The organism is Nocardioides sp. WJ219 (assembly GCF_058559815.1).
In genome coordinates, this window is record NZ_JBZUJV010000006.1 from 339,021 (window position 1) to 383,524 (window position 44,504).

Below are 44,504 nucleotides of genomic sequence, written 5' to 3' on the forward strand. Positions count from 1 at the left end.
CCCTCGCGCCGAGGCACTGACCGGCGACGACGACGCCGTCGAGGCCGGCCGGTTCGCGCTGTGCGACGCCCTGTCCGACTTCGTGCACGCCGTGGCCGCCACCACGCCACTCCTGCTGGTCGTCGAGGACGCCCATTGGTGCGACCCCACGACCCTGCGGGTCCTGCGGCACCTGGTCGAGCACTCGGTCGACGTCCCCCTGATGCTGCTGGTCAACCGGCGCGGCGACGAGGGCGCGGCGAGGACCACTGACCTCGATGCCAGCCTGACGCGGGCCGGCGCACGATGGCTGCACCTGCGCGGACTCAGCGCCGAGGAGGTCTCCACCCTGGCCGACCGGCTGGCCGACGCTCCGGTGACGTCTGCCGGCCTGGCGCTGCTCCACGAGCGGTCCGGAGGCAACCCTCTCTACGTCTCGGAGCTGCTCCGGGCGGCCGGCCCGGGCGACGACGGGGTGCCGCCGTCCCTGGCCGGCCTGGTCCGCCGACGACTGGAGTCGCTCCCCGCAGACACCGTGCGCGCCCTGCAGGTCGCGGCGGTGGCGGGCCGCTCCTTCGCGCCCGAGCTCGTCGCGCGCGCGGGCGCCGACGCGTCGGGCGGCGTTACCGGCGTCCTCAGCGCCCTCGAGCCGTCGCGGGCGGCCGGGATCCTGCGCGAGCGTCCCGACGGCACCTGGCTGTTCACGCACGCGCTGGTCCGCGACGCGATCCTGGGAGGGATCCGGCCCGTCGACCTCGGTGCGTGGCACGCGCGCCTCGCCGCGGCCCTCGAGTCGGCGACCCACGACGCGCAGGCCCGCGGCGAGGTCGCGCGGCACTGGCGGGCCGCCGGTCCCGAGCACGCCGGGCGAGCCTGGCGGGCCACCGCCGCTGCGGCCGCGCGGGCGGAGACGGTCTTCGCCTTCCAGGAGGCCGCGGGGCTGCTCGCCGAGGCGCTGCGGGCGCAGCGTCTCGACCTGGAGAGCACCGACCGCGACCGGTTCGACCTCCTCGACCGGCGCGCCAGCGCCTGCCGGCTCGCCTCGGACTGGAACGGTGCGGCGGTCGCCGTGATCGAGGCGATCGCGGTCGCTGAGCGCATGCACGAGCCCGAGCTCGCCGCGCGGGCCGCGACGAGCCTCCCGGTGGGCTCCATCTGGCACGTCCAGCGCTACGGCACGGTCTCCGGCGACCTCGTGCACGCCCTGCGCCGCTCGCTGGAGATCGTCGACCCCGACGACGACGCCCTCCGGTGCCGCATCCTGCTGACGATCGCGACGGGCAGCTTCTACATCGCGTCGACCGAGGAGCTGGACGCGCTCGTCGATGAGGCCCTGGCGATCGCGGCCGCGAGCGGTGACGACGAGCTCCGGTGCCTGGCGCTCCACCAGGCGTACTCCGCGCGGTGGCGTCCGGCCACGGCCCGGTGGCGTCTGGATGTGGCGGCCGAGGCCCTCGACCTGGCCCGACGGACCGGCAACCTCCGCTTCGAGGCCACGAGCGGAGCGATGCTCGCGATCTCGCTGGTCGAGACCGGGAGGGTGGTCCAGGCCGAGGTCGCCCTGAACCAGTCCCTCGACCTCGCCGAGCGGAACGGGTTCGCGACGGTCGTGATGACGCTGGAGCTGCTGCGCCTCCCGATGCGGTTGCTGGCCGGACGCGACGACGAGGCCGAGCGGTCGCTGCAGCGCGTGGTCGAGCTGCAGGACCTCGTCAGCGACTCCAACCTCCCGGCCGCGGTCGCGGCGTCCCGGATGATGGTGCTGATGTGGCAGGGGCGGGCGGCCGAGTTCGTCGAGGCGGCTGCCGCTGGATCGCCGCACCCCGAGGCGCCGCTCGAGCTCTTCGCCGTGATGGCGCTGCACCGTCTCGGCCTGGTGGACGCGGCTGCGCAGCTCTACGCCTCGATGCCGACGGCCGAGCCCGACGAGACCTACATGGGCATGGTGGTGGCTGCCGTCAGCGCCGAGATCGCCCTCCGCCTCGACGTACCCGGACTGGCCGAGCGGATGTACCACTGGCTGCTGCCCTACTCCGGTGGCGTGGCATCGGCCGGGTCCACCGCCGTGCTGGGGCCGGTCGACGCGTTCCTCGCGCTGGCCGCGGCGGGGTCGGGCCGAGCCGACCAGGCGTCGTCCTACGCCGGCCAGGCGCTCGAGCAGTGCCGGACGTGGGGGATGCCCCGGGCCTCGGCCTGGCTCACCGAGCTCCGGGTCGCGCACGGGTTCTAGGCGCGCCGGCCGAGCCGTCACCCGCGGTCGCAGTCCGTCCGCAGCGCGGTCGGAGTCCCGCGGGCATGCTCGGGCCGACGCGAGGAGGCGGGCCGTGGGCCGGATCGACGAGGCACCTGGGACCGGGATGAGTGGAGCTGCGGTCGAGGCCGACCTGAGGGTCCTGGTCACCGTCCGCGCCGGCCTGCGCCGGGAGCTGCGGCTGTTCGTCGACGAGGTCGGCGCCACCCCCGTCGCCGACCGGCAGGCGTGGGCGGCCCTCGGTACGCGGTGGAAGCTGTTCGCCTCCCTCGTCCGTCTCTACCTGGAGTGGGAGCAGGACCACGTCCCCGGACCGGCCGCGCAGCAGCACGATGCCGATGGAGCGGCGACGCCGACCCGGGCCGACGTGGTCGTGCGGATCGTCGCGTCGTGCGGCACGGTCCTCGGGCGCCTCGCCACGACCCGCGACGAGGACGCCGTCGCCACGGCGCGGGCGCGGATCGAGGCGGCCGCCGGATGCCTGGACCGCGCCTTCGAGCACGAGCACGAGTGCGTGCTCGGCGCCGCTGCGTCCCCGTCGGCGCAGGCCCTCGGAGACCGCGAGAGCTGACGACGCAGGACTCCGTCCCCGCCGCCGCTCGCTGCTCGCTGCTCGCTGCGCCGTGGCCGCGGCGCAGCTGCGACGACGTCCCCTCGGCCCTGCGCTGGACGAGGGTGCAGCGCGATCGCAGTGCGACCACAGGGAGGGGTCCGACGCTGGCCCGGTCGCCGACCCGCTCGAGAGGAACCCGATGGGCTCGATACCGCCACCAACCGCCTGCGCGCACCGAGCCCGGCAGCCCGTGCCGCGTGCGCTCCCCACCAGCCGCATCCGTGTCCCCGCGCTCCCCGCCCTCGTCGCGCTCGTCGCGCTCGTCGCGCCCATGTCTGTCCCCGCCGTCTCGCACGGCTCGCCGCCCACCGAGGCAGCGGCGACGGCGATGACCGCCAGGACCTCCGTGCGCGCGACGGCGCCGGTGGTCGCAGGGGAGGTCGTGATCGTCGACGGCGCGGTCCCGCAGCGAGCCCGTCGTCCGGTCCGGCTGCAGGAGCGGGTCGGCGCCGGGTGGAGGGCCGTGGCGAGCTCGCGGACCGACGGGCGGGGCCAGTACGAGTTCTCGATCCGCGCGCACCGCGCCACCTACCGGGTCCTCGCGCCGGCGTCGGCCGAGGGGCGGGGGGCGCCGCTGCCGCGGTGGACGTCGAGGCTCACGCGGCTTCGTCCCGTGGTCCAGCGGGCGCGGCTGCTCGGGTCGGTGGCGACGTCCCCGGGCCTGCCGGTGGGACTGCGCGCGACCTTCTTCCCGGCCCGCCCCGGCCGGGTGGTGGTGCTGCAGCGCCGGTCCGGCTCGTCGTGGTCGACGGTGCAGCGCGACCGGCAGGACGCCCGGGGGAGCGCCGGGTTCGTCGCTCGACTCGACACCGACACGACGTACCGGGCCGTCACCGGTGCCTGGCGTGGTGCGCGGGCGTCGGTGTCGGCCGGGCACCCGGTCCGCGTGGTCGGCGCCGGTCCCAGCGGCGAGCCGTGGGTCACCGGCTACTACGCCGGCTGGTTCTGGGACTGGTCGTACCCGCCGCAGTCGGTCGACATGGACGCGATGACGCACTTCGTGTTCGGCAGGATCGCGCCGGGCGGGGGCTCGTTGGGTGGACGTCCGGGCGGCGTCGAGCTCGGGGCGGTCTCGGCGCAGGAGCCGGGGGGAGCGCCCGACGGGCGCAGCAGCGTCGAGGACTACCTCGTGGCACGTGCGCACGCCGCGGGCACCCAGGCCCTGCTCATGCTGGGCGGCGACGGGGGCGACGGCCGCGGGTTCATGCTGTCGACGGCGGACCGGCGGCGTGCGGCGTTCGTCGACGCAGTCGTCGACCACCTCGTGGCCCACGACTACGACGGCCTCGACGTCGACTGGGAGAACTGCCTGCAGGGCGAGCCGGGGTGCGGCGAGGCCGACCCGTCCCGTCCGGTCCGCGGGGCCGAGGCCCAACGCCGTCTGATGGCCTTCATCGAGGACGTGCGCGTCGAGGCAGCGACCCGCGCCCGCTACCGGACGACGCCGGTCCTCATCACCTTCCCCGGCTACGCCGTGAGCATCAACGACCTCGAGGACGGGCGTGTCAGCAGCTGGCAGGCCGACATCGCCCGGGCGGTGGACCAGTACAACCTGATGACCTACGGGGTGGGGACCACCTACAACGGCGCCGGCTGGGACTCCTGGTTCTCCGGCGCACTCTCGGGCGCCGCCGGCACGCACCCCGTCGACATCGCCTCGAGCGTCCAGGCCTACGTCGCGTCGGGCGTGCCGCGTGCCCGCGTCGGGATCGGCATCGGGTTCTACGGCGTCTACTTCGGTCCGAGGATCACCGGGCCGCGTCAGCCGACCGAGGGCAACGAGATCTGGGAGACCGAGGACGTCGCCCTGAGCTTCGCCGGGCTGGAACGCATGGGCTACCTCGACCACGGCACCGGTCACTGGGACGAGGAGGCCCAGGCGACCTACCGCACCTACGAGGAGTACGGCGAGGCCGGCTACGTGCCGCCGGTCGAGGGCGGCCTCCCGCCGCGCGAACCGGCCGGCTTCCTGACCTATGAAGACGAGCGCTCCATCGCGGCCAAGGCGGACTGGGTCGAGCGCACCGGCGCGGGCGGGACCATCCTGTGGACCATCAACTACGGCTGGCTGCCCGACACGGGCACCAACCCCCTCCTGGCCTCGGTCAAGCACCACTTCCTGGGCCGGTGACCCGATGACCGAACCGACCCGTCGAGGCGGGGTGGCCTGGCCGATCCGTTCCGCGCGGCTCTCGATCAGACCGGCGACCAGCGACGATCTCCTGACGACGTGGGCCTACCGCCGGCTGCCCGACGTCCACGAGTGGCTGCCGCGGGCCACGAGGACCTTCGAGGCCTACGCGTCCGCTTTCCTCGAGCCGGTGCGTCTCGCGCGGACGCTCGTCGTCGAGCACGCAGGGACGACGGTGGGGGACCTCTACCTCCACCTGCACGACGCCTGGGCGCAGGCCGAGGTCGCCGACGAGGGTCGGCTCGCCACCGCCGAGGTCGGGTGGGTCATCGATCCGGCCCACGGCGGGCGCGGGCTGGCCACGGAGGCGGTCGCCGCGACCGTCACCGCCTGCTTCGACCAGCTCGCGGTCCACCGGGTCCGCGCGAGCTGCTTCCTCGACAACGAGCCCTCGTGGCGGCTGATGGAGCGCATCGGCATGCGACGGGAGGCGCACGGGGTGAAGGAGTCGCTGCACCGCTCGCGGGGGTGGCTGGACGGCTGCCACTACGCCGTCCTGGCCGAGGAGTGGGTCCGGTGACGGACCGAGGCGTCGCGCTCGTGACCGGGAGCACCTCCGGCATCGGCGAGAGCATCGCCCGCAGGTTCGCCGCCAGCGGCATGCACGTCATCGTGCACTCCGGCCGGAGCCCGGCAGTCGGCGAACGGCTCGCCGCTGAGCTGGGCGGCGCCTACGTCCAGGCTGACCTCGCCGATGCCGACGCGGCCGCCGAGGCGGTGGCGCGGGCGCTCGACGGGGCCGGCCGGCTCGACGTCCTGGTCAACAACGCCGGCACCAGCCGGCCCATCCCGCACGCCGACCTCGCGGCAGCCGGCGCTGACGAGTGGCGCCGCGTCCTGGAGGTCAACCTCGTCGCGCCGTGGACCATCGCCACCGTGGCGGCCCCGTACCTCGCTCGGTCCGGCGGCTGCATCGTCAACGTCACCAGCCACGCCGGCGTCCGGCCCAAGGGCGCCTCGATCCCGTACGCCGCCAGCAAGGCCGCGCTCAACCACGTGACCCGCCTGCTGGCGGCCGCCCTCGGGCCGGACGTCCGCGTCAACGCCGTCGCGCCCGGCCTGGTCGACACCCCGATGACCGCGTCGTGGACGCAGGCCCAGGCGCTGTGGCGCGAGCGGGCGCCGATGCAACGGGCCGCGACCCCGACCGACGTGGCGGACGCGGTTGCCTGGCTGGCGACCCAGGACTACGTGACCGGCGAGGTCGTCGTCCTCGACGGTGGGCTCAACCTCACCTGAGCCGTGCGGCCGGTCCGGTGATGTCGGCCTTCGACGCCAGGCCGGTGCGCGGCAGCACCGGACACCACAGTGCGAGCCCAGCAGGACCCCAGCCGGCGCGCGCACCATCTGCTGCATGACCCACAGCACACGAGTACGCGCCACCCTCTCGATCTCGGCCGCCTTGCTGACCACAGCCAGCCTGGCCGCCGTCGTGCCTGCCGAGGCCGGACCGGCTCGGCTGCCGGACACGGCTGTTCTCGCCGTCGCCTCACCGGGCATGGTCACCGCCGGTCAGACGCTGGCTGCCACTGCCCGTGTGGCCAACCGTGGCCGCGCTGCCGCCTCGCCGGCGCAGGTGCGCTTCCTGCTCTCCCGCGACGTACGGGCCGGCAACGACGTCGCCGTGTCCCCCCGCACCCGCGCCCAGGGCCTGCCCCCCGGTCGGCAGGTCACCGTCAAGGGACGGATCCGTGTGCCGAGGTCGGTAGCGGCAGGCACGTACTACGTGCTCGCGTGCGCCACCCCGGGCGGGCGGGACGCCAGCAGACCCAACAACTGCAAGCCCGGGAGGCGGATCAGCGTGCTGGAGGCGCCGTGGGAGGGCCGGCTGAGCGGCGAGCTCACCTTCACCCGAGCCCGCGAGGTGGTCAACGGCGGCTCGAAGGTGAACACGTCCGACCGGCTGCAGCTGGGTTTCGACGTCGAGGTCGATGAGAACATGGAGGGCTGGAGCGCCTTCCAGAGCATCGACAGTGCCTACACCTACGACGGCACCCGCACCGAGGTGGACGTCTCAGCAGACTGCCGCACCAACGAGCAAGGCACTTCTCACGGGGGCGGCGCCATCCGTCAGACTGGGCACCCCTACTACGACGTCTTCTACGGAAAGTTCGCCCGCACCGACCACACCGAGCTGCGCCTGATCACGCAGCTGCCCTACACGAGCACCAACAAGATCACCACCACACCACTGCGGGAGAACGGCTGTGCGGCCGGCACCAGGGTCGAGAGCTACGACGCCGACGCGATCGACTCCCTGCTGCTGAAGCAGATCAGGCGGAACCCGGACGAGGTCGTCTACGAGGTCGTGGAAGCCGAGCACGCCGAGAGCCAGCCCACCACCTGGCAGGACATCAGGGGCACACTGGTCTTCACGCACGCCGATTGACGCAGGCTCAGTGCCCACCCAGGGGCAGGTCGGGCTGCACGAGCGCGTTGACGACGTGGTAGGCGTCGGGCTTGCCCGACCAGGTGTGGCTGGACGGACCCAGGTCGGGGGCCAGCTCGTGGCGCCAGGACCCGCGGGGGTCGACGAACGCCCGGTCGGCGAGAGCCCACCAGGCGTCGGCGTGCCCGCGGTACCTGGCGTCACCCGTCCGGCGGGCGAGGACGTCGGCGGCGCTGATCGCCTCGCACAGGACCCAGTGGAAGCGTTCCTCGACTACCGGCCGGCCCGCCCAGTCGGTCGTGTAGACGAGGGCGTCGCCGTCGGAGGTGTCGGCGAGCGCCCGTGCGAACAACGCCTCGGCTGCCGGGAGGAGCCAGGACGGGGGTGCTGGGAGGACAGCCTCGGCCTGCACGGCGAGGCGCGCCCACTCGAGACCGTGCCCGGGGGTCGCGCCGTACGGGCGGAACGGGTCGCGTGGGCGATCGAGGTGGTACTCGAGGAGCGGGTTCCAGTCCCGGTCGAAGTGCTCGACGACCCGCCACCCGTTCGCCCGTGCCCGGTCGTCGATGACCTTGGTCAGGATGGACAGCGCACGTCGGCGCCACACGTCCTCGCCGGTGGCGGCCGCTGCGGCGAGGTAGGCCTCCACGGTGTGCATGTTGCTGTTGGCCCCGCGGTAGTCCTCACCGGTCGACCAGTCCGCCGTCCAGCTCTCGCGGCACGCCCCGGCGCCGTCGTCCCAGAAGTGGCGTTCGTGGACGGCGAGGGCCCGGCGCAACAGGTCATCGGCGCCGGCGATGCCCGCGGTCGTGGCCGTGCTGGCAGCCAGCACGACGAACGCGTGGTCGTAGCAGTTCTTGGTGTCGTCGATCGGCCCGCTCCCGTCGTAGGCGACCGTGTGGTACCAACCGCCGTGGGCCGGGTCGGAGAAGGAGTCCTCGAGCGCCCGGACGCCGTGCTCGGCGAGGTCCTCGTGCCCCCGGCCCAGCCGGGCCGCCAGCGCGAACACGTACGTCATCCGGGCGTTGATCCAGATCTGCAGGTGCTGCTCCGGCACGGGGCGACCCGCGTCGTCGAGCCAGGCGAAGCCGCCTGGCACCGCGGACCTCGCCGCGAACTCGAGCATGCGAGCCAGCTCGGCATCGCGGTGACGGGCAGATCCTGGTCGGCTCAACGGTCGGGTCCTCTCGTCGCGGTCCAGCGCGGTACGCGCTTCCCGCAGGCTCCCACCGACCGGCTCAGGACTTCTTCGACTTCTGCGACTTCTTGGGTCGTGGGCGTACGACGAGGACGGGGCACGGGGCGTAGTGCTGCACCCGCTGGGCGGTGCTGCCGATCAGCACGCCTTCGCTGATCCCCCGGGCTCCTGCGGCGACGACCACCAACCCGGCGTCGTGCTGCTTGGCCGCCTTGATGATCTCGTTGGCGGGCGAGCCGGAGCGCACGCGCCGGTGCACCGTGGGTCCCCAGCCCTCGAACTCGGCAGCGATGATCGCGACGGCGTTCTCGGCCGCGTCCCGGAAGGACAGCGTCTCCCAGGACGCCTTCCGGTCGCCGGCGGAGAGCTCGTCGGCGAAGGCCACGGCGGCCAGCGGACGGATGACGGCCATCACGGTGACGTCGGTGATGGCGGCCGGGTCGGCGAAGGACTTCAGGTGGCGTGCGGCAGCCAGGGACTGCTTGGAGCCGTCGGTGGCGACGATGACGTGCATCAGTGGTCTCCTGACCCGTCGGAGGTGGTGGCTGAGCCGGGGGTGCCGGCGGATCCGGACTTCCTGCTGCCGACGAGCTTCTCCGCGAGGTACAGCACCCCGCCGATGGCGAGCAGCGCGGCGCACCAGAGGAGGGACTTCGGGTCGTCGTACACCGCGTAGTAGAGGATCGCCAGGTTGCCCAGCAGCCCCAGGACGAGCAGGGGGGTGTTGGCGCGGAACGCACGGTCGTGCTCGTCGCGGCCGCGCAGCCTCAGGCACGTCCCGATCACGAGCGCGTAGATCGCGAGGAGGAAGACGACCGTCACCGTGGCGAGCCGCCCGACCAGGTCGAGGTTGCCGCCGGCCTCCAGCACCAGCGTCCCGGCGACGAGCAGGGCCCCCACCACCAGGCCGCCGAAGAGCAGGCCGACCCAGGGGCTTCGCCGGGTCGGGTGGATCTTGCCGAAGACCGCCGGGACGACGTCCTCGCGAGCCATGCCGTAGAGGATGCGCGGCTGGGTCACCATGGTGACCAGCGCCGTGTTGGTGATCGCCACCAGTGCGATGACGGTGAAGATGTTCAGCATCAGGTCCGTGGAGAACGGCAGGATGCCCTGCCGGACGACCTCGAGCAGGGCCGTGTCGGAGGAGGCGAGCTCGTCGGTGGGCACGGTGAGGGCCGCGGCCATGGACACCAGCACGTAGACGACACCCGCCACGACCATGCCCCCGACGAGCGAGCGCGGGAAGGCCTTGTAGGGGTCGATGGTCTCCTCGGCCACGTTGGCGGTGTTCTCGAAACCGGTCATGGCGAAGAAGGAGAGCGCCACGCCGGCCAGGACGGCCAGCGCCGGGTTGCCCGCGACGCTGATCTCGGTGAGCGTCCCGAAGTCGGCGTTGCCCTGGGCGATGTAGATGATCGCGATGATGACCACGATGACCAGGCCGCTGAGCTCGACGAAGGTCATGATCATGTTCGCGACCACCGACTCGGTGATGCCGATGTAGTTGATGAGCACCAGGACGGCGACGAAGACCAGCGAGACGAGCAGCGCGGGCGGCGCGTCCCACAGCTCCCCGAAGTAGGACGAGAAGCCGGCGGCCAGCGAGCCGGTGGCCGCGAAGCTGGCCGCGAGGAACGACACGGTGACCAGGAACGTCAGCGCCTTGTTGCCGAACGCCTTCTGGACGTAGAGCGAGGACCCGGCGGCCTGGGGGTACTTCGTCACCAGCTCGGCGTACGCCGATCCGGTGATGGCCGCGACCGCGACCCCGGCGCCGAACGCCAGCCAGAACGCCCCGCCCACGGCGGCGGCGACGAGGCCGATGAGCACGTAGATGCCCGAGCCCAGCACGTCGCCCAGCGTGTAGAAGAAGAGCTGCCGGCCGGTGATGGAGCGCTTGAGCTCGCCCTCGTCGGACCTGTCGTCAGCAACGGTTGAGGAACTGTCGGCCACGGCCGCACCTCGAATCGGGGGAAGTATGGCCCCCGACCCCACCGCGTCACAGGCCCGTTGTCAATCAGCTCGACCGATCCGGTCCCCCCGGTCTTGCGGCGCCGGAGAGGTCCGTGGCGCCACGTCCCGGGAAGGTGGCGACTGACGTGGGCGCGCCGTCAGGCCGGATGGCGTGTCGATCTGCGTCGGAATGACCGAAGCCCCTGACGGGCGTCTCCGCGCGTCAGGGGCTGTTCGGGTGCTGCGCGCCTGTAGGGATTCGAACCCCAAACCTTCTGATCCGTAGTCAGATGCTCTATCCGTTGAGCTACAGGCGCATGCCCCGCTAGCGGGACTGCACGAGGATAGCCGACCCCGCCGGGAGCGGCCGAATCGGTATTCGCGGAAGGCCGGCCGGTGTCGCGGGTCCCGCTACGGCGCCGGGACGTCCGCGGCCAGGATCGTCCGGACGGCGAGGTGCAGCGCCTGCTCGGCTGCGGCGGGGTCCAGGCCCAGGTCGCGGCGGAGCGTCGACCAGGCCGGGTACGTCGTCGCGGCGAGGAGGGCGTGGCGGCGCAGCGTCGCCGCCTCGTCCGGGGCGGCCATCTGGTCGGGGAAGGTGGCGACCAGCTCGGCGCGGGCCGCCTCGAAGAACCGCTCGCGGGACAGGCGCAGGGCGGGACTGAACGGTTCGCGGAGTGCCGCCGCGGCCGCGTGCGGGGCCAGCCGCTCGTGGTCGCCGGCCCGCTGGGCGCAGAAGAGGTCGATGCGCTCCGCGAGCGGCAGGTCGGGGGAGACGTCGACGTGGGTGGCGAGGTAGTCCTCCCACACCAGGTGCGCGACGGCGTCGTACAGCGCCTCGAGGTCGGGGAAGTGGGTCCAGAACGTCCGGGGCGAGATCCCGGCCGCCGCCGCCACCTGCTCGCCGGTGACGCGCAGCGCGCCGTCGCGGACGAGGCGGACGAACGAGGTGACGATCAGCGCGCGGGTGCGCTCGGTCCGGGCCGTGCGTCCGTCCACCGCCCCCACCTCGCCTCGACGACTCCGAGGCGACCCGTCGTGGGCCACGCCACGACCGGGCCGCCTCGGCGTCACGATGCCAGACGTCAGCCGATGCGGTAGGCCGACACCGGACCCAGGGCCGAGGGGCGCGGGCCGGGGGAGAGGAACTGCTCGTAGCGCACGTCGTCGTCGACGTAGCGCTTGAGCCAGGCCACGGAGTACTTCGCGATGGTCGTGTTGGAGGAGTTCGGCGCGAAGTGGCTGGCGCCCTCGAGCTCGAGGTAGGCGCGCCGCTCGGCGTTGGTGAGCGAGTTGTAGAACGGGATGGAGTGCGACGACACCGAGGCCACCGAGTCGTTCTCGGCACCGATCACCAGGGTGGCGGCCTCGACCTCGGGCCAGCTCTTGTCCGTGTTCCAGCCGGTGAGCGGGATCGCGGCCTCGAGCGTGCGGCGGTCGGCGGCGGCCTCGAGGGTGCCGCCGCCGCCCATGGAGTGGCCGATCACGGCCTGGCGGCTGGCGTCGATCCGGGAGCGCACCCGCGAGTCGGCGACCACGTGGTCGAGCGCGGCCAGCAGCTGGTCGCCCCGGGCGCCGGGCTGGTCGTAGCGCGACTGGGTGTTGAACGTGACGACCACGAAGCCGAAGGACGCCAGGCGCGGACCCAGCCAGGAGATGCTCGACTCCGAGGCGGTGTAGCCGGGCGCGACCGCGACGACGCCGAAGGTCCCCTCGGCCGTGGAGGTCGGGTAGGTGATCGTCCCCGACCCGAACCCGCGGCTGGACAGGTCGGAGATGCTCACCTGGGAGACGGCGAACGGGCCGCGTGCGGCCTCCAGGGCGGCGTCGGTGGGGTCCGGACCGCGGTCGTGGACGCCGAGGGCCTGCACCGGCGTGCCGGTGGGGGGTACGGCGTCGGCGGGTGGCCCGGTGAGCAGGGCGGCGCCGAGGGCTCCCGCGAGCAGTGCCGTGCGCCAGGGACGGTGGTGGGACATGGGGCTTCCTTCCGGTTGGCCCGGCCGGCCGGAACGAAGCCCGAGGTGGACCCTGGTTCCCGAGAAGTGACCAGGCAATGTATTTGCGGTCAGTGTGCAGTTTGTTTCGCAGGCGGGTCAAGGGGCTCGTCGAGGGGTGGGTCACGCCGGGTCGACCTCGAGGATGCCCATCATCCCGAGGTCCTCGTGGTTGACGATGTGGCAGTGGTAGACGGTGCGTCCGGTCCCGCCCACCCCGAACCGCACCAGCAGCCGGACGGTGGAGCCGCCCGGCACGTTGACGGTGTCGCGCCAGGCCCGGAACGGGTCGGGCCGGCCGTCGCGGTCGAGCACCTGCACCGGGTGGCTGTGCAGGTGGAAGGGGTGGTCGCTGGGGTGGTCGTTGACGACCTCCCAGACCTCCAGGGTCCCGTGCGTCGCCCGGGCGTCCACCCGGTCCATGTCGAAGGTCCGACCGTTGATGGTGAAGGCGTCCTCGGTCGCGCCGAGGACGACCCGACGGGTCCGGACCGCGGTCGTGGCGTCGAGCGCCTCGACCGGGAGCAGGCGCGGTGGGAGTGGCACGGCTGCGTGGCCGGCCGGGACGCGCACGGTCACGAGCGTGCGCTCGTCGGTGGCCTCGCCGCCCTCCCCGTAGACCGAGTACGCCCGCCGCTGGAGTCCGATCACGCCCTCGGTCGTGGTGTGGAGCAGCACCTCGGCGCGCTCGCCGGGCGCCAGCAGGACCTCGTCGAGCTCCTGCGGGCGCTCGACCAGGCCGCCGTCGGTGGCGACCAGGTGCAGCCGCTCGCGCGAGCCGTCCTCCCGGACGGCGGCCAGCAGCAGGTGGTCGCCGGCCGTCGCGTTGAGCAGCCGCAGCCGCACCAGGCCGCTGCCGGCGGTGAGGACCGGCTGGTCGGCACCGTTGGCGACCACCTCGGAGCCGAGCCGGGTGAACATGACCAGTCGGTCGTCGGCCTCGCGCAGTCCCGGGAGCCGGTCGAGCGGTCCCTCGACGACGACCGCCCCTGCGAGCCCGGCGAGCAGCTGTCGCTCGACGTCGCCGTGGGCGTGCGGGTGGTACCAGTACGTTCCCGCGCTGCCGGCGGGCAGCACGAGCTCCCGCACGTCCGAGCCACCCGGTGCGAGGTGCGTCAGGGGCCGGTCGACGGCCGCGGTCAGCGGGAGCCCGTGCAGGTGCAGGCTGCTGTCGACGTCCGTGTCGTTGCGGAACGCGAGCCGCACCCGCTGGCCCTCGCGCAGGCGCACGAGCGGCCCGGGTGCGGTCCCGTTGTAGGCCAGACCGGCGCCGGAGGCGGCGGCGACGAGCTCGCCGACAGAGGCGCCGTCGGCTCCCCGCGTGAGCGGAAGAGTGGGCAGGCTGGGCAGCTCCGGACCGTCGGTCGGCAGGTCGAGCCCGGTCAGCGCCCGGACCAGGGGCACGGCGGCGACCGCGGCCACCGCCGTACCTCCCAGCCCGAGCAGCACGCCGCGGCGCCCGAGGCGGACCCTGGGCTCAGTGGTGGGCATGACCGTCCTCGCCGCGCTCGCCGCCGGCGACGACCAGCTGGCCCTTCATGCCGTCCTCCTCGTGGCTGCCGACGGAGCAGTGGAACGGGTAGGTGCCGGGCCCGGCGTCGATCACGACCACGCGGGTGCGTCCGCTCGGCACCTGCACGTCGAGGTCGAAGGCGTCGATGGCGAAGCTGTGCGTGTCGTCGGTGTCGTTGGTGAACCGGAAGGCGACCGGCTGCCCCTCGGCCACCCGCAGCTGGCCGGGCTCGAACTTGAAGTCGACCATGTCGATGGTGGGCAGTGCGGCCACCTCCTGGTCGCTCAGACCGTCGGTGTCGTCGTGCTGGGGGAGGGCCAGCACGAGTCCGAGACCCAGCGCCGCGCCGGCCACCAGGCCGACCGGGACCGCCAGCCACGAGCGGCGTACGTCGCGACCACCCACGAGGCTCGCCGCCAGGCCGGCTCCGATCGTGGCGAGCATGGCGACCGCGAGCGCGAACGGGGCCAGGTCCCCGGGCCGGACCAGGTCGAAGGAGAGGGTGGTCGTGCGCAGTGCGACGACGGCCGCGACGGCGACCACGACGACGACCGGCGCCCACCGCCGTTCGCGCCAGGTCGCCCAGGCGGCGAGGAGGGGGAGCACGGCGACGGCCGCCATGCCGGGGTTGGGGGTCCCCTGGAGGACGGTGAAGCCAACGACGACCTCGGCCGCCAGCGCCAGCATGGCGACGGCGGCGATCTGCCGGGCGCTCATCGCGCACCGCCCTGGGACAGCGCGGCGGCGTACCAGGCGATGGTGGCCGCGAGGGCCTCGCGCAGCGGCGTCGGGACGACGCCGAAGGTGGTCTCGAAGTCGGTCGAGACCAGGTTCTGCGGGATCCGGTGCTGGTAGAACATCTCGGCGTACTCCGCCATGAACTGCTCGTCGAACGGACCGTGCGCGACCGGCTCGTCCATCACCTCCACGACCAGGGGTCGACCGGTGAGCTCCTCGACCAGGGCGTGGACGGCCGTGGTGGGGAGGGCCGGGTTGGTGGGCAGGTGCCAGACGCGGCCGTCGCCCCGCTCGTCGGTGCCGAGGGTGACGAGGCCGCGGGCGACGTCGCCGATGTAGGTGTAGCTGTGCGGCAGGGTGAGGTTGCCCAGGCCCAGCGCCGGGCCGCCGGTCAGGGCCCCGGGGAAGAACGCGCCGCCGAGGGTGGAGCTGATCACCCCGGGTCCGAAGAAGTCGGCAGAGCGGCCGAGGGACACCCGGACCTCCCCCCGCCGGTGGGCGTCGAGGTACCGCCGGTCGAGCTCGGCGCGGAGCAGGCCCTTGCGGGTCGTGGCCGCCCACGGGGTGCGCTCGGTGAGGGCGTCGCCGTCGGCCTCGCCGTAGGGGTAGAGGGTGTCGAGGACGACCAGGCGGGCGCCGTGGGTGCGGGCGGCCGACAGGATCGCCTCGGCGATGCCCGGCAGCACCGGGACCTGCAGGTGGTAGGCGACGTTGACGGCGTGGTAGATCACCGCGGCGCCGGCGGTGGCGGCGATGGCGGCGTCGGGCGTCGACAGGTCGGCCTGGACGGTCTCGACTGCCGGGTCGGCCGCCTCGATCGGCCCGCGGGCGACCTGTCGTACGGCGAGGCCGCGCGCCGCCAGCTCGCCGGCGATCGCGGTCCCGGCGGGGCCGGCCCCGAGGACGACGTGGAGGTTCGGGTGGACGGACATGAGGTGCTCCCTAGTGAGTGACTGATCACTCACTCGTGTGTCGAAAAAGAAGGGCCCGCAGGGGTGCGGGCCCGGGGTCGGTGCGTGCGGGTGGGGTCAGGTGCTCCTCCCCGAGGTCGGGACGGGGTCGGAGTGCCGGATGCCGGCGGTCAGGGTGGCCGCCCAGGCGGCGTCGACATCGAAGGCGTCGATCGTGGTGAGCAGGTGGCACAGCTGCCCGAACGCGACGAACCGCTGGACGGCGGGTCCGTCCGCGCGCGAGCGCCGGGAGGCGAGCTCGGTGACCCGGGCGATGCCGCGGCGCACGGCGGCGGCGATCTCGGGGTCGGCCGTGGCAGCCTGGGCGTGCACCTGCAGCATCAGCAGGTCGCGGTCGGCGACCAGGGCGGCGTACGCCGCACCCATCGCGTCCAGCACCTCGGTGGGTGCGGAGTCGGGCGCGACGGAGGCCGCGCCCTCCTCGAGGGCGTCGACGATCCGGGCGTAGCACTCGTCGAGGGCCGCGACGAAGAGGTGGGTCTTGCTGGTGAACAGCTTCGAGACGTACGCCGGGGAGATGGCCGCGTGGGCCGCGACGTCGGCGATCGGGGTGGCGCCGAAACCGCCGCGGGCGAACGTCGTCACCGCGCTGGCCACCACGGCCTCCCGGCGGGCCTCGGCGGTGGACAGGATGCGGGCGGCGGGCATGTGAGTGACCGTACACTCACTCTTGCGGCAACGCCAGTCCCGTTGGCGATCGGCTCAGCGCACCCCCCACGAGTACGTCTGCTTGCGCAGGGACAGGTACATGAACGTCTCGGTCGCCTCCACGCCCTCGATCGAGCGGATCTTGGCCGAGATCAGGTCGAGCAGGTGCTCGTCGCTCTCGCAGACGACCTCGACGAGCAGGTCGTAGCGGCCGGCGGTCACCACGACGTAGTCGACCTCGTCGAGCTCGGCGAGGGCGTCGCCGACCTCGATGAGGGGCCCGGAGGCGGTGACGCCGATCATCGCCTGCCGGGCGAAGCCGAGCTGGAGCGGGTCGGTCACCGCGACGACCTGCATCACCCCGCTCTCGACCAGGCGCTGCACCCGCTGGCGCACGGCCGCCTCGGAGAGGCCGACCACCTTGCCGATAGCGGCGTAGGAGCGCCGGCCGTCCTGCTGCAGCTGCTCGATGATCGCCTTGGCGACGTCGTCGAGGGGCGTGACCGCGCGGTCTGGCTTCCTGGTCATGGCACCGGATCCTTGCAGTCCCGTCGGCGGACGCCAATCAGAAGCATGGATTTCGTTGCGTTCTCGTTTCGGGTCAACGGTTTCCTTGTTCTCGGGGCCCGGCTCTGGAACTATCCAACGCCACAGACCGTCTCGCAGGAGGTACGTCGATGTCGGTGGATCCCGATCGTTTGCAGGACCTGCTCCGGCTCAGCCGCCGGGGGTTCGTCCGGGGCACCGGGCTCGCGGCAGCGGCGGTCGGTGCCGGGGGGCTGCTCTCCGCGTGCGGCACCGACGCCCAGACGCAGACCGAGGAGAGCTGCCGCAGCACGGACCGGTCCGCCGACGACCCGACCCTCAACTTCGCCAACTGGCCGGAGTACATCGACGTCGAGGGCAAGGCGATGCCGACCCTCGCGGCGTTCGAGGAGCAGTCGGGCATCACCGTCACCTACAACGCCGAGGTCAACGACAACAACGAGTTCTTCGGCAAGGTCAAGGACCAGCTCGGCGCCTGTGAGCCCACCGGGCGCGACATCATCACGCTCACCGACTGGATGGCCGCGCGGATGATTGCCTTCGGGTGGATCCAGGAGCTCGACAAGGCCAACATCCCCAACGTCGAGGCCAACCTCAAGACCGACCTGCGCTCGCCGACGTGGGACGAGGACCGCGCCCACAGCGTGCCGTGGCAGACCGGCCTCACCGGGATCGCCTACAACGCCAAGTACACCGACGAGATCGGCTCGTTCGAGGAGCTGATGACCCGCCCTGACCTCAAGGGCAAGATCAGCCTGCTCTCCGAGCTCAACGACACCATGCTCTTCATGCTGCTGCTCGAGGGCGCCGACCCGGCCGACTTCGACTCCGGGGAGTGGGACGCCGCCATCGGCCGGCTGGAGGACTACGTGTCGTCCGGCCACGTGCGCAAGTTCACCGGCAACAACTACATCCGCGACCTCAACGCCGGCAACCTCGTCGCCTGCGAGGCGTGGTCGGGCGACGTGATCGCCATGCAGGCCGACAACCCCGACATCAAGTGGGTGGTCCCCGAGGAGGGCCTGGGCATCTGGTCCGACAACATGCTCGTCCCCAACCGTGCCGAGCACAAGGCGAACGCCGAGAAGCTGATGGACCACTACTACGAGCCCGAGGTCGCCGCCACCCTGGCCGCCTGGGTCAACTACATCTGCCCCGTCGAGGGCGCCCGCGAGGCGATGGAGAAGATCGACCCCTCGCTGGTGGACAACCCGCTGATCTTCCCCGACGACGAGTTCCTGGCCAACGCCTACAACTTCATGGGGGTCGAGGACGCGACGCGTCAGCAGTACGACAAGGACTTCGCTCGAGTCATCGGCGCCTAGGGACGATGAGCGACGACCTGACCCTCACCTCGGTCACCAAGACCTTCGGCTCCTTCACCGCGGTCGACGACCTCGACCTCTCGGTCCCCGAGGGCTCGTTCTTCGCGCTGCTCGGCCCGTCGGGCTGCGGCAAGACGACGACGTTGCGGATGGTCGCGGGGCTCGAGGAACCGACGTCCGGCACGATCGGGCTGGGCGAGCAGGACATCACCCGGCTCAAGCCCTACCGCCGCCCGGTCAACACCGTCTTCCAGAGCTACGCGCTGTTCCCCCACCTCACGATCGAGCAGAACGTCGCCTTCGGGCTGCGGCGCCGCGGCCGGCGCAAGGTCGACGCCGAGGTGGCGCGGATGCTCGAGCTCGTCGAGCTCGGCGACATGGGACGCCGCCGCCCCGGGCAGCTCTCCGGTGGCCAGCAGCAGCGCGTCGCCCTGGCCCGGGCCCTGATCAACGAGCCGCGGGTGCTGCTGCTCGACGAGCCGCTCGGCGCGCTCGACCTCAAGCTGCGCCGACAGATGCAGATCGAGCTCAAGCGGATCCAGGTCGAGGTGGGCCTGACCTTCGTCCACGTCACCCACGACCAGGAGGAGGCCATGACGATGGCCGACACCGTGGCGGTGATGAACGGCGGCCGCATCGAGCAGCTCGGTGCGCCCGAGGACCTCTACGAGGCGCCGGCCACCACGTTCGTGGCCAACTTCCTCGGTCAGTCCAACCTGGTCGCCGGCAAGGTGCTGCGCCACGACGGCACGGTCCTCGAGCTCGACGTCGAGGGCGCGCGGCTCCTCGCGGGGGCCGAGCGGGCGCGGGTGACCGAGGGGCGGGTCTGGGTCGGCGTCCGGCCCGAGAAGGTGCACATCAGCGCCGCCGGTGAGGAGGAGGACGACGACGACACCAACTGCCTGCGCAAGGGCGTGGTGAGCGACGTCAGCTTCATCGGGGTCAGCACGCAGTACCTGGTGCGGATGCCGTGGGGCCAGGAGCTGACCGTCTTCGAGCAGAACACCGGCAGCCGCGAGCGGTTCCGCCGCGAGGACCCGGTCGACCTGCACTGGCGCGCCGACCACACGTTCCTCCTCGACGCCTCCCAGGACGCGACGGCCGGCGTCGACGTGGTCGGCGCGTGAGCGCCGCCGACGCCGAGGACCCGCGGCGGCGCGGGCCCCTCGGCTACCTGCTGATGCTGCCGGGCGCGCTGTGGCTCGTGCTGTTCTTCGTCGTCCCGACGGTGACGCTGGTCGGCACGAGCCTCTACGACCCGTCAGGGTCGCTCGCCACCGGCTACTCGATGACCGGGCACTGGCAGAACTACACCCAGGCGATCTCCGACTACTCCCCCCAGGTCGTGCGGTCCTTCGTCTACGCCCTGATCGCCACGGTGGCCTGCGTCGTGCTCGGCTTCCCGCTCGCCTACGCCATCGCCTTCAAGGCCGGCCGCTGGAAGAACCTGATGCTGGTGGCGGTGGTGGCGCCGTTCTTCACCAGCTTCCTGGTGCGCACGCTGTCGTGGCAGTACCTCCTGGGCGACAACGAGGCCCTCGTCTCGCTGCTGCGCACGCTGCACGTGCTGGGCCCCGACGGCTACCTGCTCGACACGCCGTTCGCGGTGGTGACCGGCCTGACCTACAACTTCCTGCCGTTCATGGTGCTGCCGCTCTACGCCTCGCTGGAGAAGCTCGACCCCCGGCTCCTCGAGGCCGGCGCCGACCTCTACGCCTCTCCGGTCTCGGTGTTCCGGCACGTGACGCTGCCGCTGGCGATGCCGGGCCTGGTCGCCGGGACGCTGCTCACCTTCATCCCGGCCTCGGGCGACTACATCAACAGCGAGCTGCTCGGCAACCCGCGCACCCGGATGGTCGGCAACGAGGTCCAGGACCTCTTCGCCGCTGGCGACTACCCCACGGCGGCGTCGCTGTCGATCACGCTGATGGCGGCCATCGTGGTGCTCGTCCTGATCTACGTACGCCGCGCCGGCACCGAGGAGCTCCTGTGACCGGCCGGCCCGGACGCTGGGTGGGCGACCACCTCGTGCTCGTCCTGGGGTTGCTGGTGCTGGTCTACCTGTGCGTGCCGGTCGCCGTCGTCGTGCTGATGTCGTTCAACGACCCCGCCAGCCGCAACAGCTACACCTTTGACGGGTTCACCCTCGACAACTGGCGCAACGTCTGCGAGCCCTACCAGATGTGCTCGTCGCTGGGCCTGAGCCTGCGGGTCGGCCTGACGGCCACCGTGGTCGCGACGCTGCTCGGCACGCTGATGGCCTTCGCCATGGCGCGGCACCGGTTCCGCGGCCGCGGCGCGGCCAGCCTGTTCATCTTCCTGCCGATGGCGACGCCGGAGATCGTGCTCGGCTCGTCGCTGCTCGCGCTCTTCGTCAGCAGCGGCTCGGCCGGGGTGCTCGGCTTCTGGACCATCTTCGTGGCCCACGTGCTGTTCTGCCTGTCCTTCGTCGTGGTGACGGTCAAGGCGCGGCTCGCCGGTCTCGACCCGCGGCTGGAGCAGGCGGCCATGGACCTCTACGCCAACGAGTGGCAGACCTTCTGGCGGATCACCTTCCCGCTGGTCTTCCCGGGCATCCTCGCCGCGGCCCTGCTGAGCTTCTCGCTGTCGTTCGACGACTTCATCATCACCAACCTCAACGCCGGCCAGGAGGTGACCTTCCCGATGTTCGTGTGGGGGGCGGCGCAGCGCGGCATCCCCCCGCAGATCAACGTGATCGGCACGATCATGTTCCTGGTGGCGCTGGCGATCGTCGCCTCCGGGCAGCTCGGTCGGCTCGGCCGCCGGTCCGCGGACGCATGAGCGCGACGGCGTCGCTGCGCGACGCCGAGCCCGCCGTCTTCTGGCTCGGCGACCCCGACCGACCCGAACCGCTCGCGCCCCTGACCGGCCGCGCCGAGGCCGACCTCGTGGTGGTGGGCGGGGGGTACGCCGGCCTGTGGACCGCCCTGCGCGCCGTCGAGCGCGACCCGCGCCGCTCGGTGGTGGTGCTCGAGGCCGGCCGGTGCGGCTTCGAGGCGAGCGGCCGCAACGGCGGCTTCGCCTCGGCCAGCCTGACCCACGGGTTCGCCAACGGGCTCGAGCGGTGGCCCGACGAGCTCGCCCGGCTCGACGAGCTGGGCGCGGCCAACCTCCGCGACATCGCCGCCACGGTCCGGCGCCACGACATCGACTGCCACTGGGAGGAGACCGGCGAGGTCGCCGTCGCCACGGCCCCGCACCAGCTCGCCGAGCTGCGCGACCTGGCCGGCGTGATGGAGCGCGCCGGCCACCGGGTCGAGCTGCTCGACGCCGACGCGGTGCGTGCCCGGCTCGACTCCCCGACGTACGTCGGGGGCCTCGCCGTCCCCGACGGCACGGCGCTTGTCGAGCCAGCCCGGCTGGCCTGGGGCCTGCGCCGCGCCTGCCTCGACCTCGGTGTCCGGATCCACGAGGGCTCGCCGGTCACCGGGCTCGCGCGCGACCGGTCGGCCGTGGTGGCCACCACCCACGGCGGCACGGTCCGGGCCTCGCGAGCGGTGCTCGCGACCAACGCCTTCCCGCCGCTGCTGCGCCGGCTGCGCCTGATGACGGTGCCGGTCTACGACCACGTGCTGATGACCGAGCCGTTGAGCGCCGCGCAACGCGCGTCGATCGGGTGGGCGGGCCGGGAGGGGGTGGGCGACAGCGCCCACCAGTTCCACTACTACCGGCTCACCCGCGACGGCCGCATCCTGTGGGGCGGGTACGACGCGATCTACCACTACGGCTCGCGCACCGGCCGTGGGCTCGAGCAGCGCGACCGCACCCACCGCCTGCTGGCCGAGCACTTCTTCGCGACCTTCCCCCAGCTGGAGGGACTGCGGTTCACCCACCGCTGGGGCGGGGTCATCGACACCTGCACCCGGTTCGTGGCGTTCTACGGCACCGCCCACGGCGGGCGGACGGCGTACGCCGCGGGCTACACGGGCCTCGGGTTGGCCGCGACCCGCTTCGGGGCCGACGTGGCGCTCGACCTGCTGGCCGGGCGCCCCACCGAGCGGACCACGTTGGAGATGGTGCGCCGGCGCCCGCTGCCGTTCCCGCCGGAGCCGGCCCGCTACGTCGGCATCCAAATGACGCGCTGGTCCCTGGCCCGCGCCGACCGCTCCGGTGGGCACCGCAACCTCTGGCTGCGCGCGCTCGACGCCGCCGGCCTCGGCTTCGACTCCTGAGCCGCCGGGCGTCAGAGCATCGAGTGGGCCTTGTCGAGGACCGCGCGCAGCGTCTGCTCGATCTCGTCGAAGTGCGACTGGTCGCAGATCAGCGGCGGGGCGAGCTGGATGACCGGGTCGCCCCGGTCGTCGGCGCGGCAGTAGAGCCCCTCGTCGTAGAGCGCCTTGGACAGGAAGCCGCGCAGCAGCTTCTCGGCCTCGGCCCCGTCGAACGACGTCTTGGCCGCCTTGTCCTTGACCAGCTCGATGCCGAAGAAGTAGCCGTCGCCGCGGACGTCGCCGACGATCGGCAGGTCGTTGAGCTGCTCGAGCGTCGCCCGGAACCGGCCCTCGTGGTCGCGCACGTGCTCGAGGACGCCCTCGCGCTCGAAGATGTCGAGGTTGGCCATCGCGACCGCCGTGGAGACCGGGTGACCGCCGAAGGTGTAGCCGTGGGCGAACGACTCGTGGCCCCGCAGGAACGGCTCCATCAGGCGGTCGGTGGCGATCATCGCGCCCAGCGGGGCGTAGCCCGAGGTGAGGCCCTTGGCGCAGGTGATGATGTCGGGCTGGTAGCCGTAGCGCTCGGCCCCGAAGAGGTAGCCGAGCCGGCCGAACGCGCAGATCACCTCGTCGGAGACCAGCAGCACGTCGTGCTGGTCGCAGATCTCGCGCACCCGCTGGAAGTAGCCGGGCGGGGGCGGGAAGCAGCCGCCGGCGTTCTGCACCGGCTCGAGGAACACCGCCGCGACCGTGTCGGGGCCCTCGTTCTCGATGGCGACCCCGATCTGGTCGGCCGCCCAGCGGCCGAAGGCCTCGAGGTCGGTGCCGTCGGCGCCGGCCGTGCCCGCAGGGGCGCGGTAGGAGTTGGTGTTGGGCACCCGGAACGTCGACGGCACCAGGGGCTCGAACTGCTGCTTGAGCGCCGGGAGGCCGGTGATCGACAGGGCGCCCTGGGTGGTGCCGTGGTAGGCGATGGCCCTGCTGATCACCTTGTGCTTCATCGGCTTGCCGGTGAGCTTGAAGTAGTTCTTGGCCAGCTTCCAGGCCGTCTCGACGGCCTCGCTGCCGCCGCTGGTGAAGAACACCCGGTTGAGGTCGCCGGGGGCGCGGTCGGCGAGCCGCTCGGCCAGCCGGATCGCGGTGGGGTGGGCGTAGGACCACAGCGGCATGAACGCCAGCTCCCGGGCCTGCGCCGCGGCCGCCTCGGCGAGCTCCGTGCGGCCGTGCCCGAGCTGGGAGACGAACAGCCCCGAGAGCGCGTCGAGGTAGCGCTTGCCCCGGGAGTCGTAGAGGTAGGCGCCCTCGCCGCGGACGATCACCGGCACGTCGGCGTGGTCGTAGGTCGAGTGGCGCGTGAAGTGCATCCACAGGTGGTCCTTGGCCGCGCGCTGCAGGTCGTCGTGGTCCGAGCTCATGCGTCCATCATGACGGCGGTGCGGGCGGGTAGCAAGCGGATCCGTTGAGCAGAGCCCGGTTCGGCTACGGAATCCGTTGCCCGCGGCCGCCGGCCCTGACTAGGCTCCGGCCATGACCGACCAGACCTTCTCCAACGTCATCGGTGGCGAGCTGGTCGCCGCGGCGTCCGGCGAGCACGACGAGATCATCGACCCGAGCACCGGCGAGGTGTACGCCACCGCGCCCCGCTCGGGCCCCGAGGACGTCGACCGTGCCTACGCCGCCGCCGCGAGCGCCTTCGAGACGTGGGGCGGGACCACGCCCCAGGAACGGGCCCGGGCGCTGCTGCGCATCGCCGACGCCATCGACGCCCGCGCCGAGGAGATCGTGGCGGTCGAGAGCAAGGACACGGGCAAGCCCCTCGGGCTGACCGCGTCGGAGGAGCTGCCGCCGAGCTCGGACCACTTCCGGTTCTTCGCCGGGGCGGCGCGGGTCCTGGAGGGCCGGTCGGCGGGGGAGTACCTCGCCGACCACACGTCGTTCGTGCGGCGCGAGCCCGTCGGCGTCGTCGGTCAGGTGACGCCGTGGAACTACCCGCTGATGATGATGATCTGGAAGATCGCGCCGGCGCTGGCCGCGGGCAACACCGTGGTCCTCAAGCCGAGCGACACCACCCCGGCCAGCTCGACGCTGCTCGCCGAGATCTGCCAGGAGTTCCTGCCGCCGGGGGTGCTGAACGTGATCTGCGGCGACCGCAGCACCGGCCGCCTGCTGGTCGACCACCGCACACCGCAGATGGTGTCGATCACCGGATCGGTGCGGGCGGGGATGGAGGTGGCCGGTGCCGCCGCCGCCGACGTCAAGCGCGTGCACCTCGAGCTCGGCGGCAAGGCGCCCGTGGTGGTCTTCGACGACGCCGACGTCGAGAAGGCGGCCACGACGATCGCCGAGGCCGGGCTGTTCAACGCCGGGCAGGACTGCACCGCCGCCACCCGCGTGCTCGCCCAGGCCGGCGTGGCCGCCGAGCTGACCGCCGCCCTCACCGAGGCCGTGCGCGGCCTGCACACCGGCCCCCCGAGCGACGAGGACGCGTTCTACGGCGCCCTCAACAACGCCGACCAGCTCGCCCGGGTGGCCGGGATGGTCGACCGGCTCCCCGACCACGCGACGCTGCAGACCGGCGGTGCCCGGGTCGGTGACGTGGGCTACTTCTACGAGCCCACCGTGGTCTCGGGCCTGCGCCAGGCCGACGAGCAGGTGCAGGACGAGATCTTCGGGCCGGTGATCACGGTGCAGGAGTTCGGCGACGAGGCCGAGGCGCTGCGGCTGGCCAACGACGTGCGCTACGGGCTGTCGTCGTCGGTGTGGACCCGCGACCACGGCACCGCGATGCGGGTCTCGGGGCGGCTCGACTTCGGCGTCGTGTGGATCAACACCCACATCCCGTTCGTCTCCGAGATGCCGCACGGCGGCTTCAAGCACTCGGGCTACGGCAAGGACCTGTCGATGTACGGACTGGAGGACTACACGCGCATCAAGCACGTGATGTCCTACACGGGGGGGTAGGCGTGCGGATCCTGCTGGTCGGGGCCGGCGGCGTCGGCGGTGCGTTCACCGCCATCGCGGCCCGGCGTGACTTCTACGAGACGGTCGTGGTCGCCGACCACGACCGCGCCCGGGCCGATCGGGCCGCCGCGGTCGACGACCGCTTCGTCGCCGCCCAGGTCGACGCGTCCGACCAGTCCGAGATCACCGCTCTGTGTCGAGAGCACCGCATCACCCACGTCATGAACGCCGTCGACCCCGTGTTCGACATGCCGGTCTTCGAGGGCGCTCTCGCCGCCGGGGCGGACTACCTCGACATGGCGATGTCGCTGTCGCGGCCGCACCCCGAGGCGCCGTACGAGCAGTGCGGGGTCAAGCTGGGCGACGAGCAGCTCGCCCGGGCGTCGGCGTGGGAGGACGCCGGCCGGCTCGCCCTGGTGGGGATCGGCGTCGAGCCAGGGCTCTCCGACGTCTTCGCCCGGCACGCCGCCGACGAGCTGTTCTCCGAGATCGACGAGCTCGGCACCCGCGACGGCGCCAACCTCGTCGTCACCGACGACGACGGCAACGAGGTCTTCGCACCGTCGTTCTCGATGTGGACCACGATCGAGGAGTGCCTCAACCCGCCGGTCATCTGGACTGTGGACGACTCGGGGCAGGGCGCGTGGCACACCACCGCACCCTTCAGCGAGCCGGAGGTCTTCGACTTTCCCGAGGGCATCGGACCGGTGGAGTGCGTCAACGTGGAGCACGAGGAGGTGCTCCTGATGCCGCGGTGGATCGACTGCCGGCGGGCGACGTTCAAGTACGGCCTCGGGAGCGAGCTGATCAACATCCTCCAGGTGCTCCATGCGCTCGGCCTCGACCGCACGGAGAAGGTCCGCGTGAAAGGAGTCGAGGTGAGCCCCCGCGACGTGGTGGCGGCGGTGCTGCCCGACCCGGCGACGATCGGGCCCCGGATGACCGGCAAGACCTGCGCCGGGCTGTGGGTCACGGGCACCGGCAAGGACGGCCGGCCGCGCTCGACCTACCTCTACCAGGTGGTCGACAACGAGTGGTCGATGCGCGAGTACGGCCACCAGTGCGTGGTGTGGCAGACGGCGGTCAACCCCGTCGTCGCGCTCGAGCTGCTGGCCTCCGGCGCCTGGTCCGGCACCGGCGTGCTCGGCCCGGAGGCGTTCCCGGCCCGGCCCTTCCTGGACCTGCTCACCGAGCACGGCGCGCCGTGGGGGATGCAGGAGGTCCGCTGACCGGCGGACCAGACCAGTGACATCCGCGGGGGCGTCCGCCGCGAACACCCTGCATGCAGACCAACGTTCTCGCGGGCCCCCGGCCCGCCCGGGCCACCGCCGAGGGACGGCTCGCCGACCACGTCGCGCGCCTCGCGGCCGACCATCCCCCGATCGACCTCGCGACCTGCGACTTCACCGTCCGCGACCGCGACACGGTGGTCGCCCGCTTCGCCCCCGTGCTCGACTACATGGCGCGCGCCGAGCTCGAGGTCGAGCGCAACGTGCTCGAGCTGGGAGTGCTGCTGCCGCACGCGCCCACAGTCGACGAGTACTTCTACCGCGAGGTGTGGCAGCCGCAGGAGGCGCGCCACGGCCTGGCGCTGGACGAGCTGCAGGTGCGGCTCGGTCTCCCGCCGGCCCAGACCGACCTGGACACCCTGTCGTCCAAGGTCCGCACCGCCGGTGCCCTGGCGCACCTGCCGGCGCTGCACGACGTCGTCCGGATGCTCTACTACCTCACCGGGATGACCACCGAGCGGTCGGCGCTGCTGGCCTACCGCCGGCTCGAGGAGGGCCTGACCGACCTCGGCGAGACCGCCGTCGTCGAGACCATCGTGGTCCCCATCCGGCGCCAGGAGCCCGGCCACTACGCGTTTTACCAGATGTCGGCGCGCGCGCTCTGGGACCAGCTGGCGGGGTGGCAGCGGTGGCTGGTGCGCCGGCTGCGGGCGGTGTCGTTCGCGCCGGTCGCCGCCACCGACGACCGGCGCAAGGCCGACGTCGGCGACATGATGGTCGCGCTGGGCATCAGCACGCCCGACGCCAGCGACGACTTCTCCACGACGGTCGCCCGCACCGAGGCCGAGCTGCTCGGCGCCGAGGCCGACGGGCTGAAGGTGCCGGCCTACGTGGCGCGGGCGTTCCGCGACTGTCTCGAGCTGTCCCGGACCCGGGCCTCCCCGACCGCCGCCTGAGAGGTGCTCAGGCGGTGGCCTCGGCGCGCTCGCGGCGGCCGCGGGGCACCTTGGTGAGGAACGTGAGGGCCACCGCCGCCAGGGCGATCACGCCGATGGTCGAGTACGCCGTGACGTAGTCCTCGTCGTCGCCGATCAGCACCGAGGCGATGATCGGGCCCAGGACGCCGCCGAGGCTCCAGCCGACCAGCATCAGCCCGTAGATAGCGCCGGCGTTGCGGACGCCGAAGAAGTCGCCTGCGGTGGCCGGCATCGTGCCGAAGGCGCCGCCGTAGCAGAGGTAGATGATCGCGGCGAGCACGAAGAACAGCACGGTGCTGTCGGCGTGCGGGATCAGCAGCAACGAGATCCCCGACAGGGTCAGCATCCCGGCGAACGCCCTCATCCGGCCGATGTGGTCGGACGCCGCCGCCCACACGATGCGACCGGCGCCGTTGAAGATCGCCAGCGCGCCGACCACGGTGGCCGCGCCGCCCGCGCTGAACCCGGCGATGTCGGAGGCGCTGTCCTTGGCCACCGAGATCAGCGCGATGCCGGCGGTGACGTTGAGGGCGAGGATCGCGGTGAGGAGGTACCACTGCGGGGTGCGCAGCGCCTCGCCCTGGGTGTAGTCGTGGCTGGCGGCGCCGGCGGTCGCGTCGCGCTCGCCCTCGTGGCCCGGGACGACGTAGTCGGCGGGCGGGTTGCGGAACAGCGACGCGCCCGCCAGCGACATCACCAGGTAGGCGATGCCGAGCGGGAGGAACGCCGTCGCCGGCTGGTCCTCGTTGCGGCCGATCAGCCACTGGGCCACCGGCGAGGTCGCCACGGCGCCGAAGCCGAAGCCGCCCACGGCGAGGCCGGTGATCAGGCCGGGCTTGTCGGGGAACCACTTCTGCAGCATCGCGATCGGCACGATGTAGGCGACGCCGAGACCGAAGCCGCTGATCACGCCGTAGCCGAGGATCACCAGCCACAGCTGGTCCCCGTCGCGCGCGAACGACGCCAGGATGATGCCGAGGGCGTAGATGACGCCGCCGACCAGGGCGACGACGCGGGGGCCCTTCTTGTCCTGGACGCGGCCGCCGACGTAGGTACCGATGAAGATCATCGCGATGGTGACGGTGAACGGCAGCGAGGCCTGCACCTTGGACAGCTCCCAGGCTGGCGCGTCCTGGAAGGCGCTGGCGAACACGCTCCAGGCGTAGACGGCGCCGATCGAGAACTGCAGCAGCAGCGCCGCGACGACGAGCAGCCAGCGGTTGGTCATGAGGGGCTCCCTGGCTGGTAGCGGACCGGACCCTCGCGCTCGAGCCGCTCGCGCTGGGGGACGACGACGTACTTGGGGTCCTTGGCAGAGGCCTGGCCGGCCTCGAAGACGCCGAAGCGGGTGCAGGCCGAGCCCGCGAGCAGCGCGAGCCCGGACAGCCCGGCGAGCGCGCGGCTCCGCCCGCCGACCAGTGCGCCGACGGCGCCGGCGGCGGTGAGCGCCTTGGACGCGCGCATCAGGCGGCCGGCCTGGCCCTCGTGGAGCGGCTCGGCGGTGATCCCCATCGACCGCTCCATGACCTGCTCGGCGACCAGCTCGAGGACCGCGCCCCCGACCGCCAGCCGGCGGGCGGGGCCGTTCTCGGCGACCGGCGCGCCCAGGAGCCCGAGGCCGGCCGAGGCCGCGGCCGCCGAACCGACGAAGACGAACGGCAGCTCGCGGTAGGCCTCGTGCCACGACGGCGTCGCGGTGTCGGAGAGCAGCACGGCCGTGTAGGCGGCCACCGGCGGCGCGAACAGCGCGGCGAGCAGCCCGGCCGGCCGGTCGACGTGGCGCGCCAGGCGCAGCGGCCCGACGCGGCGGTCCTCCGGCAGCATCGCGACCAGCTCGGTGGCGGCGGCGCCGGCGGCGAACGGCCCGTAGATCGAGAGGATCCAGGTGCCGACCGACATCGGCGAGGTCAGCTTGGCCACGCGCAGCATGTTGAGGAACCGCGACGGCTTGCCGAGGTCGTGCACCAGGGCGCCCATCGAGAAGGTCAGGGCGGCGATCGCGCCGAGCCGTCCGGTACGCCGCAGGGCAGGGCGTCCGGTCAGGTCGGCCCCCGCGGCGAGCAACGACGAGCCGGCCGCGAGCCCGCCGGCGAACAGGTAGGCCGGGATGTCGGCCTCCCACGGCGACGGCTTGACGATCGGCCGGCCGTAGTAGGAGGTGAACTCGGCGTCGGGCACCATCGACCGGTCGCCGCGACCGCCCTTGCGGCCCCCCTTCCGCCCCTGACGGCGCCGTCCACCCTGGGAGCCGATGACCGCGGTCGTCTGCCGCTCCTGGTCGGCGTCCTGGGGGACGTCGGGGACGTCAGGACTCATCGGCGTCGCCCGACGAACGCGAGGGCGGCGCCGACCAGCAAGGTGGCGGCGGCGGCGCTGGCCCGGTGGAACATCTGCGGCAGGTCCCTGGTCGTGACGACGGGGTCGGGCGGGAAGCCGTAGACCTCGGGCTCGTCGAGGAGGAGGAAGAAGGCCCCGGTACCCCCGACGCCGTCGTTCGGGTCGTTTCCGTACAGCTTGGCGTCCATGATGCCGGCGTCGTGCAGCTGCGCCACCCGGCGGTCGGCGCGCTCGCGCAGCTCGTCGACGTCGCCGAACTGGATCGACTGCGTGGGGCACGCCTGGGAGCACGCCGGGGACTGCCCGGCGTCGAGGCGGTCGTAGCAGAGCGTGCACTTCTGGGCGATGCCGACGTTCTTGTGACCCTCGGGGCTCTTGCGGCGCTCGATCACGCCGTAGGGACAGGCCGGCACGCAGTAGCCGCAGCCGTTGCAGATGTCGTCCTGGACGACCACGGTGCCGAACTCGCTGCGGAACAGCGAGCCGGTGGGGCAGACGTCGAGGCAGGCTGCGTGGGTGCAGTGCTTGCACACGTCGGAGGACATCAGCCACCGGAAGTCGGGCTTCTCCTCCTGCTCGGCGCTGTTCACCGGCGGGCCCATCGTGGGCATGCCGAGGTCGGCGCCCTGCGGCGCCGGTGGCGCGGGCTGCACCGGGCGCAGGCCGGGATCCTGGGCGCCGAGCCGCTTGGGCTGCTCGATGAACGCGACGTGGCGCCACTGGTTGGCGTTGAGGGAGTGGCTGTTGTCGTAGGAGGTGGCCGTCATGTCGAAGTGGTCGGCCGGGACGTCGTTCCACTCCTTGCAGGCGACCTCGCAGGCCTTGCAGCCGATGCAGATGCTGGTGTCGGTGAAGAAGCCCTTGCGGCTCGGGTGGTCGTCGCCGTACCCGGCGTTGCGGGCCGGGTCGAGGGGACCCCAGAGGCTGTTCTCTCCGCCGATCATCGGTCTCCTCCGGACGGGTCGCTGGACGGGGTGGTGTCGGTCGACTCGTCGGGCGACGGCGTCTCGTCGCCGGCGTCGTCGGTGAACCGGCCGGGGCCGGCGGTCACGATGGGTCGCAGGTGGTCGTCGTAGACGCCCGCGCGACGCTGGTAGCCCTCGACGTAGGCGGTGAGCCCGGGGCCGGTGGGCCGGCGGCCGGGCTGCACGTCGCAGGTGCCGGCCTTGGTCTCCTGGATCAGCACGTTGGGGTCGAGCGCGATGCCGAACAGGTCGTTGGCGGCGTCGCCGCTGACGATGCCGGCGCCCTGCCCCCAGTGGTAGGGCAGCCAGACCTGGTGCACGACCCGGTCGTCGACCCGCAGCGGTGACAGCCGCTCGGTGACCAGCACCCGGGCCTCGATGGCCGAGCGTGCCGTGACGATGGTGGCCCAGCCGCCGTTGTCGAGCCCGCGGATGGCCGCCAGCTCGGGGGAGACCTCCACGAACATCTCCGGCTGGAGCTCGGCGAGCCGGTGCACGAAGCGGCTCATGCCGCCGGCGGTGTGGTGCTCGGTGAGCCGGCTGGTGGTGAACACGAACGGGAAGACCTCGCCGTGCTCCTCGGGCGGGCTGGGGTTCATCCGGTTCTCGTGCCGCGTGTACTCCTTGCGCGTCGGGTTGCCCTGCTGGGCGTAGACCGGGTTGGAGAACGGCGACTCGACGGGCTCGTAGTGCGACGGCAGCGGGCCGTCGAGGAGGCCCTTGGGCACGTAGAGCGCGCCCTTCCCGTCGCCCTGCATGATGAACGGGTCGTCGCCGGCGATGCCGGCCACGCCGTCGTCGTCGGGTCCGGGGCGGTAGGACGGGGGCTTGGTCCTCTCGAAGTCGGGCACGTCGTGGCCGGTCCACTCGCCGGCCTCGCCGAGCTCGGGGTCCCACCACACGTAGGCCTTGCGCTCGCTCCACGGCCGGCCCTCGGGGTCGGCGGAGGCGCGGTTGTAGAGCGTGCGGCGGTTGGCCGGCCAGGCCCAGCCCCACTCGGGCGCCACCCAGGACTGGTCGCGGCCCGGCGTACGGCGCGCCGCCTGGTTGACGCCGTCCTTGAACACGCCGGTGTAGATCCAGCAGCCGCCGACGGTGGAGCCGTCGTCCTTCATCTCGGTGAAGATCGACAGCGGGCGTCGGGTCTCGACCTCGTAGCCGTTGATCTCCATCAGCACGGCCTCGGCGCTGGGCTCGTCGCGGTCGCCGTGCGTGGGGTAGTCCCACGCGAGGTCGAGCACCGGCCGGTCGCGCTCGTCGGTGGAGCCGGCCAGGCGCTCCCGGACCATCCGGCCGAGGTGGTAGAAGAACCACAGCTCCGAGCGGCAGTCGCCGGGCGACTCGACGGCCTTGTCGCGCCACTGCAGCATCCGCTGGGTCTGGGTGAAGGTGCCCTCCTTCTCCACGTGGGAGGCCGCGGGCATCAGGAACACCTCGGTGCGGCACTCCTCGGGCACGATCTCGCCGGTGGCGACCTCCGGCGAGTCCTTCCAGAACGTCGCGCTCTCGATCTCGAACAGGTCGCGCACGACCACCCAGTCGAGGTTGGCCATGCCGAGGCGCTGGGCGCGCCCGTGGGCGGAGCCGACGGCGGGGTTCTGCCCGAGCAGGAAGTAGCCCTTGACCTTGCCGTCGATCATGTCGAGCACGGTGCGGTAGGTGCCGTGGTCGCCGGTGATCTTGGGGACGTAGTCGAAGCAGAAGTCGTTCTCGGGCGTCGCGGCGTCGCCCCAGTAGGCCTTGAGCAGGCTCACGGCGTACGCCGGTGCCTTGGACCAGAAGCCCTTCGCGCCGGGCTGGCGGACGGCGTCGACCCACTGCTCGAGGCTCTGGTGCTCCTCGGCGTTCGGCATCGGCAGGTAGCCCGGCAGCAGGTTGAACAGGGTCGGGATGTCGGTCGAGCCCTGGATGCTGGCGTGCCCGCGCAGCGCCATGATGCCCCCGCCGGGGCGGCCCATGTTGCCGAGCAGCAGCTGGAGGATGGCGCCGGTGCGGATGTACTGGACGCCGACGCTGTGCTGGGTCCAGCCCACGCTGTAGACCAGCGCGGTGGTGCGGTCGCGACCGGAGTTCTCGGTCCAGGCCCGGCAGACCTCGAGGAACGCCTCCTCCGAGACGCCGCAGGTGCGGGCGACCATCTCGGGGGTGTAACGGGCGTAGTGGCGCTTGAGGACCTGGTAGACGCAGCGGGGGTGCTGCAGCGTCTCGTCGCGCTCGGGGTCGCCGTCGACCTGGGTGCCGTGGGTCTCGTGCTGCATCCCGCTGGCGGTCTCGCGCTGCATGGCCTGGTTCTGGTCCTCGGCCTCGTCCTCCTGGCCGGCGTACTGCCACGACGTCGGGTCGTAGGTGCGGGTCTCGGGGTCGAACCCGGAGAACAGGCCCTCGAGGTCCTCGGTGTCGCGGAAGTCCTCGCTCACGATGGTCGCGGCGTTGGTGTAGGCCACGACGTAGTCGCGGAAGTCGAGCTCGTGGGTCAGGACGTGGTTGATGATCCCGCCGAGGAACGCGATGTCGCTGCCGACGCGCAGCGGCACGAACGTGTCGGCCAGCGCGCTGGTGCGCGTGAACCGGGGGTCGACGTGGATGACCTTGGCCCCCCGCGCCTTGGCCTCGACCACCCACTGGAAGCCCACCGGGTGGGCCTCGGCCATGTTGGAGCCCTGGATGATGATGCAGTCAGCGTTGGCCAGGTCCTGGAGGAACCCGGTGGCGCCGCCGCGCCCGAACGAGGTCCCCAGACCGGGGACCGTGGCGGAGTGTCAAATACGCGCCTGGTTCTCGATCTGGATGGCGCCCATCGCGGTGAAGAGCTTCTTGATCAGGTAGTTCTCCTCGTTGTCGAGGGTCGCCCCTCCGAGGCTCGCGATGCCCATCGTGCGGCGGACCCTGCGGTCCTTCTCGTCGAGGTCCTGCCACCCGTCGTTGCGCGCCTTGACGACGCGGTCGGCAATCATCTCCATCGCCGTGTCGAGCTCGAGGTCGGTCCACTCGGTGGCGTAGGGAGCGCGGTACTTGATCTTCGTCTGCCGCAGCGAGCTGGTGACCAGGTTCTTGCTGGCGGCGCCCTTGGGGCAGAGCCGGCCGCGGTTGACGGGGCTGTCGGGGTTGCCCTCGATCTGGACGACCTTCTCGTCCTTGACGTAGACGTCCTGGGCGCAGCCGACGGCGCAGTAGGGGCACACGCTCTTGGCCACCCGGTCGGCGGTCGTGTTGCGTGAGGTCATCTCCTCGGTGCCGCGGGACCGGGCGGCGGTGCCGCGGCCGAGCACGTCACCCCCGCGCAGCTGTCGCAGCACGGGCCATGACAGGAACGTCCTCGCCATCGGTGCACCTCCTGGTCGCGGGCCGGTACCCCCACCCCCCGGACTCATGCGCGCACGACCACCGGGAATTCGCCGGCCTCGACCAGCTCGCCCACGACGGGGTGGCCGGGCAGCTCGCCGGCGACCAGGAGCCCGCCCGAGGTCTGGGCGTCGGCGAGCAGCACCAGCTCGTCCTCGCCGACGTCGGAGGCCAGGTGCGGGCGCACCCAGTCGAGGTTGCGCCGGCTGCCGCCGGGCACGAAGCCCTCGTCGTACGACGACCGGGTGCCGTCGAGGTAGGGCACGGCGGCGCTGTGCACCACCGCGGTCACCCCGCTGGCCCGGGCCATCTTGTAGAGGTGGCCGAGCAATCCGAAGCCGGTGACGTCGGTGGCGGCGGTGTGGCCCGCGGCCAGGGCCGCCCGGGAGGCGTCGCGGTTGAGTCGGGTCATGGTCGCGATCGCCTCCTCGAAGCGCTCGCCGGTGGCCTTGTGCCGGTTGTTGAGCACGCCGAGGCCCAGCGGCTTGGTCAGCGTCAGCGGGATGCCCGGCCGGGCGGCGTCGTTGCGCAGCAGCCGGTCGGGGTCGCCGAGCCCGCTCACGGCCAGGCCGTACTTCGGCTCGGGGTCGTCGATGCTGTGCCCGCCGGCGAGGTGGCAGCCGGCCTCGACGCAGACGTCGGCGCCACCGCGCAGCACCTCGGCGGCCAGCTCGAAGGGGATGCGGTCGCGGGGCCAGGCCAGCAGGTTGACCGCCAGCACGGGCTCGCCGCCCATCGCGTAGACGTCGGACAGGGCGTTGGCCGCGGCGATCCGGCCCCAGTCGTAGGGGTCGTCGACGACCGGGGTGAAGAAGTCGGCGGTGGCGATCAGGGCCTGTCCGCCCGCGATCCTCACCGCTGCCCCGTCGTCGCCGTGCTCGAGCCCGACGATGAGGTCGCCGTCGCCGTCGCCGCCACCGCTCGCGCGGCCACCCGGGAGCCCGGCGAGCACCCGCTCGAGCTCGCCGGGCGGCACCTTGCAGGCGCACCCGCCGCCGGCGGCGTACTGGGTGAGGCGGACGGTGGGGGTGGCGGTCATGAGCCGACCCTACGAGCGACCTCTACAGTGGCGGGGACGTTGCGGGGAGGCGTTCCTCGTCTGGTGACGGGCACGGTCCTCAAAACCGTTGTGGCCGAGTACCTCGGTCAGGCGGGTTCGATTCCCGTCCGCCTCCGCCAACGTCGACCGTGGCCGGCTCGAGCTCGGAGGACTCGCGTGCAGGATCCTCGCCGGGCCACCCCGCGCACCGACGCCGTGCTGGCCGACCCGCGGCTGTGCGCCGCCGCCGACCGGCTCGGCCCCGCCCTGGTCAAGCAGGCCGTCGTCGACGCGCTCGCTCGCTGCCGGTCCGGCGAGGTCGCACCGGACGACGTGGCGGCGACGGCGCTCGGCGCCCTGCCGGCCACCGCCACCGCGCTGCGGCGGGTCGTCAACGCCACCGGCGTGGTCGTGCACACCAACCTCGGTCGCGCGCCGCTCTCGGGCGCTGCGGTCGAGGCGCTGACCGTCGCGGCGGGGGCCACCGACGTCGAGCTCGACCTCGCGACCGGACGCCGGGGCCGCCGCGGCCGCTCGGTGCTGGCCGCGCTCGCCGACGCGGTGCCCGCGGCCGGCGGCGTCCACGTGGTCAACAACGGTGCGGCCGCCCTGGCGCTGGTCACCTGCGCCCTGGCCGCCGGCCGCGAGGTGGTGATCGCCCGCGGCGAGATGGTCGAGATCGGCGACGGGTTCCGGATCCCCGAGCTGCTGGAGTCGGTGGGTGCCCGGCTGCGCGAGGTCGGCACCACCAACCGGGTGCGGCTCGCCGACTACGAGGCCGCGATCAGCGACCGGACGGCGTTCGTGCTCAAGGTGCACCCGTCCAACTTTCAGGTCACCGGCTTCACCAGCGCGGTCGGCGTGCGCGAGCTGGCCGCGCTGCCGGTGCCGGTGGTCGTCGACATCGGGTCGGGGCTGCTCACGCCGCACCCGCGGCTCCCCGACGAGCCCGCGGCCTCGACCGCCCTCGCCCAGGGCGCCGACCTGGTGACCGCGTCGGGCGACAAGCTGCTCGGCGGGCCGCAGTGCGGGCTGCTGCTCGGCACCGCCGAGCTGGTCGAGAGGCTGCGGCGCCACCCGTTCGCCCGCGCCCTGCGGGTCGACAAGCTCACCCTGGCCGCGCTCGAGGCCACCCTCACCGGGCCCCCGACCCCGGTCGCGCTCGCGCTCGCCACCACCCCCGAGGCCCTGATGGCCCGCGCCGAGCACGTCGCGGCGCAGGTCGACGGCACCGCGGTCGCGTCCACGGCCGCGGTCGGCGGCGGCGGGGCGCCGGGGGTGTCGCTGCCGAGCGCCGCGGTCGCCCTGCCGGCAGCGCTCGCGACGCCGTTGCGGCTCGACCCCGAGCTGCCGGTGGTCGGGCACGTCGAGCGAGGGCGGCTGCTGCTCGACCTCGCGACCGTCCCGCCGGCCGACGACGACGCCCTGGTCGCCGCCGTACGCCGTGCCGCCGCCGCGGCCGACTGACGTGCACGTCGTCGCCACGGCCGGGCACGTCGACCACGGCAAGTCGACCCTCGTCGACGCGCTGACCGGCATGCGGTCCGACCGGCTGGCCGAGGAGCAACGGCGCGGCCTGTCGATCGAGCTCGGCTACACCTGGACGACGATCGGGGACGCCGGCGAGGTCGCCTTCGTCGACGTGCCCGGGCACGAGAAGTTCCTGGCCACCATGCTCGCCGGGGTGGGCCCGGTGCCGGCGGTGCTGTTCGTCGTCGCGGCCGACGACCCCTGGATGCCCCAGGCGGCCGAGCACCTGGCCGCGCTCGACGCCTTCGGGGTGCGGCACGGCGTCGTCGCCGTGACCCGCTCCGACCTCGCCGACCCCGGCGCCGCGGTCGCCCGGGTGACCAGCGAGGTCGCGCGCACGTCGCTGCGCGGCGCTCCGGTCGTGCCGGTCTCGGGCCACACCGGTGCCGGTCTCGACGAGCTGCGCGCCGGCCTCGCGGCGATGGTCCGGCAGCTGCCGGCACCGGACCCGGCCGCCGACGTGCGTCTCTGGGTCGACCGGCGGTTCACGGTGCGCGGTGCCGGCACGGTCGTCACCGGCACGCTGCCGGCCGGCCGGGTCGCCCGCGGCGACGCGCTGCTGCTCGGCCCGGCCGAGGGCGGCGGCGTACCGGTGCGGGTGCGTGGGGTGCAGTCGCTGGGCGAGCCGGTCGAGGCCGCCACCGGCGTCGCCCGCGTCGCGCTCAACCTCACCGGCGACGACCTCGACGTGCTGGAGCGGGGGAGCGTGCTGGTCACCCCCGACCGCTGGCGCCTCACCGACACCGTCGACGTGCGGGTGGCCGGCGACGCCGCCGACCTGCCGGCCCAGCCGCACCTGCACATCGGTGCCGCCGCCGTGCCGGTGCGCAGCCGCCCGCTCGGCGGCGACCTGGTCCGGCTGTCGCTGCCCCGGGCGCTGCCGCTGCGGGTCGGCGACCGCGCGCTGCTGCGCGACGCCGGCAGCCGCCGGGTGTGGGGGCTCGTGGTGCTCGACCCGGCGCCGCCCGGGCTGCGCCGCCGGGGCGCCGCGGCCGAGCGCGCCGCGACGCTGGCGCCGCTGACCGGCACCCCCGACCTGGCCTCGGAGGTCGAGCGGCGCCAGGTCGTCGCCCTCCCTGCGCTCGCGCTGATCGGCGTACCGACGTCGCCGGTGCCGGAGGGGGTCGTGGCGGCCGGGCCGTGGCTGGTCAGCGGGGCCCGCGCCGAGCGGGCCGCCGCCGAGGCCGCCCGGCTGGTGGCCGAGCACGACCGGCGGCAGCCGCTCGACCCCGGCGTCCCGCTCACCGCGCTGGCCGAGCAGCTCGCCCTGCCCGGGCCCGGGGTGGCGGCCGCCGTGGTCCGCCCGCCGCTGCGCGTCGAGGGCGGGCGGGTGCTCGCCACCCCGTCGGCACCACCGCTGCCGCCCGACCTCGAGCGTGCGGTCGCCACGCTCGAGGCCGACCTGGCCGACGCCCCCTTCGCCGCACCGACCGCGGGCCGGCTCGCCGAGCTCGGTCTCGACGTACGCCGGGTGGCCGCCGCCGCCCGCGCCGGCCGCCTGCTCCGGCTGGCCGACGGCGTGGTGCTGCTCGCCGGCGCCGACCGGCGCGCGGTGGAGTGGCTGGGCGGGCTGCCGCAGCCGTTCACGGTCAGCGAGGCACGGGTGCGCCTGGCCAGCTCGCGCCGGGTGGTGCTGCCGCTGCTCGACCACCTCGACCGCGCCGGCCTGACCCGGCGGCTGCCCGACGACCGGCGCACCGTGGCGCCCCGCACCTGATCGACCAGCGCCCGCGGTGTCCGCGACGCCTGCCAGGGTGTCGGGGTGTCCCGCATCTCGCTGTCGCGCCTGGCCGGCGACCGCGTGCTGGTCGTCGAGGGTGAGGCGCGACGCGAGCTGGACCAGGCCGACCTGGCGGCCTACGTCGCCGCGCGCGAGGTCGACGCGCCGCGCTGGGTGTGGGACGACACGGCGCGCTGGTACCCACCGCTGCTGGCGGCCGGGGTGCGGGTCGGGCGGTGCCACGACCTGCGCCTCGGCCACCACCTGCTGCGCGGCGCGCCCGCGGCCGACCAGGGGCTGCTGGACGGCGAGGAGCGCGAGCGCTGGGACCTGCTCGGCCCGGCCGCCGCCCCGACCGGGGTGCCGGCGGCGCCCGCGCTGTTCTCCCTCGACGAGACCACCGAGCACCTGCGCGCCGACCTGGAGGACGCGCGGCAGCTCGCCACCGTCGCCGCCTCGGCCGAGGCCGGTCGGCTCGCGCTGCTGCTCGCCGCGGAGTCCTCGGGCGCGCTCGTCGCTGCCGAGATGACCGCTGCCGGGGTGCCGTGGCGCACCGGCGTCCACGAGCGGTTGCTCGCCGAGGCGCTCGGGCCGCGACCGCCCCGGGGAGCGCGGCCGCAGCGGCTCGAGGCCCTGGTGGCCGACGTGCGCGAGGCGCTCGACGCGCCGGGCCTCAACCCCGACTCCCAGCCCGAGCTGCTCGCCGCTCTCCGTCGGGCCGGGCTGCAGGTCGACAGCACCCGCGCCTCGGCGCTGCGCGCGCTCGACCACCCGGCCATCGCGCCGCTGCTGCGCTACCGCCAGCTGGCGCACCTGTTCACGACCAACGGGTGGGCCTGGATCGACCAGTGGGTGCGCGACGGGCGGTTCCGGCCGACGTACCAGCCGGCCGGGTCGGCGACCGGCCGGTGGTCCTCGCACGGGGGCGGGGCGCTGTCGATCCCGGTGCAGGTCCGGCCCGCGGTCGTGGCCGACGACGGGTGGGTCCTCGTCGTCGCCGACGTCGCGCAGCTCGAGCCGCGGGTGCTGGCCGGCATGAGCGGCGACCGCGCGCTCGCCCGGTCGGCGCGCGGCGCCGACCTCTACCAGGGGATGGTCGACGACGGCGCCGTCGCGACCCGCAACGACGCCAAGCTGGGGCTGCTCGGGGCGATGTACGGCGCCACCAGCGGCGAGAGCGGACGGATGCTGGCCGGCCTGGCGCGGCGCTACCCCGACGCCTTCGGGCTGGTGGAGGAGGCGGCCCGGGCGGGGGAGCGGGGCCAGGTGGTGCGCACGCTCCTGGGCCGCGGATCACCCCACCTGGGCCAGGCGTGGGACCCCGAGCCGGAGGGCCCGGTGGTCGACCTCGACAGCCTCGACCGGCGTCGGCGCGCGATCGGCCGCTTCACCCGCAACTTCGTCGTCCAGGGCACGGGCGCGGAGTGGGCGCTGTGCTGGATCGCCGACCTGCGCCACCGGCTGTGGCGCCTCGGCGAGGGCGACCTCGCCGACCGGCCCCACCTGGTCCTCTTCCTCCACGACGAGGTCGTCGTGCACGTCCCCGCCGCGCTCGCCGACGCCGCGGCGGCGCAGGTGGTCGAGGCCGCCACCACCGCCGGGAACCTGCTGTTCCGCGACCTCGCCATCGACTTCCCGCTCACCGTCTCCGTCGTGCGGTCCTACGCCGACGGCGGCAAGCCCGGCCCCCCGGCTCCGGCCGTGTGAGACGTTGGCGGGTGTGATGCAGGGACTCGACACCGCGGTGCTCAGGATGCTGCGCGACGCGGGTCCGCTGACCAAGTCCCAGCTCGCCGAGGCGCTGGGGGTGTCGCGGACCACGCTCTCCGCCACCGTGCGCGGACTGGCCGCGGCGGGCGTCGTCGAGGACGGCGCCCTCGCACCGAGCTCCGGCGGCCGGCGCTCGGTCACCCTCCGCTACACCGCCGACCGGGTGTTCGTGGCCGTGTCGCTCGGTGACCGCCGGGTGCGGGTCGCCGTCCTGGGCGGCCACCTGACGATCGCCTCGGGGGTGAGCATCGAGCGCCACGAGCACGACGGCGACGCCACCGTCGCCGAGCGCGTCCTGGCCGCCGTGCGCCAGGTGCTCGACGGGCGCACGCCCTCGGCGATCGGCGTGGCCGCGGTCGACGTCGACTCCGACCTGGTCGCCGAGCTGACCCGGGGGCTCACCGAGGAGCACCCCGGCACCGTGCACACCACGCTGCCCGCCGTCCGGGCGATGGCCCTGGGGGAGCGCCACTCCGGTGCCGCCCGGGACGTGGCCGACCTGGTCGCCGTACGGCTGGGCAACGGCGTCACCACCGCCACGATCACGGGTGGACACCTCGGCGAGGGCGCGACCGGTCGGGCGGGGGAGGTCGGGCACCTGCGCGTGGAGGAGTTCGGCCCGGCCTGCGCCTGCGGGCGCACCGGGTGCCTCGACTCCTACGCGAGCGCGGTCGCCCTGGTGACCCAGGCCACCGACCTGGCCCGGCGCGGGCGCTCCACCGGCCTCGCGGCCGTGCTCGACGAGGCCGAGGCGCTCGACCTCGCCGACGTCGTCGCCGCCGCCGAGGCCGGCGACCCCGCGGTCGTCCAGCTGGTGCGCGACGCCGGACAGCGGCTCGGCCAGGTGGTCGCGGGTCTGGTGGCGCACGCCAACCCGCGCTGCGTCGTCCTCGGGGGACCGGTGGCGGCGCTCGGCGCGCACCTCCTCGGCGACGTGCGCGCCGCCGTCTACCGGCTCGCACCGGTCCACTCGGCCGAGACCCTCGACATCGTGCTCAGCGAGCTGGGCGAGCGCGCCGTCCTGGTCGGCACCGGGTCCGACGCCGTGGCGGCGTGGAGCGCCAGCCGATCTTCCGACTGATCTGGTCATAACTGCGGGTGCATTCGTCGCAATGGACAAAGTCGATTCGACCCGCTGACCGAGAGGGCTTGCACCGCGCTCGCGGCGGACTTAGTTTGGGCGACGCCCCAACAAAGCGTGACGACACTCACACCCTCGCCGACCGGCTCAGCCGGGAGCCGGGTGTGTCTCGGACCGGTCGTCGCCGCCCCGGCGACCGACCAGGCGTTCCTGCACGCCGCTGAGCCCGAGAGGAGTGACCCGTGTCGACCTTCGACCAGGCCCCGCACGACCACAGCCTCGCCAACCTCGACCTGCGGCGCTCCAACCTCGGGCTCGCCCTCCGCTTCCTGCGCGACCACGGTCCGCGCTCGCGCGCCGGGCTCGCCTCCGACCTCGGCGTGACCCGGTCGACCGTCTCGACGCTGGTCGCCGAGCTGATCGAGCGCGGCCTGGTCAGCGACGGCCAGCAGGTGCAGCGCGCCGTCGGCCGGCCCAGCACCACGGTCGAGCTCGACGGCCGGGGCGTGTGCGGCATCGGGGCCGAGATCAACGTCAACCACGTCTCGACCATGGCGCTCGACCTGCGCGGCGAGGTCGTCGAGGAGCGCAAGCTCGCCCTCGACGCCCGCTCCCTCGACGCCGGCACCGTCCTGGCGCACCTGGTCGACCTGGTGCGCGAGACGGTGCAGTGCCTCGAGCGTCGTGACGTCCTGACCGTCGGGCTCACCGTCGGCGTCGCCGGTCTCTACGACCGCACCCGCGACCTGCTCACCCACGGCCCCAACCTCGGTTGGTACGACGTGCCCGTCGGGTCGATCCTGCGCCGCGACCTCGGGGCGTCGTACCCGGTCGTCGTCGACAACGAGGGCAACCTCGCCGCCGCGGCCGAGGCCACGCCGGGCGACCCCCACCGACAGGACATCCTCGTCATCCACGGTGAGATCGGCGTCGGTGGCGGCATCGTCGCCGGCGGCCGGCTGCTGCGCGGGAGCCACGGCTACGCCGGCGAGTTCGGCCACATGATCGTCGAGCCCCGCGGCCGCCGGTGCGGGTGCGGGCGCCAGGGGTGCTGGGAGACCGTGAGCGGGCTGCGCGCCCTGCTCGAGCGGGCCGCCGACCCCGACGACCCGATCCGCAACCCCAGCATGGCCCTCGACGAGCGGCTGGCCGAGATCAACCGCCGCGCGGGCCTCGGCGACGCACGGACCCTGGACGCGCTCGAGGAGGTCGGAGCCTGGGTGGGCGTCGGTGCGGCGATCCTCAGCAACGCCCTCAACCCGGCCACCGTCGTGCTGACCGGCTACTACGCCGCGGTTGGCCACCACATGCGACCCGCCATCGAGCGCGAGCTGCACGGCGGGGTGCTGGCGCCCGACTCGGGCGGCACCCGCGTCGAGCTGTCGACGCTGGGCTTCAGCGCCGCCGTGCGCGGCGGCGCCACCGCGTCCCTCGAGTCCGTCTTCGCCGACCCCACCCGCGTCCCACGGCGTACCGCCGTGTCAGGAGAGACCGCATGAGCACCCCCGAGGCGCACCCCACCCAGGACGACGCCACGTCGGGTGGTGAGCTGCTCCAGATGACGGGCATCGTGAAGGAGTTCTCCTCGGTGCGTGCGTTGGGTGGGGTGGACCTGGATGTGCGTCGTGGTGAGGTGCATTGTCTGTTGGGTCAGAACGGTGCGGGTAAGTCGACGATGATCAAGATCCTTTCGGCGTCGTATGTGCCGGATGAGGGTGCGATCACGTGGAAGGGCAAGGCGGTGCGGTTCACGCATCCGCAGGCGGCGATCGATGCGGGGATCGCGACGATCTACCAGGAGCTGGATCTGGTGGATGGTCTGACGGTGGCGGAGAACATCTTCTTGGGTCATGAGATGTCGGCGGGTGGGTTCTCCCGTCGGGGTGCGACGAACAGGCGTGCGGAGGAGATCCTGGCCCGGTTGGGTCATGGTGAGATCAAGCCGACGCGGTTGGTGGGTGAGTTGTCCCCGGCGGGGCAGCAGGTGGTCTCGATGGCGCGGGCGCTCTCGCACGAGGTGGATCTGTTGATCTTGGACGAGCCGTCGGCGGTGTTGGACCACGGTGAGGTGGAGAACCTGTTCCGGGTGGTGCGTGGGTTGACTGCGCAGGGGGTGGCGGTGGTCTACATCTCTCACCGGTTGGAGGAGATCCGGCAGATCGGGGACCGGATCACGGTGTTGAAGGATGGCAAGACGGTGGCGACGGGGTTGCCGGCGAAGACGACGGCGACCTCGGAGCTGATCAAGCTGATGACGGGTCGTTCGATCGAGTACGTGTTCCCGCAGCGTGACAAGGACGCCGCTGCTGCTACCGCTGTTGAGCGGGATGTGGTGTTGCAGGTTGATGACTTGGCGTTGGCGGGGGTGTTCTCGGGGGTGGACCTGACGGTCCGTGCTGGGGAGATCGTGGGTCTGGCTGGTTTGGTGGGGTCGGGTCGTACGGAGATCTTGGAGACGATCTACGGTGCGCGGCGGGCGACGTCGGGCACGGTGGTCGTTGATGGCAAGCGGTTGCGTCGTGGTGCGGTGGACGTGGCGGTGCGTGCGGGGGTGGGTCTGGCTCCGGAGGAGCGCAAGTCGCAGGGTTTGTTGTTGGACCAGGCGGTGTACGCGAACATCAGTGTGTCCTCGATGGGGCGTTTCCAGCGGGCTGGGTTCATCCAGCGTGGGCGGGAGAAGGCCAAGGCGCGTGAGCTGGTCGATTCTCTTGATGTGCGTCCGCGCAACATCTCTCGGCACGTGCGGACGATGTCGGGTGGTAACCAGCAGAAGGTGGTGCTGGCGCGGTGGTTGCTGCGTGGGTGCCGGGTGTTGTTGTTGGACGAGCCGACCCGGGGCGTGGATGTCGGCGCTCGGGCGGAGATCTACAAGCTGGTGCGGAACCTGGCTGATTCGGGGGTCGCGGTGGTCGTGGTCTCCAGTGAGGTCGAGGAGGTGCTCGGGTTGGCGGACCGGGTGCTGGTGGTCCGTGAAGGTCGTGTCGTGCACGAAGCTGCCGCTGCCCATATCGATGAGTCCCGGGTCCTGGACCTGGTGATGGAAGGAACCCCCGCATGACCGACTCCACC

General features: G+C 73.1%; 36 protein-coding genes, 2 tRNA genes and 1 pseudogene (1 of these 39 only partly in view). 21 read left to right on the forward strand and 18 right to left on the reverse strand.

Going from position 1 to position 44,504, the window contains the following annotated elements:
- The 6 genes from AC4MBH_RS16500 to AC4MBH_RS16525 all read left to right on the forward strand — a co-directional run.
- Window positions 1–2,209, forward strand: partial view of an ATP-binding protein gene (locus AC4MBH_RS16500; protein ID WP_491796082.1) — the 3' portion only. The gene continues 1,223 nt to the left of window position 1, outside the view; 2,209 of the gene's 3,432 nt are visible here — the last part of the coding sequence; the start codon falls outside the window, past its left edge; its stop codon occupies window positions 2,207–2,209.
- Window positions 2,210–2,303: 94 nt separating this feature from the next.
- Window positions 2,304–2,801 (forward strand): hypothetical protein, encoded by a 498-nt coding sequence (locus tag AC4MBH_RS16505; RefSeq protein WP_491796083.1) that lies wholly within the window; start codon window positions 2,304–2,306, stop codon window positions 2,799–2,801.
- A 313-nt stretch (window positions 2,802–3,114) separates the two neighbouring features.
- Window positions 3,115–4,974, forward strand: coding sequence for a glycosyl hydrolase family 18 protein (locus AC4MBH_RS16510; RefSeq protein ID WP_491796085.1), 1,860 nt, complete (start codon window positions 3,115–3,117; stop codon window positions 4,972–4,974).
- Between the two features lie 4 nt (window positions 4,975–4,978).
- Window positions 4,979–5,554 carry a GNAT family N-acetyltransferase gene (locus AC4MBH_RS16515; protein ID WP_491796087.1) on the forward strand — a complete coding sequence of 192 codons (576 nt, stop codon included), beginning with the start codon at window positions 4,979–4,981 and terminating at the stop codon, window positions 5,552–5,554.
- Window positions 5,551–6,273 (forward strand): SDR family NAD(P)-dependent oxidoreductase, encoded by a 723-nt coding sequence (locus AC4MBH_RS16520; RefSeq protein ID WP_491796089.1) that lies wholly within the window; start codon window positions 5,551–5,553, stop codon window positions 6,271–6,273. Before AC4MBH_RS16515 ends, AC4MBH_RS16520 begins: the two co-directional genes overlap by 4 nt.
- 115 nt (window positions 6,274–6,388) lie before the next feature.
- Window positions 6,389–7,423, forward strand: coding sequence for a hypothetical protein (locus AC4MBH_RS16525; RefSeq protein WP_491796091.1), 1,035 nt, complete (start codon window positions 6,389–6,391; stop codon window positions 7,421–7,423).
- Between the two features lie 7 nt (window positions 7,424–7,430).
- Here AC4MBH_RS16525 and AC4MBH_RS16530 read toward each other — a convergent pair whose 3' ends face one another.
- The 11 genes from AC4MBH_RS16530 to AC4MBH_RS16580 form a co-directional block, all read right to left on the reverse strand.
- Window positions 7,431–8,549 (reverse strand): AGE family epimerase/isomerase, encoded by a 1,119-nt coding sequence (locus AC4MBH_RS16530; protein ID WP_491796093.1) that lies wholly within the window; start codon window positions 8,547–8,549, stop codon window positions 7,431–7,433.
- 112 nt (window positions 8,550–8,661) lie between these two features.
- Window positions 8,662–9,135, reverse strand: a complete 474-nt coding sequence (locus AC4MBH_RS16535; RefSeq protein WP_491796095.1) for a universal stress protein — start codon at window positions 9,133–9,135, stop codon at window positions 8,662–8,664.
- Window positions 9,135–10,574 carry an APC family permease gene (locus AC4MBH_RS16540; protein WP_491796097.1) on the reverse strand — a complete coding sequence of 480 codons (1,440 nt, stop codon included), beginning with the start codon at window positions 10,572–10,574 and terminating at the stop codon, window positions 9,135–9,137. Before AC4MBH_RS16540 ends, AC4MBH_RS16535 begins: the two co-directional genes overlap by 1 nt.
- A gap of 244 nt (window positions 10,575–10,818) precedes the next feature.
- Window positions 10,819–10,891: transfer RNA gene (locus AC4MBH_RS16545), tRNA-Arg, on the reverse strand.
- Window positions 10,892–10,985: 94 nt separating this feature from the next.
- On the reverse strand, window positions 10,986–11,573 hold the full coding sequence (locus AC4MBH_RS16550) for a TetR/AcrR family transcriptional regulator (protein ID WP_491796099.1): 588 nt from the start codon (window positions 11,571–11,573) through the stop codon (window positions 10,986–10,988).
- Between the two features lie 86 nt (window positions 11,574–11,659).
- Window positions 11,660–12,550, reverse strand: a complete 891-nt coding sequence (locus AC4MBH_RS16555) for an alpha/beta hydrolase family protein (RefSeq protein ID WP_491796101.1) — start codon at window positions 12,548–12,550, stop codon at window positions 11,660–11,662.
- A gap of 141 nt (window positions 12,551–12,691) precedes the next feature.
- Window positions 12,692–14,059, reverse strand: a complete 1,368-nt coding sequence (locus AC4MBH_RS16560) for a multicopper oxidase family protein (RefSeq protein ID WP_491796103.1) — start codon at window positions 14,057–14,059, stop codon at window positions 12,692–12,694.
- Window positions 14,046–14,798 carry a cupredoxin domain-containing protein gene (locus AC4MBH_RS16565; RefSeq protein WP_491796105.1) on the reverse strand — a complete coding sequence of 251 codons (753 nt, stop codon included), beginning with the start codon at window positions 14,796–14,798 and terminating at the stop codon, window positions 14,046–14,048. The genes AC4MBH_RS16560 and AC4MBH_RS16565 overlap by 14 nt, the downstream gene beginning before the upstream one ends.
- Complete coding sequence (locus AC4MBH_RS16570) at window positions 14,795–15,751, reverse strand: NAD-dependent epimerase/dehydratase family protein (protein ID WP_491796106.1); 957 nt, start codon at window positions 15,749–15,751, stop codon at window positions 14,795–14,797. The genes AC4MBH_RS16565 and AC4MBH_RS16570 overlap by 4 nt, the downstream gene beginning before the upstream one ends.
- A gap of 96 nt (window positions 15,752–15,847) precedes the next feature.
- Window positions 15,848–16,438, reverse strand: coding sequence for a TetR/AcrR family transcriptional regulator (locus tag AC4MBH_RS16575; protein ID WP_491796108.1), 591 nt, complete (start codon window positions 16,436–16,438; stop codon window positions 15,848–15,850).
- A 54-nt stretch (window positions 16,439–16,492) separates the two neighbouring features.
- A complete protein-coding gene (locus tag AC4MBH_RS16580; RefSeq protein WP_491796110.1) occupies window positions 16,493–16,966 on the reverse strand; it encodes an Lrp/AsnC family transcriptional regulator in 474 nt (157 codons plus the stop codon).
- A 155-nt stretch (window positions 16,967–17,121) separates the two neighbouring features.
- On the opposite strand from AC4MBH_RS16580, the gene AC4MBH_RS16585 reads away from it, so the two are divergent.
- Genes AC4MBH_RS16585 through AC4MBH_RS16605 form a run of 5 tightly spaced genes read left to right on the forward strand, consistent with a single transcriptional unit; the run spans window position 17,122 to window position 22,502 of the window.
- Window positions 17,122–18,309 carry a polyamine ABC transporter substrate-binding protein gene (locus tag AC4MBH_RS16585; protein ID WP_491796111.1) on the forward strand — a complete coding sequence of 396 codons (1,188 nt, stop codon included), beginning with the start codon at window positions 17,122–17,124 and terminating at the stop codon, window positions 18,307–18,309.
- A 5-nt stretch (window positions 18,310–18,314) separates the two neighbouring features.
- On the forward strand, window positions 18,315–19,436 hold the full coding sequence (locus AC4MBH_RS16590; protein WP_491796112.1) for an ABC transporter ATP-binding protein: 1,122 nt from the start codon (window positions 18,315–18,317) through the stop codon (window positions 19,434–19,436).
- Window positions 19,433–20,302, forward strand: a complete 870-nt coding sequence (locus tag AC4MBH_RS16595; RefSeq protein WP_491796114.1) for an ABC transporter permease — start codon at window positions 19,433–19,435, stop codon at window positions 20,300–20,302. The genes AC4MBH_RS16590 and AC4MBH_RS16595 overlap by 4 nt, the downstream gene beginning before the upstream one ends.
- A complete protein-coding gene (locus AC4MBH_RS16600) occupies window positions 20,299–21,111 on the forward strand; it encodes an ABC transporter permease (protein ID WP_491796115.1) in 813 nt (270 codons plus the stop codon). The genes AC4MBH_RS16595 and AC4MBH_RS16600 overlap by 4 nt, the downstream gene beginning before the upstream one ends.
- Complete coding sequence (locus AC4MBH_RS16605) at window positions 21,108–22,502, forward strand: NAD(P)/FAD-dependent oxidoreductase (RefSeq protein WP_491796116.1); 1,395 nt, start codon at window positions 21,108–21,110, stop codon at window positions 22,500–22,502. The genes AC4MBH_RS16600 and AC4MBH_RS16605 overlap by 4 nt, the downstream gene beginning before the upstream one ends.
- An 11-nt stretch (window positions 22,503–22,513) precedes the next feature.
- Here the strand turns inward: AC4MBH_RS16605 and AC4MBH_RS16610 are convergent, their stop codons facing one another.
- Window positions 22,514–23,899, reverse strand: coding sequence for an aspartate aminotransferase family protein (locus AC4MBH_RS16610; protein ID WP_491796118.1), 1,386 nt, complete (start codon window positions 23,897–23,899; stop codon window positions 22,514–22,516).
- A gap of 112 nt (window positions 23,900–24,011) precedes the next feature.
- On the opposite strand from AC4MBH_RS16610, the gene AC4MBH_RS16615 reads away from it, so the two are divergent.
- Genes AC4MBH_RS16615 through AC4MBH_RS16625 form a run of 3 tightly spaced genes read left to right on the forward strand, consistent with a single transcriptional unit; the run spans window position 24,012 to window position 27,630 of the window.
- Window positions 24,012–25,445, forward strand: a complete 1,434-nt coding sequence (locus AC4MBH_RS16615; RefSeq protein WP_491796120.1) for a gamma-aminobutyraldehyde dehydrogenase — start codon at window positions 24,012–24,014, stop codon at window positions 25,443–25,445.
- 2 nt (window positions 25,446–25,447) lie between these two features.
- Complete coding sequence (locus AC4MBH_RS16620; RefSeq protein WP_491796122.1) at window positions 25,448–26,674, forward strand: saccharopine dehydrogenase family protein; 1,227 nt, start codon at window positions 25,448–25,450, stop codon at window positions 26,672–26,674.
- 53 nt (window positions 26,675–26,727) lie between these two features.
- On the forward strand, window positions 26,728–27,630 hold the full coding sequence (locus AC4MBH_RS16625; protein ID WP_491796124.1) for a GTP-binding protein LepA: 903 nt from the start codon (window positions 26,728–26,730) through the stop codon (window positions 27,628–27,630).
- 7 nt (window positions 27,631–27,637) lie between these two features.
- Here the strand turns inward: AC4MBH_RS16625 and AC4MBH_RS16630 are convergent, their stop codons facing one another.
- From AC4MBH_RS16630 to selD, 6 genes and pseudogenes are all read right to left on the reverse strand, one after another.
- Entirely contained in the window at window positions 27,638–28,879 is a 1,242-nt protein-coding gene (locus tag AC4MBH_RS16630; RefSeq protein WP_491796126.1) for an L-lactate MFS transporter, read from the reverse strand.
- Window positions 28,876–29,967, reverse strand: a complete 1,092-nt coding sequence (nrfD, locus tag AC4MBH_RS16635; RefSeq protein WP_491796128.1) for an NrfD/PsrC family molybdoenzyme membrane anchor subunit — start codon at window positions 29,965–29,967, stop codon at window positions 28,876–28,878. The genes AC4MBH_RS16630 and nrfD overlap by 4 nt, the downstream gene beginning before the upstream one ends.
- The gene (locus AC4MBH_RS16640; RefSeq protein WP_491796130.1) at window positions 29,964–30,932 is read right to left on the reverse strand and encodes a 4Fe-4S dicluster domain-containing protein; all 969 of its coding nucleotides are present in this window, start codon (window positions 30,930–30,932) and stop codon (window positions 29,964–29,966) included. Before AC4MBH_RS16640 ends, nrfD begins: the two co-directional genes overlap by 4 nt.
- Window positions 30,929–33,700: pseudogene (gene fdh, locus AC4MBH_RS16645) on the reverse strand (formate dehydrogenase); the annotation flags it as partial. The pseudogene fdh and the gene AC4MBH_RS16640, both read right to left, overlap by 4 nt.
- Window positions 33,701–33,712: 12 nt before the next feature.
- Window positions 33,713–34,276 (reverse strand): hypothetical protein, encoded by a 564-nt coding sequence (locus AC4MBH_RS16650; RefSeq protein WP_491796131.1) that lies wholly within the window; start codon window positions 34,274–34,276, stop codon window positions 33,713–33,715.
- Window positions 34,277–34,320: 44 nt separating this feature from the next.
- Window positions 34,321–35,334 (reverse strand): selenide, water dikinase SelD, encoded by a 1,014-nt coding sequence (gene selD / locus AC4MBH_RS16655; protein ID WP_491796133.1) that lies wholly within the window; start codon window positions 35,332–35,334, stop codon window positions 34,321–34,323.
- Window positions 35,335–35,379: 45 nt separating this feature from the next.
- On the opposite strand from selD, the gene AC4MBH_RS16660 reads away from it, so the two are divergent.
- The 7 genes from AC4MBH_RS16660 to AC4MBH_RS16690 all read left to right on the forward strand — a co-directional run bounded on the left by AC4MBH_RS16660 (window position 35,380) and on the right by AC4MBH_RS16690 (window position 44,493).
- Window positions 35,380–35,474 (forward strand) — tRNA-Sec (locus AC4MBH_RS16660).
- 37 nt (window positions 35,475–35,511) lie between these two features.
- Window positions 35,512–36,801, forward strand: coding sequence for an L-seryl-tRNA(Sec) selenium transferase (selA, locus tag AC4MBH_RS16665; RefSeq protein ID WP_491796135.1), 1,290 nt, complete (start codon window positions 35,512–35,514; stop codon window positions 36,799–36,801).
- Between the two features lies 1 nt (window position 36,802).
- Entirely contained in the window at window positions 36,803–38,581 is a 1,779-nt protein-coding gene (locus AC4MBH_RS16670) for a SelB domain-containing protein (RefSeq protein WP_491796137.1), read from the forward strand.
- A 45-nt stretch (window positions 38,582–38,626) separates the two neighbouring features.
- Window positions 38,627–40,291 carry a bifunctional 3'-5' exonuclease/DNA polymerase gene (locus tag AC4MBH_RS16675; RefSeq protein ID WP_491796138.1) on the forward strand — a complete coding sequence of 555 codons (1,665 nt, stop codon included), beginning with the start codon at window positions 38,627–38,629 and terminating at the stop codon, window positions 40,289–40,291.
- Window positions 40,292–40,307: 16 nt separating this feature from the next.
- Window positions 40,308–41,435, forward strand: a complete 1,128-nt coding sequence (locus AC4MBH_RS16680) for an ROK family transcriptional regulator (protein ID WP_491796158.1) — start codon at window positions 40,308–40,310, stop codon at window positions 41,433–41,435.
- 242 nt (window positions 41,436–41,677) lie between these two features.
- Complete coding sequence (locus AC4MBH_RS16685; protein WP_491796140.1) at window positions 41,678–42,934, forward strand: ROK family protein; 1,257 nt, start codon at window positions 41,678–41,680, stop codon at window positions 42,932–42,934.
- A complete protein-coding gene (locus AC4MBH_RS16690) occupies window positions 42,931–44,493 on the forward strand; it encodes a sugar ABC transporter ATP-binding protein (RefSeq protein ID WP_491796142.1) in 1,563 nt (520 codons plus the stop codon). The genes AC4MBH_RS16685 and AC4MBH_RS16690 overlap by 4 nt, the downstream gene beginning before the upstream one ends.
- The last annotated feature ends 11 nt before the right edge of the window (window positions 44,494–44,504 follow it).

What these genes read in the sequence shown, in the direction of transcription:
- AC4MBH_RS16530 (WP_491796093.1), bottom strand. Translation starts at nt 8,549, where the DNA reads ATGCTCGAGTTCGCGGCGAGGTCCGCGGTGCCAGGCGGCTTCGCCTGG.
- AC4MBH_RS16615 (WP_491796120.1), top strand. Translation starts at nt 24,012, where the DNA reads ATGACCGACCAGACCTTCTCCAACGTCATCGGTGGCGAGCTGGTCGCC.
- AC4MBH_RS16535 (WP_491796095.1), bottom strand. Translation starts at nt 9,135, where the DNA reads ATGCACGTCATCGTCGCCACCGACGGCTCCAAGCAGTCCCTGGCTGCC.
- AC4MBH_RS16625 (WP_491796124.1), top strand. Translation starts at nt 26,728, where the DNA reads ATGCAGACCAACGTTCTCGCGGGCCCCCGGCCCGCCCGGGCCACCGCC.
- AC4MBH_RS16640 (WP_491796130.1), bottom strand. Translation starts at nt 30,932, where the DNA reads ATGATCGGCGGAGAGAACAGCCTCTGGGGTCCCCTCGACCCGGCCCGC.
- AC4MBH_RS16510 (WP_491796085.1), top strand. Translation starts at nt 3,115, where the DNA reads ATGTCTGTCCCCGCCGTCTCGCACGGCTCGCCGCCCACCGAGGCAGCG.
- AC4MBH_RS16680 (WP_491796158.1), top strand. Translation starts at nt 40,308, where the DNA reads ATGCAGGGACTCGACACCGCGGTGCTCAGGATGCTGCGCGACGCGGGT.
- AC4MBH_RS16565 (WP_491796105.1), bottom strand. Translation starts at nt 14,798, where the DNA reads ATGAGCGCCCGGCAGATCGCCGCCGTCGCCATGCTGGCGCTGGCGGCC.
- AC4MBH_RS16690 (WP_491796142.1), top strand. Translation starts at nt 42,931, where the DNA reads ATGAGCACCCCCGAGGCGCACCCCACCCAGGACGACGCCACGTCGGGT.
- AC4MBH_RS16630 (WP_491796126.1), bottom strand. Translation starts at nt 28,879, where the DNA reads ATGACCAACCGCTGGCTGCTCGTCGTCGCGGCGCTGCTGCTGCAGTTC.
- AC4MBH_RS16525 (WP_491796091.1), top strand. Translation starts at nt 6,389, where the DNA reads ATGACCCACAGCACACGAGTACGCGCCACCCTCTCGATCTCGGCCGCC.
- selD (WP_491796133.1), bottom strand. Translation starts at nt 35,334, where the DNA reads ATGACCGCCACCCCCACCGTCCGCCTCACCCAGTACGCCGCCGGCGGC.
- AC4MBH_RS16580 (WP_491796110.1), bottom strand. Translation starts at nt 16,966, where the DNA reads ATGACCAGGAAGCCAGACCGCGCGGTCACGCCCCTCGACGACGTCGCC.
- nrfD (WP_491796128.1), bottom strand. Translation starts at nt 29,967, where the DNA reads ATGAGTCCTGACGTCCCCGACGTCCCCCAGGACGCCGACCAGGAGCGG.
- AC4MBH_RS16590 (WP_491796112.1), top strand. Translation starts at nt 18,315, where the DNA reads ATGAGCGACGACCTGACCCTCACCTCGGTCACCAAGACCTTCGGCTCC.
- AC4MBH_RS16610 (WP_491796118.1), bottom strand. Translation starts at nt 23,899, where the DNA reads ATGAGCTCGGACCACGACGACCTGCAGCGCGCGGCCAAGGACCACCTG.
- AC4MBH_RS16575 (WP_491796108.1), bottom strand. Translation starts at nt 16,438, where the DNA reads ATGCCCGCCGCCCGCATCCTGTCCACCGCCGAGGCCCGCCGGGAGGCC.
- AC4MBH_RS16605 (WP_491796116.1), top strand. Translation starts at nt 21,108, where the DNA reads ATGAGCGCGACGGCGTCGCTGCGCGACGCCGAGCCCGCCGTCTTCTGG.
- AC4MBH_RS16560 (WP_491796103.1), bottom strand. Translation starts at nt 14,059, where the DNA reads ATGCCCACCACTGAGCCCAGGGTCCGCCTCGGGCGCCGCGGCGTGCTG.
- AC4MBH_RS16570 (WP_491796106.1), bottom strand. Translation starts at nt 15,751, where the DNA reads ATGTCCGTCCACCCGAACCTCCACGTCGTCCTCGGGGCCGGCCCCGCC.
- AC4MBH_RS16555 (WP_491796101.1), bottom strand. Translation starts at nt 12,550, where the DNA reads ATGTCCCACCACCGTCCCTGGCGCACGGCACTGCTCGCGGGAGCCCTC.
- AC4MBH_RS16650 (WP_491796131.1), bottom strand. Translation starts at nt 34,276, where the DNA reads ATGGCGAGGACGTTCCTGTCATGGCCCGTGCTGCGACAGCTGCGCGGG.
- AC4MBH_RS16515 (WP_491796087.1), top strand. Translation starts at nt 4,979, where the DNA reads ATGACCGAACCGACCCGTCGAGGCGGGGTGGCCTGGCCGATCCGTTCC.